This window comes from Mesorhizobium delmotii, assembly GCF_900149755.1.
Classification (GTDB): Bacteria; Pseudomonadota; Alphaproteobacteria; order Rhizobiales; family Rhizobiaceae; genus Mesorhizobium; species Mesorhizobium delmotii.
Genome location: NZ_FUIG01000029.1, coordinates 1 through 57,671, shown reverse-complemented (window position 1 = coordinate 57,671; position 57,671 = coordinate 1). Strand labels below are relative to the sequence as shown.

Genomic DNA, 57,671 nt, shown 5'->3' with positions numbered 1-57,671 from the left:
AGGAGGACAGTTATCAACTTGGGACGGAAACTCTTGCAGACTTCTATCCTGAAAAAATATCGCGAGGCTCTCCTGCCTTGGTACACCATCTATCCGACTGTGCCGGAGTTCTCCGCCGCGGTCGGCGCCGAAACTTATGAGGAATGGCTTAGGGGCCTGCCGGCTGACGATTCGGTGTCGCTCTATCTCCACATTCCGTTCTGCCGATCGATTTGCTGGTATTGCGGCTTCCCTACCACCATCACCCGCAGGGATGCGCCGATCCTCAATTATCTGGCGGTGGTGCGTGACGAGATCCGTTTGGTCTCGGAGCAAACGCCGCAGGGGCTGCGCGTGAACGACGTGCATTTCGGCGGTGGAACCCCGACTCTTATCGGGCCAGCGGGGTTTTTGGCCATGATCGAACTCCTGCGCCGCCGCTTCGCGTTCAGGAAACCCGCTACGATCGCCGTCGAGATTGACCCGCGCACGTTCACGGCCGAGATCGCCGAAGCATTGGGAGCAGCCAACGTGAACCGCGCGAGCCTCGGGGTCCAGAGCTTTGATCGCATTGTTCAAAAAGCAATCAACCGGGTCCAGAGCGAGTCGCAGACGGCCGCTGCCGTCGAAGAGCTGCGTCGGCATGGAGTAAGCCGCATCAACTTCGATCTGATCTTTGGCCTCCCGCATCAGACGGTACAGTCCTGCGTCCAGACCGCGACGGCGGCGGTCGCCATGCGCCCCAACCGGCTTTCGGTGTTCGGCTACGCGCACATTCCGTCCGTCATAAAGAATCAGCGCCTGATCGAGGAGACAGCCCTACCGGACAGCGTTGCCCGCGCCGAACAGGCTGCGGCCGTGGCAGACACGCTGGTTGCGGCCGGCTACCGAGAGATCGGCCTCGACCATTTCGCCTTGCCGGACGACGAACTTACGCTGGCACAGGCTTGCGGTCGCCTACGGCGAAATTCGCTGGGTTACTCGGCCGACACCTGCAAAACCCTGATCGGTTTCGGCGCGTCGGCTATCGGGCGTGTCGGCGAGGGCTACGTCCAGAACGACGTTACACGGGAGTTCTACAGCCGGCACATAGCAGCTGGCCGTCTGGCCACGTCAAAGGGCTACCATCTCACAGACGAAGACCGCGTGCGAGCCGCAATCATCGAGCGGCTGATGTGCGATTTGGAGGCCGATGTGCCGGCAATCTGTGCTGCCCATGGATTTGATCCGATCCGTCTTCTCGATTCAGCTGAACGCTTGGCGATGCTGGCCGAGGACGGGATAGTGGACATCGAAAAGGGTTTCATCCGAGTGCGGCAGGAGCATCGCTTCGTGATTCGCGCTGTTGCTGCCGCATTCGATGCTTTTCTCGACCGGGTTAGCCCCTAAGCACATCCAAGCAGCGTGGGGCGAGACCAAAGGGATGACCGCTCGTTGCTAAACGGCACGCCGGTGACGACGCCCTTGCGTCGCTTGAAGTGCTCGGCGTTTTCCGAATGGACGAGCGTTGCCGTCTATGAACGCGTCACAATCTTCGACAGTGACTGGTTTTGCGAGATTGCTCATCTTCTCGACATCTGTGCTCATGAATACCGCCGTTGGTCGGCAAGAAGCTGTATCGGCAGCGAGACGATCATCGGCGCGAGGACCTCGTCGGTGGCCGGCAGCACGATCGTGTGCATCGTGTCAAGTTTCGATGCGGCTGCCCCTTTTTTCATCAAAGATGAGGATCAACAGTTTGGCGTTATGGACGAAAACTAGCTTAGCCATAGCTAGTAAAGACGTGGGTACGATCCCAGAATCCTAATGCCATCGATCGTCGCCAGGGCAGCCAGCGCCGGGTGCGTCGAAACGTGTCCAGCGACATCGATGACATACTGATGGGTGTCCAGCCGCTCGCATGTCGGACGCTCATAGATATTGAGAACGACTAAATCTTCCTTCGAGAACATGTTCAGTATATAATTGAGGATCTGCTCTGACGCGCGGATATGAAGTGTCGTCCGGTCGAATCCTGTCGACGCAGGCGTGTTGCGCCCAAGCACCCACCACCGGGTTACGTTATGTAACCCTTCTTCGATTCCTGTTCGCAAGATCTGCAGATTGTACAACTTGGCTCCAAGTGCAGGACCAAATGCCGCTATCGAGGGAGCTTTTTGCTCAGCCACGAAAGATGTCGTTCCCATGCGGCTCTCTCGCTCGACGTTCGGCATGTTCTCGTCAAGCCACGCGGCCACCTCCTGCAAGGCTACGGGGTGCCCCATTACCTTGGTGATCGTCGAGAAACTCGCATCCTTGCTCGCAATGAGGCTGTAGCTCAGGACCTTCGGATACTCGGCGATAATCTTGGGAGACCTCAAGCTCAGGATCTGATCGAGGTAAGGAGTGGTTCCGACGAGAGAGGTCGTAGCTGGGGCGCAAGCAACGTCGACGCAGCCATTTTCATACGCTTCGAACAATCCGTCGCTGAACGGAACGAGTTCAACTTGGTCACCAAAGAGGTCCAGGGTGGCTTGATGGGTCCAGGTCCCCTCGGGGCCAATGTACCCGGCCCTCTTGATCCCGGAGATGTCAATCGCTGGAAGCTGCTTGAATTGCTCGTTCATTTCCCCGGCCACGCCCGATCGAGAGTGCGTCAGACGCCTCATTCCATGAAGATTCACATGTAGAGATGTTCATGACATGAAAATATTCCGCATCGAACTCGAGGCTAGGGCTGGGAAGCCATCAGAATACAGAGCAGTGCATTCAAACGAATCCCGACCAAGACGGGGCTGTCTACCCATCGGCTGGAACTCAAGATCACCGAATCGGTCCTCATTAGCGATACGACCTTCATCGATCCAATCCTTCGAGCTCCGCGGGATAGGCATGGGTATTGCCCTTGACCACTTCGGCTTCGGCTCCGGCTTTGCTATTTAGCTGTGTCATTCACTATGGACAAGCTAACTGTCAAGCGGAGCCAATACAACTTTCACAATTCATATTACACGTTCACATAAGATGCGCATTTGCAAGTATTATTTTACAGTATCGACATCAAACCGTCGCCACTTTTGTCCCAATTAACTTAGATTATCTTCAGAATCTTGCAACAATAACGGCTTCATTACCGAACGGCCGCCAACCATTTCGGCGTTGCAGGCCAATGGTTATCTCGCAGGTTGAGAAGCTCGGATTCTGGAGATCGCTGCGGCGGAGGGGAGTGTGCGCAATGGTGTCGTATGCAGCGGCTGCTGAAGTGAAGCCTCGTGAGGTGACGACGCTGCTTAGTTTGAGCTGCGCAACACAATACGTGAGTGTTCCTGATCCATCTTGCGCCAACTTCAGCCAATGGCTTCTCAGGAAACCGCACCCATCGCTCAATAGTGTCTCCTTTCTCGGTAAAGGCGCGAGCAATGGGTAGGCCACCAGATCGAGAGCGGTCGGCCACAGCACGTTCCGCCTGGTGGACGCGGCTAGCACCGCAGGCGTTGAGCAGTGCGTCGACTGCACTGCTTCGGGACAATTATATACGGGCGATTCTCTTTCTTATAGTTTCTGCGGTCGCTACGAGCACTGCAGGAATGTTCGTAAGGGCCCTGCCGATTTCTACTTGGACAATTTTGTTTTGGCGCAGCGTGTTTGCGGCGGCTTTCCTTGCAGTTTATCTACTTGCAACTGGTCATAGAGCCGGCTTTCGGCCAACGATGCAGGGCATGGCCATCGCGATCTGTCTCGCTGTTAACATGCTCGCATTCATCCCAGCGTGTCAGTTTACCTCAACTGCCAATGCATTCATCATCTTTTCTGCTGGACCAGTCTTGACGGGCATCTTGGCGTGGTTATGGCTGAGTGAGGACCTTCGCCCAGCGACCATTGTAGCAGCGATAACCATCCTCATAGGCACCTATGTGCTCGTTTCTGGAGCAGGATCGAAATCTGAACTTTTTGGCAACGCCTTTGCGATTGTCACGACTGTCACGATGTCGATCACTACCGTGCTGATCCGTCGCCACCGAGAAGAGTCCGTTCTATCCTTCATCTGTTTGGCCAATGCTTTTGTTGCCCTTGTCAGCTTTTGGTTTTGCGAACCTTTTTTCCCGAACCTCCGAGATCTGGGACTTCTCGCTTTGTTCGGTTTCGTGCAACTCGCGTTTCCTGCTGTTTTCTTCCTGGCCGGCACTCGTCGACTTCCGGCGTGCCAAGTCTCTCTCATTCTGGCACTGGAAGCGCCACTCGCGCCATTGTGGACCTGGCTCGCATTCCGTGAAATGCCGACTCGTTCAGACCTCATCGGAGGAAGTATCATTACTGGCGCGGTGGTCGGCTATCTCGTAATGATGGCGAGGTCCATCAGATCCGAACGCGAAGGCGCCGCGAGCTAGCAATCGAGCGGTGTGTGAAGGGACCGCGACCCACAAGAAGGTCGCAGCTTGATGTCATCTATCCACATTCGTTCTGATGCGTTTATCTGCCGCGAAGAATCTGCTGCAGAACATAAGAAGCCGAGGACCCGCCCCTCTTCACTCTCAAACATCTTGCTTCAGTAGAAATTAGCAGCTTCCCACAATCCTGCCCCGGTCTGCGATGGGATCCTTGTTCTTGGCCGCTCTTATGGGGCGAGTCAGTGGCACGTCTGCCCGGCTTGCCGGGCAGACGGAGAAAAGTTCAGCCAGCTTTGCTGAGACTGCCAGCGGAGGACTTCCCAGTACGGCGGTCCTGTTCGATCTCGTAGTTGATCTTCTGACCCTCATTAAGGGTCGAAAGGCCCGCTCGTTCGACAGCGGAAATGTGGACGAAAACATCCTGACCGCCATTGTCGGGCTGGATAAATCCAAATCCCTTAGTGCTGTTGAACCACTTTACCGTTCCGGTCGCCATGATCGTATTCCTTTGTAACCATTTCAATGTGGGCAGGCCATAAGCCAGTCCGCTTCATATCCGAGATTTTAGGGGCAGCAAAAGCGAAAATTGCAAAAGCCCCGGTCCAATCGCAAGCGGCTCGCAAGGCCCGCCATGACCGCCCTGTCGCCGGAAGCATCTCCCGCGCTGGCGCTCGGAATGGCCCAAAAGACAAGCGAAGCCTGCAACGCTCCGGAAAGTTGCAGAACCGCGTCTATCGCTGGTTTGGAGTCCTACCACGGGATCTGTTATCTACCGATGTGAGCAAGGGCACGCTGGCGACCCAGCAACTAACGGGCGCCCGCTAACGCCACCATATTCGTCACTCTCCGAAGGGTAGTTCACCTAGCCACCTTTTTAAGCGGCAAGGGCTTCCCATTCGGCCGTGTCAGATGCCCGACAATGTCGGATAGGCAACACAGCAGGTCCGATAACCACATTGCCGAAACGGTTTTCCCATTTGGCACGGTTGGTGCGTGCTCATGGCAAATGCGTCACGAAGCCAGGAGAGTCGCCCCATGATCCCCCACCAAAAAATGCCGCGCCACCTTTCCCCGACGCACTCAAAGATAACGCTCGAGTCGGGCCTGGCAGCATGCTGAGGGCTCATCTGGCCCGGCGCCGCCCACCGATCCACCTTCTCGCAGTGAGGGCGACGAGGACGCGGCACCTTCAAAATGAGGGACAACTCACTTCGCTTCGAACCTTGCCCATCGCCCGGTCATCACATCCGAAGCCAGCGATATATCTTCGGTCTGGCTGGCTGGGCGGGACACTTTTTGCGGCTGCGCTGGCGTTTGTGACCATCGCTCCGGTTCTGGCGGCTACCGATGACATCAAGGCAACGAATTTCCTGCTCGACAACGGCATGGAGGTGGTCGTCATCCCCGATCACCGCGCGCCCATCGTCACTCATATGGTGTGGTACAAGATCGGCAGCGCCGACGAGCCGCCGGGGAAATCCGGTATCGCGCATTTTTTCGAGCATCTGATGTTCAAAGCGACGGCCAAGCACGCCGCCGGCGAGTTGACCCGCGCGGTGGCCGAGATCGGCGGCTCGCACAACGCCTTCACCTCTTACGACTATACCGCCTTCTACGAAAGAGTGGCGCCCTCGGCATTGGAGCAGATGATGAGCTTCGAGGCTGACCGCATGCGCAATCTCACCCTCACGGATGATGTCGTCAACACCGAGCGGGACGTGATCCTCGAGGAGCGTCGATTGAGGATCGACAACGATCCAGAGGCGGTTCTCAATGAGGAGGTCGTCACCACGCTCTGGCAGAGCCAGCCCTACCGCATCCCGGTGATCGGCTGGATGCACGAGATCGAGAAGCTGAACCGCACCGACGCCGTGGCTTTTTATGACAATTACTACCGGCCGAACAACGCCGTGCTGGTGGTGGCAGGCGACGTCGAGCCCGAGACGGTGAAGTCGCTGGCCGAGAAGACCTATGGTAAGGTCCCGCGTGGACCGGATCTGCCGCCACGCACCCGTCCGGTCGAACCCGAGCAGAACACCAGGCGCACGGTGACGCTCACTGACGCGCGTGTCAGCGTGCCGAACTTTTTGACGCAATGGGTGGTTCCCTCCTATCACACCGCGAAGCCGGGCGAAGCGGAAGCGCTGGACCTGCTGGCGGAGATCCTCGGCGGCGGTAGCCGCAGCCGGCTCTACCAGCAGCTTGTCGTCAAACAAGGCATTGCCGCCGAGGCCGGCGCCTTCTTCCAGGGCAACATGCTCGATGCCACCAACTTCACCGTCTATGGCGCGCCGCGCGGCGACGCCAAGCTTGCCGACATCGAGGCTGCGGTCGACGCCGAGATCGCCCGCATCGCCAGAAACGGCGTCACCAGCGACGAGCTGGAGAAGACCAAAGAACGCTTTATCCGCTCGGTAATCTTCGCCCACGACGAGCAGAACTCCGTCGCCAACATGTATGGCTCCACGCTTGCCACCGGCGGCAATGTGAAAGACGTCGAGGAATGGCCGGACCGCATTCGCAACGTCACCGCCGATCAGGTGAAGGCCGTTGCCGCCCGCTACCTCGTGTCCGACCATTCGACGACTGGCTATCTCTTGCCTAAGGAGAATTGATGTGATGACAACCCCACTCCGCAGCGACATTGCACAAGCCTTGCCCTCTGATGTTGGAGGAGGGAGGGCCGCGCGCCTCGCCACCTGGCTGGCCGTCCTTCCCCTTGCTATTTTCTTCCTCATCCTGCCGTCGCTCACCGCCCGTGCTGCGGTGAACATCCAGGAGGTGAAATCTGAAAAGGGGATCACCGCCTGGCTGGTGGAAGACCACACGCTGCCGATCGTCACACTCCACTTTGTCTTCGACGGCGGCACCAGCCATGACCCGGCCGGTAAGGAGGGGCTTGCCAATTTGATGATCGGCTTGTTCGACGAGGGTGCCGGCGATTACGACAGCGACACCTTTCAGGTGCAGCTCGATGACGCCGGGGCTGAGATGAGCTTCGACGCGCGGCGTGACGGCATCCATGGCTCGATGCGCATGCTTTCCGAGCGCCAGGAAGCCGCATTCGGTCTCATCAGGCTCGCGGTGAACAGGCCCCGCTTCGATCCGGCGCCGGTCGAGCGCATCCGCGCCCAGCTTCTCTCCGAAATCACGACCAACGAGCGCGAACCTCACGCAATCGCCGAGCTTGCATGGCGGCGCAGACTCTACGGCACCCATCCGTATTCGAGGCCGCCCGAGGGCACCAGGGAAAGCCTGGCCCGCATAACGCCCGCCGATCTAAGCGCCTTCCACAAGGCCGCGTTCGCCCGCGAGGGGCTTCACGTGGCGGTCGTCGGCGACATAGATGCCAAAGCCCTGAGTGCAAGGCTCGACCAGTTGTTCGGCGACTTGCCTCAGAAGCAGGCGCTCGCCCCGGTACCTGATGTCACCCCGAACCTCGGCCAGTGGACGCTGGTCGCATACGCCCTGCCCCAGACTTCGCTCCAGCTGGCTTTTCCCGGCATCGGACGCAGCGACCCGGAATTCTATGCCGCGCAGCTGATAAACGATATACTCGGAGGCTCGTCTTTTACCTCACGTCTGTTCCAGGAAGTACGCGAAAAGCGCGGCCTAGCCTACGGTGTGTCCTCTAGCTTGGAAGGCTACCAGCATTCCAACACGCTTGTCGTGACCACCTCGACGCGCGCCGACAGGGCGGCCGAGACGCTCGACCTGATAAGACAAGTAATCAATGCCTTGGTGGACACAGGCCCAACAGCGGCCGAGCTCGAAGCGAGCAAGAAGTATCTGATCGGCGCCTATGCTATCGACAATCTGGGTTCTTCCAGCTCGATTTCAGCCACGCTTGTCGGGCTGCAGCTCGACAAGCGCGGCATAGACTACATCAAACGGCGCCCGGCCCTCATCAAGCAGGTGACGCTCGACCAAGTCAGAGCGGCGGCGAAGAAACTGCTGTCGGCCGAGCCCGCCATTATGGGCGTTGGCCAGCGGCTTGGCGGCGTACCGTGACGACGAACAGTCTCGCGCTCTACAATAGTTGCTGACCGTCTCCGCCGCCATAGAGGTGCACAGAAGTACAATTGTCCATTTGATGCTTGTCCTTGCTACATCTCACATCCCCGGCCGGTGTCAAAGGGCTTCCCTACCACGATGCTGGGAGCCCAGCGGTCGGCAATCGGAATGCACAGCTCCCGCGGCCAGAAGAACGGCTGCTCCAGAATCCGGCTTGGTAGTGTGCTGAGGGTTCTGCAAATTCGCCGCCGATGTCGGCTCGGGGCTTGCGTGGTCTCGACCGAATCCCAAGCCATATGCCAGCCAGGACGACGTGTCGGCTTTGCAACAAAGTCAGAGGTCCGACTGACATGGGGCGGCTCACAACGTTGTAATTGAAAGCTTTTTCCTTCGGCACGCTTAGTGCAACGGATGATCCTCCAACGTTGCACGGAACCGCGACACACCGACAGGCGAATACCAAGAATGAAAATGACAGGAATCATTGCGTCGGACGCGCTGTCGATTTTGTCTGGCTGCCAGACGTTGGAACAGATGGACACAGGCCTAATATCGTTACGAGGTCGACCATACAAAGCGGCATTTCACGTCCTCGGCTACCCCGATGCGGAGAGCAAGATAGAGGGTAAGCGTGTTTTCACGCGGGAAGCCTGCGCCCCGCCTTGTATACGGTTCCAACGTTTAATGCAGGTCGGCGGCGAAAGGGCAAGTCTTGGCTGTGAGAATAAGACCGCCCCATCACGGTGGTCGGATGCAGGAAGGGAAAAACTCGCAATGTTCCGCGGGGCGCCGGGCGACACACCACCGCAAGCCAGCCGGCGTCGCCCGACCACATCGAGCTCGACCATGTGTTCCGGAAGGACTCACAACAGAGGACATGTGTATCAGGACATTTGGATCCGAAGCAGAAGTCATGCGCTTCAATCTTGCGGACTCATACAAAAGGCCCGGCGATTTTTATGATCTGGCAAGGCCGTTCCGTTTTTCAGCAATGCCGGAATGGCGAAACGGCCCCGAGTCGGGAATATACAGGTGAGGCGAGCCGGCCGGGTGTGGGGTCGGGCTCTCGGCCGTTCGGGGAGACGGCATGAGCGGCAGGGTTTCGCGGCGCCAGTTCATCGCAGCGGCGGCTGGTGCGGGGATCGCAGTCAAGATCGGTTTTCTGGGCCGGCCCGCGTCGGCTGCGCCCGTTGCCAATTCGCCCGGCCGTTCGCCAAACTGGATCGGACCGGACGGTCGGCCGCGTTTTCGGATGGACGCAGTGGCCAAGGTCACCGGGGATAAGACATTTACCCGCGATTTTCGCGCCCGTGATATAACGGGCTGGCCTCAGCAACAGAGCCACGCCTTCCTGATCCGCGGCACCCGGGCCGACGCCCCGTTCGACGGGCTGGACCTCTCAGTGCTGGGCGAAGATCTCAAGCCCGACCGACTGATAGCCGGCGAAGACCTTGTCCGCGATGGTCTTGCGCCGCCGGAAACGACGGCTCCCGGCTTCTATGGCGATATGTTCCTGGTGCCGAAGGGACGCATTCCGCGCCTGCTCGGTCAGCCGGTCGCGCTCTTGATCTACAACGATTTCGCGCGGTTCGACGCGGCCAAGCGGCTGGTCCGTTTCGCCGAGGGCGTCGTGCGCTGGGGGGCGACCGGCGGCTACGACACGCCACCCCATTACGGCGCCAGCCGGTTCGTGCGCATCGGCGGCGCGGCATCGGATGAAACCGACATTTATCCTCCGCTCGAAGGCACCACGATCTACGGCAGTTTCGACGGCGATCAGGTCGTCTGGCCGAAGCCGGATCAGAGCGGCGATGCGGCGGCCCGCGCCATGTGGGCGGCGGGCGAGATCGAGCGTGAGATCACGGCTACCGGCGACGACGCATTGGTCCTGAAGCGAAGCTATTTCTCGCAGTCGATCGACGCCTCCGCGATGGAAGCCGACAATGGCAATGCCTGGTTCGAGCCGGGCAGTTCGACCCTGCACGCACTCATCGCGACCCAATCGCCCTATGAGGTGGCGACCTCGACGTTGGAAATGCTGTCGAAATCGCGGTTCGCAGTGAAGGCGCTCTACCTTTCGATCGGTTACACGGTCGGATACGGTACCAAGGATCATTCCATCTTTCCCTACTACGCTATCCTGGCAGGCCTCTATGGCGACGGGCGCCCGGTGCGTCTTGCCAACGACCGCTTCGAGCAGTTCCAGATGGGGTTGAAGCGCCATGCCTTCTGGATGGAGAATACGCTTGTCGTGGATCGCTCCACGCACGCCTTCCGCATCATGAAAGGCAACTATCGCACGGATGCCGGAGGACGGCGCAACTTCTCGCCAGACGTTGGCAATGTCGGGGCCAGCGCGGCGCAGAGCATCTATTATCTGCCGAAGAGCGATTTCTCGGTCGAGGTCCGCGCTTCGCGCGCTGTCGATGCTGGCTCGACGCGCGGGTACGGAACGCTGCAGACCATGGCCGCGACCGAGATGATGGTCGATGAGGCGGCCGAACTGCTCGGCATCGATCCGATCGAGCTTCGCCTCAAGAACGCGTTCAAGACTGGCATGAAGAACTCGCAGGGCGCCATTGCCGGCGAGGCGCTAAGGACCGAGGAGGTCTTGAAGCGGGCCCGTGCCCATCCGTTGTGGAGGGATCGCGATGCGAACAAAGCGGCGTTCGATACCGCCAATCCGGGTACGCGCTATGGCATCGGTTTCGCGCAGGTGCAGAAGGATTACGGCACCGGAGCCGAGGCAGCGGTGACCACGCTGTCATTCGATCCGTCCGGCCGGCTCACCATGCGCCAGAACGGCAATGATATCGGCACGGGCCTGACCACCTCGCAGGCGGTGATGGTCGCCGACATCATCGGCCGGGTGCCGCACGACTACGCCTTCGGGATCGTCGACTGGCCCGAGATGCCTCTCGTCTCCACCGAGGAGCCCTATACGACGCCGCAGGACAGGGAGGGTGCGCTGGCACGCAACCCGCGCTGGACGCCCTCGTTTATTTCACCGATGAGCGCCTCAAACAGTGCGTATTTCGTCGGCCACGCCACGCGGATGGCGGCGCGCGCGCTGCTGCGCCTGTCGCTCTGGCCGGCTGCGCTCGCGCTCTGGTCGAGTGGACCGGGCCGCAGGCAGGCGGGGACGCTCGCTATCGATATGGCGGACGTGCGGATCGTCGACGGCAAATTGATGGCTGGAGGGATGCAGCCGCTCGCCCTGGAACAACTTGCGGCGGCGGCGCACAGGCTCGGCCTGGTCACGGGGGTCAGCGTCCATGTCTTCAACCGTTGGCAATGGGCCGAGGCGGTGTTCGATGTGCCGAACGTCGGCGCCGTCCGCTTGCCGGTCGACGCGCTTTCGGTCTGCTATGGCCAAAGCGCGCCAGCTGGTTTGAAGGCGCTGATGACCTCCGGCGGCTTCCATTTTCTCGACCGGCGCCAGGTCTTCTATCCGCCAGTACGGCGCCAGAAGGCTGCCGGCACCTGTTATACGGGCATGGCGACGATCGCCGAGGTCGCCGTGGACACCGCCTCAGGCGACGTGAAGCTCCTGTCGCATTATTCCATCCTCGAATGCGGCACTCAAATCGTGCCGGAACTCGTCTCGGGTCAGCTGCAAGGCGGCCTGGCGATGGGCGTCGGCCACGCCTTGCTCGAGGAATTGCCGCTCTATGAGGACGGTCCCGGCGACGGGACGTGGAACTGGAACCGGTATCGCCTGCCGCATGCCAGGGATGTCGCGGTCTGGACGCAGACATCGGAGGTGTTGGCGCCGCTTTCCGATATCGACCCACCAAAGGGAATGGCCGAGGTCGTGATGATCGCGATCGTTCCGGCGATCGTCAATGCGGTCAACCATGCCATCGGCAAGCGTTTTTATCAGACGCCGATCACGCCAGAGAAGATTTTGGAGGCGCTGCCGTGACCGTTGCCACGCGACCACTTTCGATGACCGTCAACAATCGCAAGGTCGGTCCGGTCGACGTACCCGACGATCTGATGATGATCGACTTCCTGCACGAATATCTAAGCCTTACGGGCTCGCGGCTTGGCTGCGGCCAAGGCATCTGCCACGCCTGCGCGATCATTCTCGATGGGCCGGAAGGAAGTTCCCGCGAGATCCGGAGCTGCATCACCGGAGCGCATTTCTTCGAGGGCAAGTCCATCCGCACCGTCGAAGCGCATGCCGAACGCGACGCGAATGGCGATGTCGTCCGGCTCTCCGCGATTCAGCGGGCCTTCGTCGAACGTTTTTCGTTCCAGTGCGGCTATTGCACGCCGGGTTTTGTCACTGGTGCAACCGTGCTGGTTGAGCATCTCAAAGAGAAGCCGGTCCGCAGGGCCGATGTCGAACGCACGATCGAGCAGGCGCTTGCGCAGCACATTTGTCGTTGCACTGGTTATGTTCGTTATTATGAGGCGGTTCGTGACGTGATCCTGAGCACGCCCGGACTGGTACGGGGCTGAGTTCCGGCGATGAGGCGCGCCTGGCTATTTCGCCTGCGGCAGTTTCTCCTTCTCGCTCTCGCGGTGATCGTGATCGCAACGCTGGCGGTGTTCCTCGGCCTGTTCGAAAGGAGCGCCGTCGGTGCGGTAATGGGCAAACGGTAGTGGACAAGCCGCTGTCCGTCGAGGAGATGCAAAGATTGGCCGCCGGGCCGGTATCTTGCCCAAGCGGCCGATTGCGCCGCCTGCCACACGGCGCCCGGCGGCGCGCCCGGCGCGGGTGGCCTCGCCTTCCCAATGCCGTTCGAACGCTCTACGCCTCCAAATTTCGTCAGACAAAGAGACCGGCATCGGCGCCTGAAGCCGGGCCGGTGACGGCCGGAGTTCCGAAGTCGCCCACGGCCGGATGGCGCCATAGATCGCCATCGCCATGCTGGCGGCCACGCTGCGTGTCGGCGGCGTCAGTCCCCGAATGGGACCATAGGCGGCCGTACGGGACCGGGCCCCAGGATTGGCGGGCGGGCCAAACCCGCCCGGCAAGTTGGGCGGATTGAAATTGGGCGAGCGCACTAGGCCGGGGCCCATGACCTGCCCGGGACCGCGCCAGCGGGGCATACGCGGCACGATCTCCACGATCACTGTGGTGTCCTGTACTGGCCGGTAGCGGCCGATGAGCTTCGCGGAAACCCAGCCCTCGACATCCCCTCTGTCGATGAGGCACCATCTGGCGCGGCAAGCCTCCACCTCGATCGGCAGCTTTGCAATGCGCGCATAGCCGGCGCTTGGTCCCGCCCTGACACTGGCGGCATGATCGCGTCCCTCACCAGATGCCATCTGGAATGTCGGTTCTCGGTTGGAAAGTACTCTCCTCTACTCTCCTCGTTCTCGATTTCATCGGCAGTAAAGGCGGAGGTCGAATGCTGCGCTGACGGTGATGCCCTCCACCGCGCCCCGCTTCGACGGACCACGCAAGCCCGACGGCCATGGTCAGGACAGCTCCATAACAACGGATGCCGGTGCTTTAGGCGACCCCAGCACGTCAAACTTGGCTGTTCAGGCAAAACGCCGTGGCACCGTCGCCCTTGTCGCGTATACCCAGGTTCTGAGAGGAATGTTCCGATCTGGGCGTTCGCAATGGGCCTATTCGATGGCCCATCCGGTTTGCATCTCCTCCTAATACCATTTGTCGGGGACAAGGGCGACTGCTGCAGATCAGAGACGGTCTACCGCGGAACGACAGCTGGCGAAAGTACGTCGTTCATATCGCGCCCACAGATTTCTGCGCCGTTGCGGACATCGGCTTGGCGTTCCGATCAGAACGAAGTCTTGATGCCGACCGTCGCCGTCGCCGCCGCAAAATCGCCGCCGATCGAGTCGTCGTGGCCGCCAGTCTCTGCGCCGGTCGGAATGTCATAGTATTTGGAGTCGCCGCGAGCGGTGAACACCTTTTCGTAGGAACCGGAGACGAAGAAGCTGGTCCGCTCGTTGTACTGATAGCCGACGCTGCCGCCGACCATCAGAACCGGCGCCGATTCGAAATCTTCCTCGAAGCGCAGGTCACGCATCCAGTGATGATCGGTATCGCCAGCCGAGAAGGTCGTGCCGCCCTTCAGCGCAAAGCCGAAGTTCCAGCGATCCTGGACATAGGTCGCATCGATGCCGGCCAAGGCGACCGGCAATTTCTGCTGGTAGCTGATGACCTTTGCGCCTCCTGGGTAGTCGCCAACCGAATCCCGGAAGCCGACATCGCGGTCGACATAGGAGCCGCCGTAGGCAGTCCACTTGACCGAGGTGTACTTGAAGCCACCGTTGACGTTGATCAGCAGTCGGTCGCTGACCTGGAAGTCGTGGCCGAGCGCGGCCGTTGCCGAATAGAAGTGATCAAGATCGGTCTCGGAAAAGCGCGAACGGTCGCTCCAGTCGTTCCAGCCATCATTGGTCGAGAATCGCGCGTTCCAGTCATAGTCTTCCATGTAGCTGTCGCCGCTGAATGCGATCTGGCCGGAAAGCTTGGCAGTCCAGCCGGCCTCGCTGCGCGCCGTCATCTCGGCTGAAATGACCGGAGAGGTGCTTTCCCAGATAAGGTGGCTCCGCTTCGAGCCGCTGCCGGCAGCCTGATAGACTAGCTCGTTGGCCTCGATGTCGATGACGCCGACGCCGCCAACGAAAGAGAAATTGGGATTGTAGGGCGCCGGTTCGCTCATCACCGCGGCACTGGCCATCGCCGGCCAGGCAGCGAGCAACGCTGCCGCTCCACCAAAGACTTTCGCATACATTTTCATAAAACTACCCTCATAGGAATGATCCGCCATTCGGCTATACGCGGCGTAACCGGGTGCAAGTCAGGTGCGGTCGTCTATGCAGGGCCCCTGTAGGTTGGCAAAATTGCCGCCCTCGGCTCTGTTCCTCAACACTCAAGGAAACGCCGTTAGCGTGACCCGATTGACGGCGGTTTTTGCCGATGCGTTCCGGGCGGCCGGCGTGATGGGAACCTTGCATTATCTGAGGCACACATTTGCGATGACGATGCTGGTACGATTGCAGCGGCAGGCAGCGACCACGCCGGACCTCAATCCGCTGAGATCGTGCAGGTTGCTTGAGCCAGTCCACAGCAGACACTCTGAGTCTAGATTATCCGACAGAGCCGAGGGCCGACTTCCTCGAACCCGTTCCGCAGATAGAAATCGAGCGTGCGCTTCCATTTTGGTTGCCCGGGCGCTCCAACCTCAAGTCGCTTCCAACCACGAGCACGGCTTTCCCGCGAGGCGACCTCAAGCAGATGAGGGGCAATCCCTTTGGAGCGCATGCCGGGTCGAACATACAGCTCCGAAATGTAGCCGAACCTGCCTCCTGCATAGATCGCCGTGCATTCATTCAGCACCACGATGCCGACCGGCTCGTCATCTGCACTTGCGATCACAGCGACCACGCCAGCGTCGGCAAGCACTGTCTCCGCGCTTTGTCTGACGACGTCGGGCGTGGGCGCTTTCCCGCCAGAGAGTTCATCGAGTAGCGCGTGAATGAAACGGGCGACCGTCTCTGCGTCCGTTGCGTTGGCGCGGCGTGTAGATATGGAAGGCATATTCTCTCCTGCTAGTGGTCAAAATCCCGATTCATGCTGCCATCCGCGTAGGCCAGACTCACTTTTAGATGTAATGTCGGACTAACGAACAGCATTTTTTCATCAAATATATGTTAAAAAACTGCAAAACAAATATTACAGGCATGCATGATTCCGGATGACTTGAGGTGAATTGCGCAGATAGGAGACCTTCTGACAGAAAAACAACCGGGTTACTTCGTTGTCGATGAGGATTTGAGAGCGGTGGCCGACGAACTTGACCTCGTGAGTCCAATCGTCTCCTTGGGGCGGCTTGGCCACCAAGGTGGGCATCATCGGAGAAATGAACTCCAGCCGGCCAGCACCGGCACTCACTCGGTTACGCAAGGAATCGAGTCTAGGCCCGTCCCATCTGGTGGCTAGTGGAACGGATCATGATCATTTTCTAAATTAGCAATTCTGCACGAAACGGCTTATTGTTCGTCCCAGCCGGGGGACACGCCCACACCCCGCCGGTTAGGCCCGCCGGTCGGGTGCCTACCCCGCAGCGGCTGTCGGGCCGTCCCCATCACAGTTCGGACAATCAACGTGAGCCGAGATAGAACCAACAACCCCGCAACCGGGATCAAGGGCAAGCGCCACGGGCCGCCTGTGAACGACGAAGCAGAGCATTTCGAGTCTGCCCTGTCTGTGGCCTCACGTTCGAAAAGCGAAACCGTGGCGAGGTGCTGCATTATTATCTTCCCGAACATGAGCCGTTGAAGTTCGATGGATAAATGAACGGTCTTTCCCATATAGAGCCATGACACCTCCTACTCGGGCGAGAGATACATCTCCGCCTCCTTAGCGGCAGCCACGAAAGCCTTGCGGACCACATGACGGTCAATCGGATCGCCCTCCAGGGCTGACAGGCAAAGCGTCCAAGCCTTGTGCCAGCGAGGTCCTCTCCGGGCCCACCTCTTGAGCTGCTCAAGGGCTGCCATCGCATTGTTGCAGCCATGCCTGCCGCCGTCCGTCTCAATCTTCACGAACACCGGAGGGACGAACCAAAGCGTTGTCATTGACTGATAGCTAGAGTGGGTCGGAATGTTTGGTAGAAATTTCTGAGCGGGCCGCGATCGGAGAGGGGCTGCGCCGGCACAGGTATCGAGGAGACCTAACCGAAGTGGCGCAATACCCCTTCCTCCTCGGCAGCAGCCAGGAATGCCTTACGGGCCTCCTCAGCTTCCATCTTTGTCGGCAATCACGGCAATGCAAACGCGCAGCGCGAGGTTCCACTTGGGGCCACGCTTGGTGCAGTTCAGGAGTTCCTCAACTGCTGCCTCAGCAGTGTCGACGCTGCGCGTCTGATCGGGAGGCTCAGTTCTCACGCTGACCGAGGGGCTGAATAAATGCGGCACGTTGCTGGGAACTAGGGCAGCCGCGGTCTCCTCAGCCCATTCTTGCTCTCGCCGCTCAAGCTCCTCCTGAAGCTCCACCGCAAAAGCAGCAAGCTTCGGCGGCAAAGGTTGGTCGTTCTCCGGACCTAGCTGCTTGCGCAACTTCCGACGATTATCTTCCGAACTGATCAATTCTCGGAAGGAACGATTATCCCTATTTCGGGTAGCCATAACGGTTTGCCTTAGCTTTTTACGCAACTCATTTGGTTGCTGAAGGTTCCCCGAGGCGGCCGGATGAGTTGTCACAGCATCATTCGTTAAGGTCGAAGGCTACCGCGCGTCCAAACGCCGGAGCGGTCGCTACAATAAGGTCGATTAAGACCGTGTCACTGATTGCGAGATGCGGGCCATCTTGGCGAACCGCAGCTATAACAGCCTTGACGGAGACTGCGCCGCCGTGCGGGACCTTCTGGATGGCCTCATGCACAAGCTCCACGGCCATGCGCTCGCAGTCCATCCCAATGTCCACCTGAGGCCTCCCCTGGACATAAGCACCCATTTGTCGGCACGCCGCTTGTAAAAATCAACAACCAATTTCGTACAATGGGGCCGCGAACAACTGGTAGAGGGGCGAGGACAACTGGCGCGCGAAATTGACGGCTACTACTCACCCGCATCGGAAGCCACGGACAGGCCTAAGGCGATAGCTGCCTCTATAATAGCCTCCACTAGCTCGTCGTTGGATGCGACCAGATCAGGCGCGGCGTGCCGGATATGGTTCAATGTCGCTTTGACCGAAACGGTGTCCCCACGGTCCGCGCGGTTGAGAATTGCGGCGATTGCGTGCTCTTCAATTGGACCAACCCTTTGCACACTCATCCGACTCTCCGAACAGATGGCATTTCTGCGCAAGAGATGCCGAAGGAGCGAACTCTCCCTCCAACCAACTATTCCATCCGGAGACAAAAAAACCGCCGCACAGGAGAGCGACGGGTCGATCAAGCGATTCCCGGATCGTGAAAAATGATAGGCTGGCGGCTGCGTCGCATCTAGCAACCGGCAGTTGGCACTTTTCGGCACGGCCGGCTTATGGTGGCGTTTTGCCCCTAAGGAGAGTAGGGTTTCCCGGTCGCCCATACCTTCCGGCAATTGAGCGCTTGAGAGCGAGCAACGTGCTTTCGCCTGACCAGGGAGAAGTACGATGCTGCAGCTATATTCCAACCTCGTCACGCACTATGAGAAGGCGGTGTCCTTTCAAGACAGAGTTGTAGAGCATGAGCGCCGGTGCGGACATATCCTCCCGGAAAGCGAAGCCCTGCTAGAGATCCTGGCCGAGAATTTGGCCGAAGCCCGCCGCTCCCTTGATCGCGTGACGCACAGTCATCACTGGTTCACCGGCCAAGCGGCTGTCTGGAAGCCGAAAGAAGTTCTTCCTCCTCCCTCACGCCGGCCATATAATTGGCCATGATCCGAGATGCGAGTGCTTCACGTTGCTTCTCAGATTGAGCCTCAACCTTCAGCCGATCGAACACGCGGCCCAATAGCGCCAACTCAGAGGGGAGGAACACTCCCGCTCTCTCGGCTTGTCGATAGATCGGCATAACACTCCCACCCTGCGCAAGATCACCAGCTGTGCGCCCTAAAGACGCCTCAAGGTCACCTGAGGGCCTTCCCGCGTCCCATTTGTTGGCACATGGCGAGGGAAGACCAACAAGTTATTTCGTGGAATGGTGTCTCTGCGCTGTGTGCTTGATTCCATCGCCCGATCGCTTGTTTGACAGACGCGCGCTTATGATGGCTGCTTAAAAGCGCCGATCGAGCCTTTTGCCGAGCGGCTCGTTGTGCGGAAAGGAACGCTATGGCCGAGCAGGAGCAGTGGCAGCTGCAAGGCAGCGCCGCGGAACTCTACGAGCGCTACCTGGTCCCGGCAATCACAGCCCTGTGGGCTGCCGACCTGGTGGATCGTGCTGCGCCTCAATCTGGTGAGCGGGTTCTGGACGTAGCTTGCGGCACCGGCGTGGTGGCACGCTCGGCGGCCGAGCGTATGGGAAGTGGGCAGATCGTCGGCCTCGACATCAACACGGGCATGCTTGCCGTTGCTCGATCGCTCCCGAGCGGCACTGGACCGCGTATCGAGTGGCACGAGGCAAGCGCGCTCGAAATGCCGTTCCCTGACTCCGCCTTCGATCTGGTTCTTTGCCAGCTCGGACTGCAGTTTTTCCGGACCGATCGGGTTCGCTACGTGAGATGTTCCGGGTTCTGGTGCCTGACGGCCGGCTGGGCTTAACTTTTCAGCGCTATTGAGCATACCCCTGCGGCAAAGGCGTTGGTGGATGCCTTGGATCGACATCTCGGTCCAGGCGCTTCGGCAACGAAACGGTCCGAGCATTCACTCGCAGATGCGGACGAGCTTACCGATTGTTGGCCGGGGCGGGATTTCGTCAGGTGACCATCGACACGACGACACAGAACATCCGATTCCCCTCATCAAAGAATATGTGCGACTACAGTTGGCAGACTCCGCAGGCCGGGCTGGTCAGCGGAATGGATGCCGGACAGCGGAACGCAGTCATCGCAGCGATCATGGGTGATGTAAGTTCCTCGGTGCAGGAAGCTCCAACCCAAGTTTTTGTTCAGTAATTTTTATGCCAGCCTCACCTTCGGTTTGCGGAGGACGCCGATCGTGATCCGCAGAGCTACCCCCGGTGGGAGGCCGATGTCCATTGTTCAGTTTGCGCCGCTGAGAACCGCAAGCCATCGAACAGAAGAGTTCAAAAAATTCTCCCTTTCAAGCTGAGTGGAATGGTCTACCAGCCGTCTGGCCGAGGCCCTATAAGGAACCCGCAGGTGCGGAGTACATACCGACGCCCTGTCGACATACATATCCGCCGCGTTTGAGAGGAATCCGGTATTGCCCCTGTGCCTGCCGATGATCCGCCACCTGAAATCCCCGGACCTGTTTGGCGCGATCGGTCGCCTGCCGGCGCTCGGCACGCCGGTTAGCGAGCGGACATTCGAGGTCCTCAACCCGTCGAGCGGCGAAGTGCTGGCAGTACTTCCCGACATGGGTATGGAGGAGACACGCGCTGCGATCGAGAAGGCCTACATAGCGCAGCCTGGATGGGCGGGGCTGACCGCCCGAGAACGCAGTGACGTTCTGTGGCGATGGCATGAGCTGATCATTGACCACGCCGGTGATCTTGCAGCGATCCTCACTGCAGAGATGGGCAAGCCGTTGGCCGAAGCCAAGTCGGAGATTTCGCATGCGGCCGCGTATCTGCAATGGTACGCCGAAGAAGCCAATCGCATCTATGGCGAGACGATCCCCGCACCGTCGACAGACCGTCGCATGCTGGTCATCAAGCAGCCCATCGGTGTGGTCGGCACGATTACGCCGTGGAATTTCCCAGCGTCGATGGTGGCGCGCAAGATCTCGCCGGCCCTGGCGGCGGGCTGCGCGATCGTGCTCAAACCTGCTGAACAGACGCCGCTCGTGGCAGGCGCAATGTTCGCCCTCGCGCACCGAGCCGGCTTTCCCGAAGGCGTCGTCAACCTGGTCTATGCGTCCGAAGGTGATGGCGTTGGCCGCGAACTCTGCTCCAATCCCAAGGTCCGAAAGATCAGCTTCACAGGCTCGACCGAAGTTGGGCGGCTGCTCATGCGCCAGTGCTCGGACCAGATCAAGAAGGTCAGTCTCGAGCTCGGCGGCAATGCCCCTTTCATCGTCTTTGATGACGCCGATATCGACGCTGCGGTTGACGGCGCGATCCAGGCGAAGTTCCGCAACGCCGGCCAGACTTGCGTTTCAGCGAACCGCCTTTACGTTCAATCGAGCGTTCACGATGAGTTCGTCGAGAAATTCGTGGAGAAAGTCCGGCGTTTATCGGTTGGCGACGGTTTCGCTCAGGGAGTCGACATCGGACCGCTCATCGACATGCATGCTTTGGCCAAGATCGAGTCCCACATCGCAGATGCCGTTGCCAAAGGTGGCACAGTTCGATGCGGGGCCGAACGTATCGGCAAGGATGGCACCTTCTTCGAACCCACAGTCCTCACTGAAATCTCCAGCATCATGGCGGTTGCGCAAGAGGAGACTTTCGGGCCGCTGGCGCCGGTCATTCGCTTCGACGATGCGAATCAGGTTGTGCGTGAGGCCAACGACACGATCTACGGCCTCGCCGCCTATTTCTATGCCTCGAACCTTAAGCGCGTCTGGCGCGTGGCCGAGGCATTGGAATATGGCATGGTTGGCATCAACACGGGGCGTATGTCTTCGGAAGCTGCGCCCTTTGGCGGAATGAAGCAGTCTGGCATCGGGCGGGAGGGTTCCCGCCACGGGCTCGAAGATTACCTCGAAATGAAATACCTCTGCATGGGCGGAATCTGATCTCTATGTGGTGGACACCTCGGGCACAGAATGAACCAAAGGGATGATCGAGCGGTTTGGCGAACCTTCTTGCGGCTGGGGTCGTCTATCGCGACCCAGCCTGCGCGCCTTAAGTGTGCATCTAGACGCCCAGCTACGTTGAACCGCCTCCACGCCGACGAGCCGAGGCGCCGGTACCGGACGGTACGTTGCTCATCCTATCCAACCGCGGCAAGCATCTCATCTGTGCGGGGCGACAGCATCGAGAAGTGCCCGGAGATCCACGCCGCCAACAGCTTACCCTTACATGGACATCCATGATAGGTTCGGCCGCGATCGCTCGTTTGGGCCTCATAATTGCGCCCTCGTGAACGATGTATAGCTTCTTCGGAACGGGCAGGTCCCGATCGCCCTTCGGCGCCCCAATTCCCTCATCAGCAATTTTGTCCGATTACTTTCAGATAGGGTTGAGGGCCATTTTCCAACCCACTTTTTCGGCTCGCTGTCGTCAAATTCAATAACGGGATGAGCGCCCTTTCCGACGTGCTTGAATCGACGCTCGCCCTTGTCATAGCGCCGCCCTGTTGCCTTTTCCTTCTTTGCAATGCCGGCCGCTGCCATTTTCTATCTTCGCGATGCCAAGCATCGATACCCGGCCGCCGCCCAAAACGAAGTGTCTTCGGGCTCTGCCTCAAAAAACGCCCATAAGGCGCAATACCTCCTCTTCCTGTTGCCGCGGCCCAAGCTCGGCGACTAGGCTTTTGAACAGGTTAGGCTCGCGAAGGGACATCGCAGGCGCCCGACTGTTACCCTGACTTGGCGGAAACGCGAAACAAATGAACGGGAAGACCACTCGCGGTCGGCGTCAAGTTTCGGTACTGAATCACACCTTGCGGGAGCGACCCCCGAAATCGTTCGATAGGCTCTCCAATTATGTGGGAAGTCCGCCAAGCCACCGGCTTGTTTGCCTCCGCGGAGCGAGACAATGCTGGGGTCCTTCACTTTGGAGCCGTCAATCACGATGGTTCTGCAGAGAAACCTCTCGCCAGGCTAGTGGTTCACGCGAACTAGGACGCGATCGTCCATCAGATGCGCTGACACAGCGAACGTCGTCAACCCAACGGTGCAGCGCGTCCGCACGGGCGAGCGGATGACGCCACCGACACTTTTTACGCCGCAGCGTCCTTATTGCCGCACAAGCAATTGAGCGCCCTTCGCGCATCGCTCTGAATCGGTACAGTCGCCGGCATTCTCGCCTGGAGAAGATACAGTGACACAAGACGTGTCCAAGCCGTGCATCCACGAAAGAAATTGAGGGTTGAGATCCAATGATTATAGCGCATCTGCTCGACATGGACGGGGTCCTGGTCCGCGGCGGCCAACCGATTGCTGGCTCGGTCGACTATGTCGCCGGGCTAATCGCCAAGGGTGAGCCGTTTCAGATCTTCACCAATAACTCGCGCTTCACGCCCGAAGATCATGCCGAGCGTCTAAGAGCGGTTGGCTTCGCCGTGCAGCCAGAGCACATCTACACATCGGCGCTCGCCACTGCGCGGTTCGTGGAACTGCAAAAGCACGGATCATCTGCTTATGTCATCGGCGACCACGGGCTGGTCGAGGCCCTGCGGCAGGCAGGCTGCCGGATCACGGAGTTTGCCCCCGAGTTCGTGGTCCTCGGAGACACCATTTCGTACCACTACGAGCAGATCGCAACTGGCGCCGAGCTTGTGGCGAAGGGCGCGCGCTTTCTCGCCACCAATCCGGATGCGACTGGCCCGACCGAGCGGGGGTCACATCCGGCATGCGGTGCAGTCGCAGCACTAATCGAGAAGGCCACCGGCCGCCAGCCCTATTTCGTCGGGAAGCCGAACCCGTTCATGATGCGCAACGCGCTCGACCGGCTCGGAGTGCGAGCTGTCGATACCATCATGGTCGGTGACCGCATGGACACCGACGTGCTCGCCGGGCTGGAATCGGGCCTGAAGACAGCCCTTGTGCTTACTGGGGTGACCAAGCTGGCTGACATAGAGCGGTTTCCATTCAGACCGGACCACGTGGTCGAGTGCCTTGCCGATCTGGGCCAGATCATAGTGAACCAATAAGCCGAACGCACCCCTACACGAAGCTCCCTCTACGTCCCGCATGGCGGCCGTCAACCTGGGCAATGATCGGGAGGAACAGCTGGCCGCATCCAGAAAAGAAGTGATAAGCGTGACAACTTAGTCGAAGTGCACCCATGTAGCCCAATGCAGGCCGGTCTTGACCTCTATGGAACAAGAGTCTTCGACCGAAGAGTCTCGCGCGCCAAAGTAGGCTACGTCCAGCGAATGGGTCAGGTTGGATCGAGCCAGATGCGTTCGCTGCGACACTCACGCCCGACACCGCTTCGTTTCTGTTATGGCTGCGAACAACGAGACGGGTGTCGTTCAACCCATTGGAGTTTTGACCGATGTCGTCGCCGCCTCGCTCCGGAGGCAATCCTACACATGGACGCCACGCAGGTTGTTGGTCGTATACCCATCGATCTGACAGACGAGTTCGTCGAAGTCGACCTGCTCTCCCTATCGGCGCATAAATTCCACGGCCCGAAAGGCGTGGACGCGTTGTACATTGGGGAGGGCTTGCGCCTCGAACCGCTTATTTATGGTGAACAGGAGGACGGGCGACGGGGCGGGACGCTGAACAGCGCAGCAGCCGCCGGACTGGCCGTTGCCGCGGAAACAGGCGGCTCGGCGCCTGCGTGTAGCGAGTGGCATCGAAGCGCTTCGAAACAACTTTGAACGGGAGGTGGCAATACGCCTGCTGCAAGTACGTTTTATTGGGATTCGAGCACCGCGCTTTCCAAATACGTGCTCTTTGACCATCCCGCGGTGTGACGCCGATGCGATTGTCGAGCGCTTGGCGATGCGCGGAATCTGTCTCTTCCGCCTGCCGCGGTGGCTCCACCGCTCCGTTGCATGTGCTGACGACGATGGGGATCAGCTATGAAGATGCTAAGCCTCCGCTGCGAGTGAGCCTTTCCAGATTTACTTCAAAGGCGGATCTCGAGTTGGCAACGGCCGAAATAGTCGCTGCCGTGAATACGGAGCCACAACGACCGCGCTCGAAGTCTGACAATTCTTCTAGGCCTTGCGCTTCTTCACGTAGTCATGGCAGACGCAGCGGCAAGTTCCGCCTCCTCGACTGCCTTTCGGCACCAGTTCGCATAGCCGGACGCGAAACATTGCGCCGCCTCTAATTTGAAGTTCTGAACGCGAGTACGTCTGAACACGGATGCCCGGCAGGAGACTGAGCTCGCTGCCGGGCCGGGTACGCCTTGGGAGGTGGCGTAAGTCCGCGACCTTCGTGGCGGGGGACCACTCAGTCCGCGCGTTTTGCTGAGCGTGCATGTACCGTGCCAAGGCAAAAAGCGTTTTAAAACACCCTAGAGTCAGCTTCCTCTACGTTGCGTACCCAACATTGTCGGCTATCGGACAATACCGAACGTGCCTCTCGGCATCGGCCGACGCCTGAACCAGAGCGCACCCGCGGAGGCCGTTCGCTGCCATGTCGAGCGGCCCAATCGGTGGTGAGGGGTTTTAGCTCCGAACTGTTCGCCGGCTGACGCACAGGGCGGACTGTCACTCTCTTAAAGAAGGAAATCTCTGTACCCTCCATTCATGAGGGCGCGGCCACGAGAGACGGCGCGGCGAATGCGGTCGCGCAGATGATCGCGAGGATCCCTCCAGTCGGCATGGACGCGCCGTTGACCGATCAGCGCTTCGGCGAGTTCGCGATGTGACGCCCCAGCAAGTGAGCCGTCGAGCGCACGAAGAACGAAGGTTAGACGGGGACCGCGTCTTTCCGGCGGAAACAATCGGGCAGGCAGGTGTTGATTCAAACTTAGAGCATTGAGGCACTCGAGTGCCCTCAGGCGGGGCTTCGAAAGCATTGCTGGCCAGATTGCCTCGGTACGGAGGCAGACAGGGTGCAAGATATCGGCGCCAGAGACGGCGAGCTGGAGCGTATGCTCCACATTGCGAAGAAGAACATGCTGACCCTTGTCGGGCGACAGCAGGACCGTCGCACGACATGGCAATGCCGAGAGCTCGAACCGCGATGTCGCCGACGATACAGACAGCTGTTCTGCAATGACCGGCAGCACATTGACGCACCAGAACGGAGACCAGAAAACGAACGAATTTCGACCATAGGACTCGGCGAAACAGAACACCCCAGCGTGACAGGTCGCCGGCCGACGCGACCACGTCGAGAAAGGGTCGGTAGGACAAAGTATCGGCCTGCTGGCTTGCAGCGGTCAGGTCACGCTGGAATGCTGGATTGCGGCGTAAGAACTCCCAAGCCCACTCCCGTGGCGTCAGACCAGTGGTGTAGTCGTATGATCTTTCATCCCGCCAATCAGCCTCATCCACGCCTGTCACGAGAATTGTAGGCACGACTGTGCTCCCCTGCCCGCCCCCAGGGAGGTCGAAACATGATGCCACATGGCAAAGCGCCGGCGCTGAAGGCACCAGACCTCGACGACGCCACTTCGTCGAAGCGTGTGCCATTGCCACTGTCGAGGGCAGAAGTCGCGCGCAAGTAGCCACCAGGCCGTCGAACCCGCGCAGCGACAGCCAGCGCGCCCTGAGCACTCCAAGGTAATCGACGTGACAGCGGTGATCGGCTCCTGCATCGCGTTCCAGACGTTCCTGAAAGGTGCAGTGGCGTGGCGGTGGATTGCACGCTGGTTTTCGGCAAGTTGTCGTAGCGCGGGCGCTATAAGCTCAGTCATCGCAGGTCTCCTCGGGGGAATTTCCGCCATTGGAGGCCAAGTTTCATGCTATGGCAGCCTGTATAGTTGTACAGGTTAAGCCGGCTGGTTCAGTGGAACGCAAAAACGAACCGGCGAGGCGCAATCGCTTCTTTTGGCGGTGCTAACGCGGGGCTTTCTTTGCCGGCCGTTTCGAGATGGAGCGCGGCCGGGTTCGGCTTGCCCCGCTGCAGCCGATTTCCCAGGCAGACTTGCCGCTGAACTGCCCTTGTTGCGGGTATACCAATGCGGCGCGTCTGCGAGACATCGTCGATCATTGGCTGCCTCGCCGAGAGCACGCCGAGCCGGAGCTTCCCTGTCTCCTGACCCTCGTCAGCTTGCATATTGAACGACGGTTCGCCAGCAGCCGAAGTTGGCCGAGCGACCACTCCAATGTGTCCGTTGGAACGCAGCTTGCTGGCGCGATCGGCAGACTTCAAGAATGCAATCAAGGGGACGGTGCAGGCCAAGATTGCTTGCAGGGCCTGGACAACCCTCAGGTCGGCCGAGCGGCGCCCCATCCCTTTCCTCGGATCTCCGATTTTACCGCTGGCGGTGTCCAGACTCACAGGTGCAGCCGGGTCGGTCACTCACGGCGTCCATCACCTCATTTGTATCTGCCAATTGAATCCAGCTGCGTGAAGCGTTCCGGAGCGAAGATGTTGGAGTCAAGTCGTTGTGAGCTTCACTGCTTGAGTTCTGCACGGTGTCCGCGCCGGAGGTTGATCCGGTGATTACGCTGTGCGCTCGTTGTCGGATTCTCGACCATGTCGGACATGTGACACAACGCTGCCGGAGCGATCGCATTGGTCGGAAACGATTTTCCCAGTTGGCACGACAGATGCAGTCCTATGCGCAAAAAGCACTGCGACGCCGCCCGACTGAGAAGAAGCCAGCTGATGATCACGCTTTTCGAACATGCGGGCGCCGCCGCCAACACTGAGCGTTCTCGAGCAGACGGAAGCCATCGCGCTTTCATTCCTCTGGTTGTCCTGACATGACCGAATTCGATTTCCGGCCAACTGTGAATGCACCCGACGATGACCCCCACCTTTGGCTTGAAGATGTAGGAGGCGAACGGGCACTTGCGTGGACGGCAGGCCAGTCGGCAAACACCCTGAAGCACTTCGGTGGGACGCAGTTCGAGCGCGACCGGGCGGCGCTGACAGCGGAATTCGACCGCCCCGACAGGATTCCCCTGGTCACGCGCCGCGGTCAGTACCTCTACAATTTCTGGCGAGATGCCAGGAATCCGCGCGGACTGTGGCGCCGGACCACGCTTGCCGTCTACATGAACGCGGATCCCCAGTGGGAGCTACTCATCGATCTGGACGCCCTCGCGGCTAGCGACGGAGAGGACTGGATCTGGGGCGGCGCGTCCATCGAGCCGGAGAGACGGGAAAGAGCCGTTCTGCGCCTCTCGCGCGGCGGCAGCGACGCGGTCGTGCATCGCGAATTCGACTTCAGCTCTCTGAGCTTTGTCGCCGACGGTTTCAATCTCCCCGAGGCCAAGGGCGACATTGATTGGCTCGACCCCAACACTCTTCTGCTTTCCAGTGCGCTTGGTGATGGTATGGCCACGCGCTGCGGCTACGCACGCACCGTGCGACTGTGGAAGCGTGGCGCAGATCCCCTCACCGCGCCGGTAATCTTCGAGACCGGTTCCGAAACCCTGGGTGTGTCTGGCCATCTGGACCGTACCGCCGAGAGCGAGCGCCTGTGGTTCGTCGAGCAGCTGGCCTGGCTCGAGAAGAAAGTCCGCATTGGTGATAGAAGCGGGCCGAAGATTGAGATCGACCTTCCTCAGGACGCCAGGTGGGATAACTTCGGCGATTGGCTGGCGATAAAGCCGCGCAAAGCATGGACGGTTGCCGGGACGACCTATAGCGCCGACGCGCTGATCGGCATCTCGCTTTCCGCTTTCCTGGCCGGCGAGCGTCGTTTTAGTACCCTGTTTGAACCAGCCGAGAGGCGCTGTCTGCAGTCATTCTTCTGGAATGACGGGAAGCTCATTATCGAGTACCTGGCGAACCTCGCTCCAAGATTCGAGGTGTTCACTCCGGGCCCGCAGGAATGGACGCGCCGAGCCCTGGACACTGTGCCCGCGCAAGGGGCTGTTCACCTCTGGTCCCTCGATGCGGAAGATCACGAGACCAATGGAGAGGTCCTGGTTTGCGCTCAGGATCCGATCACGCCACCGCGGCTTTTCCTATTCGATCTCAATTCCGCGCCGCCTCTCAGCGCTTCAGTAATCCTGAAGCGCAGCCCGGAGACTTTCGACGCATCCGAACTGGTGGTCACGCGCCACGAGGCAGTCTCGATCGATCATGAGATGATCCCCTATACGCAGGTTGGTCCGGCGAACGGGAACGGAGATGCCCCGGTTCACCTTTCCGCCTATGGCGGGTTCGGCATATCGCTCCTGCCCTACTACTACTCCTCGCTCGGCAAGCTGTGGCTCGAGCGCGGCGGCACGTGTGTGGTGGCGAACATCCGCGGGGGCGGCGAGTTCGGCACCCGCTGGCACGATGCCGGGCGCAGGGAGGGCAAGTGTCTCGCGCATGACGATTTCGCCGCCGTTGCAGCCGACCTCGTGCGAAGGGGCATTACGCTGCCGAGGCGGATTGCCGCCGAGGGGGGCTCAAATGGCGGTCTACTGATCGCCAACATGCTTACCCGCTATCCTGAGCATTTCGGCGCGCTGTTCTGCACGGTTCCGCTTGTCGACATGCGCCGCTACACCAAGCTACTGGCGGGCGCGAGTTGGATCGACGAATATGGCGATCCCGACAAGGCTGACGATTGGGCTTTCCTGAGGGAAATCTCCGCCTACCACGCCGCGTCACCGGGACAGCCCTACCCGCCTATCCTGCTCGCCACCATGAGACGCGACGACCGCGTCCACCCGGGCCATGCGCGTAAGATGGCCGCAAAACTGCAAGCTCTTGGCTATCCCGCTTACTTCTACGAGCCCAGCGCCGGCGGGCACAGCTACGCCAAGGACAATCGCGAGCAAGCCGCATTCATCAGTCTTGGCACCAATTTTCTTCGCAGCGCGATCGGCTGGCACGCCTGTTCATAAAACCGGGAGCCCGAAAGAGCAAACTTCGAATAAGTGAGTACAGGTCGATGACTGCGAGAACGGTGCAAATAATCCGTGCACGGTTCACGAAAATGCGCGCCAGAGCTCTGTCGATCTCAATCAATACTGCAGGACTATTTACAGTGAAGCCTATCATTTCTGAAGAGCAAGGAGAAATATCATGGCAACAAAACGAATGAACTGGGCGCGGGGAGTAACAGCGGCCGTCGTCCTGATGCTGGTAGGGCAGCAGGCGGCCGCGGCAGACCTTGCAGAACCGTGCGACCCGGATCAGGGTGTCTTGTTCATGGAATGGCCAAGCCCCTGGCAGATCCGCCTGCGCGCGTTGGGGGTCATTACTGAGGACTCGGGCTACGTTAACGCGGTGCCCGGCTCCGGTCTTTCGTATTCCAACAGCGTGACGCCGGAACTCGATATTTCGTATTTCTTCACGGACAACGTCGCAGCCGAGCTTATCCTCGGCACCACCTATGCCAACATCACAGGCCAAGGCTCGATCGGCGGGCTGGGGAATATTGGCAAGGTTTGGCTGCTGCCGCCCACGCTGACATTGCAGTACCACTTTACCGATTTCGGCGCCTTCGAGCCCTATGTCGGCGCCGGCGTGAACTATACGATCTTCTATCATCAGGAAGCCGGCAGCGCCGATGATCTCAAGGTCAAGAACACGTTCGGCACCGCGCTGCAGGTCGGGTTCGACTACAAGCTCGACCAGCACTGGGGCGTCAACTTCGACGTGAAGAAGCTTTTCCTAAAACCGGACTTCGACGTCACGGTGGCCGGCGCGAAGCAGACGGGAAAGGCGGAGCTCGATCCCTGGCTGATAGGCGCAGGCGTCACGTACCGTTTCTGACAACGGAAGGCGAAGGCGGCTTACGCGCAGCCGAGTCGAATGAAGGGCGCCTCGTGCGCCCTTTTGCCGTCGGCCCGACGGTCCACTCTTGTCAACCCGAGATGCACCCAAGGTCAATGTGACTTGGGGTTGTCCGAGCTGTCGGATACGCGACGTTAATGTCGGTCATCCGACACAGCCGGTCCGATCGATCGCCTTGATCTAAAGGGGATTTTCCTTTGGCGCGCGTATTGCATCGTTCATCCGGACACGGATCAACGGACTGCGACAGCCATGCAGAGAATGTCGATAGCCAACGCTTTGTGCCGGGCCCAATTGCGGCCCTTCCAGGTGCAGAAAAAGGAAGGGAGCGTGAGTGCAAGCGTCATCGGGCTTTGAATTTTCCATCATTGTGGACATGGAAAACCCTGCTGGCTCGGCTGCCAACTCTTCAGTCTCGCTCACCCGGCCAGTTCCTGGATATCCGCGTAGGGCGCACGGGTCATTGTGACTGTCGTCTCGGCTGCACTCGCGTGCTGACCCCTTCGAGCAACACTCAACGCTGCTGCACACCGGCGATGAAAAGCCAGATCCAACAATGCGTCTTCCGAAAACCGAAAGAGGCGAACAGATATGTTCAAGATCGGCGCTTTGGCGCTCGCGGTATTAATTCAAGGGGCATCGGGATCGGCAACCGCTCGAGCGCTGGCCAACGGTTCGAACGGTGCACATCCACCGCTGTCGCTGAGCGATTTGGAACGGGCACTGACGATCAACGATCGCTATCGCGGGCTCACCGTGAATGTCCCCGAGGGGCCGTTCTGGCTGAATGGAGCCAACGCGTTCGTATACTGCCGGACTACCCATGGCGAGCAGCAGTTCATGCGGGTCGATGCTGCCACGGGTTTGAAACGGGCCGCCTTCGATCAGGCCCGTCTGGCGGCGGCGCTAAATGAAGCGAGCCATAAGAGCTATCAGGCCGGCGATCTTCCCTTCGAGCGTTTCGAATTGACCGAGGATGGTCGCAGGCTCGACTTCCTGATTGAGCAGGTCCGGTGGAGCTGCGACGTTGCAAGATATGCCTGCACCAGCGCAAAATTGACCGCCCCGGACTTTCAGCTCAGCCACCACTACACGCCACCGGCTGAGAATAACCCCGACCAGAGGAGCGTCTCGCCCGACGGCAAATGGATCGTCTATGTAAAGAACTACAATGTTTTCCTGGGCAGCAAGGACGGATTGCAGGATGTTGCGCTGAGCCGGGATGGATCCGAGGGCAATTACTACGTCTTTTCGACACTGAGCTGGTCGCCGGACTCGCGCCACCTCGCGGCTTACCGCGTTCGCCCCGGCTTCAAGCGGGAGCTCCACTACCTCGATTCGTCGACGGACCAGTTGCAGCGCGAATATTCGACGATGGTCTATCCCAAGCCGGGCGATGTCCTTCCGCTGCCCCAGCCGGTGCTGTTCGAGATTGCCAGCCAGCGCCAAGTCGCGATTGACGACGCCCTGTTCTCCAAACCCTTCGAACTTTCCCCTCTCCGGTGGTGGGCGGACGGTCGCGGCTTTACATTCGAATATAACCAGCGCGGGCATCAGGTCTATCGGCTGGTCGAGGTAGACGCCGCCTCGGCCCGTGCACGCTCGCTGATCGAAGAGACCAGCACGACCTTCGTTGATTACCAGCCTCTGGTGATGGATCAGGAAGGTACCGGGAAAATCTTTCGTTACGATGTCGACGACGGGAAGGAGATCATCTGGGCGTCCGAGCGCGATGGGCATGAGCACCTGTATCTGTTCGACGGCCGGACGGGCGCCCTCAAGAACCAGATCACCTTCGGTGAGTGGGTGGTCCGGGCGGTCAACCATGTCGATCCGGTCAAGCGCCAGATCTGGTTCGAGGCGAGCGGGAGGAACCCAGGGGAGGACCCTTATTTCGTGCATGCGTACCGCATCGGCTTCGACGGTGAGGGGCTGACTGAGCTCACGCCCGAGCCGGCCAACCACCATGTCGAGTTCTCTCCCGACGGCCGCTATATGTCGATCTCTGGTCACTCATCGATCTGCCGCCCCGCATGACGCTCTACCGCGCCATCGATAATGCCAAGCTCATGCAGGTGGAGACCGCCGACATGTCCGAGCTCATCCGCGCCGGCTGGCAGCCTCCACTCAGTTTCCACGCCAAGGGGCGCGACGGCAAGACTGATATTTGGGGCGTGATTCACCTGCCCGCCAATTTCGATCCGAAGAAGAGGTACCCGGTCGTGGAGAATATCTACGCCGGGCCGCAGGGCTCTTTTGCCCCAAAATCGTTCTCAAGGCGGACAGAGCCGCTCACGCAGCTGGGCTTCGTCGTTGTGCAGATCGATGGCATGGGTACCAACAACCGCTCGCGCGCCTTTCATGACGTTGCGTGGAAAAATCTGAAGGACGCAGGCTTTCCCGATCTCATTCGATGGCACAAGGCGGCCGCCGCGAGGTATCCGTGGTACGATATCTCCAATGTCGGCATTTTCGGCTGGTCCGCAGGCGGCCAGAGCGCGGTGGGCGCGCTGCTCTTCCATCCCGATTTCTATAAGGTCGCGGTCGCCAACAGCGGCTCCTACGACAACCGGATAGACAAGATCTGGTGGAACGAACAGTGGATGGGGTGGCCAGTCGGCATTGAATATTCCCAATCCTCCGCCATCGACAATGCTTACAGGCTGCGGGGCAAGCTGATGATCGTCGTCGGCGAAATGGACCACAATGTCGACCCGTCCTCCTCGCTCCAGCTTGCCGACCGACTCATCAAGGCGGGAAAAGATTTCGACATGGTCTATGTGCCTGGTGCCGATCACGGCGCGCCAGGGATCTATGCTGAGCGCAAACTCCTGGACTTCTTCGTTCGCAACATTCTCGGTCAGACCCCACCCGACTGAGACGCTAAACGAACCGAGTTGCAAAGAACAAATCGTCACGATGATGGCTTCGGCAGCTTCTGCCTGTATCAATCCTCGCGCCCCTTTTGTTGGCTATGATCGAGGCGGCAAGCGAGCGGAGAGCCGCTCGGACGAGGGCCTGCGCCGATTCCTGCGCAATGGTGGCCTTAGCAAGACGGAAACGGGAACGATTCCGACGCTCGACGGCCGCAAAACGGGAATTGAGGACATGGCGCCCGGCCTCTGCCCTTCGATGAGGGTACGCTTCTGTCTTGCATGCTTCGTTTTGCCTCCGCTCGCCACTCGCGGCTTTCCCCGGAAGCGGGACGGAAGCGGGGGTGGGCGGCGAGTTGCGACCGGAAGGGCCGCCGTCCAGGCGGACCGCATCCGAAGGACCGGAACGAAGAGAAGGACCCGAAGCGAGAGCGAAGGGTTGCGGGATAGAAGGGAGTGCCGCCTACCCTGCTCCGCCGGGGCCCAAAAGAAGAGCTGCGCCCGCCCTTGCCCGCGCCAGGGCGGGAGCGGAATGGCTGAGACGCCTGAGATTGCCGAAGAAGACCGGGGCTGGTCCGCCCGCCAACCGTGGCTCCGGGAAGCGCGCTGGCCCAGTTACGTTCGCAGGCTCAACAGAATCTCGCACGGGTCAGCGTCAAGCACTGCAGTTACGTCGAGAAACTCAATGATATCGAGACGCCGCTCTCCACCCTCATACTTGGCCACGAAAGATTGCGGCCGACCAAGTTTTTCAGCTACCTGCCTCTGGGTCAGGCCTTTGGCCTTGCGCAGTGATATCAGCTGGTCCAGAAACCGTTGGTGGCGGGGAGATCGAAGAGATTTGGGCATGTAGGCGAACCGGTCAGGTAAAGACCGGCTCAGCCACTAATCCCGGTTCCGGATAATCCCATTTTGGGATATTCTGTCTCGAATCCAGCGATCAACATGCGAGGTTCGCGGCAGACATGAATCCATCAAAGGGAACGGACGGGACTCAAAGCTCAACACTGCACGACGAGGTCCCCTGGTCGGAGAGCCTCACGAGCTATGACCGGCAGCATTTCAAGATCTATCTTAGGATCCTCGACGCCTGCGCCGACAATGCCAGCCTGGAGGAGATGGCAGATCTCATTCTCGGCATCGACCCGGCTCGTGAACCGGTGCGCGCTCGACAGGCTGTTCGCAGCCATATCGATCGGGCGAACTGGATAGTGACAACCGGCTACAAGGAACTGTTCGCCGGCTGACGCGCGGCGCGGACTGTCACTTTTTCAGGCAAGGAACTCACGACAGTCCCCATTCCTGAGCGCACGGCCGGAGAGACGCGCCGAATGCGGTCGCTGAGGTGATCGCCAGGATCCGTCCGGTCGGCGTGGACCCGACTTCCCCGATCAGCACTTCAGCGATCTCGCGATGTGAAGGTCCGGCGAGCGATCCGTCGATGCCCCGAAGAACGACGTTCAATCGGGGCCCAGTTTTTCGGCGAAACGAGCGGGCAGGCAATTCGCCGTAAGCACAAAGGACATTGAGGCACTCGAGCGCCGACAGGAGATGCTTCCGAGCGTGGCCTCCTCGCGGGGAAATTCCCGGCCATTGGAGGCGAACATTCGCCCAGGGCAGCCTGTGCCGTTGCACAGGCGAAGCTAACTTGTCAGTGAACCGAAAAATCCGAACGCGCGAGGCGCCCAATTGCCTGCCTAGTGGTCGTCACCCCAAGCTTGCGGCGAACGTTGCCCAGATGAAAGGCGGCCGTGCGCTGCGTGATCCCCAGGATGCAGCCGATCTCCCAATCGGATTTGCCTTGTGCTGCCCACTGCAGGCACTCGTATTCGCGCGGCGTCAGCAAGACACCGTTGATCATTCGATTCGCGGTCAGTTTGCGGCGAACGAACACATGAAAACAAGTCGCGATATACGACAGACCTTCTTCATAGCGCTCTGCCGCGCGGAAAAATGCAGGAACAGGCTTTTCACCGGCAAACGTCATCGCCGCGAAATTGCCTCGGCCATCGATAATCGGAAATGTCACGCCGCAGCAGATGCCAAACTGCGCCGCTTCTTCGAACACCTGAACCCCTGAAGCCCCTTCCGCACCGCTCAGATCGGATCCCCATTGAAATGTGCATCCGCCACCGCGTGCACGCACAATGACGGGGTCGACACTCTGATATCGGTTCGCGAGATAGTGTGCTGTCCAAGGCGCCGGATAATTTGAGATCAGCGTGGGCTTGCCATTAGGACGGGGTGGCAACGAGAGGTAGGCAAAAGCGAGCAGATCGAAACCAGAGGCGACGTCGGCCATAGCGCTGCTGAGATCAGCCTCATCGACGCTTTCTGAAAGCCGTTCCAAAAATCTCTCGAAGACAGCTCGCACGTATCTGGGCCCTACCTTAAACTCACCCCCGATTCACAGGCAGCGAAGCGCTGCAACGGCGCGTACCGCCGGGCAGACAGTTGGTAGACTAGCTAGCGGCCTAACTCGCTGGGAATGCAGCACGTCATAAAGCAGACCAACGCCTTGAGTCGGCACAACGTCGCGCCGACCTTGTGCCCGCTCGAACAAAGACGCAATTTGCAAGTAGCGCAATGCCGGCGGATGACTCCCTTTCCGCGACGTCATTGAATGAATATCCACCCTGCGGGCGAGGAGGTGCGCTGCCGTGGCGTGCCGCACCGGACTGCGTTTTGCGATGGATTGATGTCGTTGCCCGTGCCGGTAGCTGCTCAAAGCAAGCAATCGGGCGATCGCGCCCGATGTGAGTGTGATCCCAATAATGTGGCCACGACGACGCTGCCTCAGATCGTAGTGCGTGAGATTCATCTTACCCTCATTCTGCTGTCCGGATTAAGACAGTCAGAATTTGATCAATGCTTCGCTATCCCTCGCCTCTCTCTCAGAACCGCGACTCGCGTAGATCAAAATGGTCGCCTCTTTCTCGTCGAATACTTCAAAGAGAGATAACCTGGTTCGCAATTGGCAGAGCCATGGATGCAAGAACCATTCGTTTGGTTTGCCGCACATGAGTACCATGAGGGGCTTCTGATTACGCGCTGCCGGTGTCCTGATGATCGTCTTCAGGCATGCTCGATCCGTCCAGCTCAGGCGGTTCGAAACGGCATCCGGGTGGGTGTGCCAGTCCCCGAGATATGTGTCCAACCTCCCGGAACGTTCGTAGTGCTTTGCGATTTCCGCCTGTTGCCAGCTTTGATCAGGGACAAAGCTGCTTCGTTCGTGAAATGCTTGGGGCCCGGCCGGAATCATTGCTGTTACAACGGCACCGTTGTTTTCGGCCCAGTATCCCATGAAGGTCCCACCCGTCTCTCGATCATACCAAAGGTCGGCATCGGTTTGCATGTCCTGCACAATCGCTTGGGGCAGCCAGACTACTGGTTGCATCCGCATTCCTTCATAGGAGGCAAGGCATCGACCCGCCAAGACGGCGGCACCCGCCTGACCCCGTCATGCAACGTGAGGGTGTGAACCAAGGACTCCTTGAAGTCGTCTGGCTGGGAAAGAATGTCCACGGTCAACCGGACAGCCTCCAAAGATAGTTCATGGAGATCGAATGAAGCCCCAGTGAAGGTCAGCTCCGCGCATCCAGCCGGCTGGTTCAGGCCGAAGGTTTCTCCTGACCCAGGAGCTTTTTCGATCAAACCTTTCGCATAGGCGAACTCGCGGCAGGTTGGGCAGCCGGATTTAGGGTGGTAGGCCGCAACGACGCCTCCCTTCAATGACAGCGTTCCGAAAAGAGAAATCATCGGTTTCCCTGCGGACTTGCAGTGATCGGCCAGCAACCGTGAGATCCCGGAAGAGGCCGTTGCGTCGATGACGATGTCGGCCTTCACAAAGATCGGCGGTAGAACTGAATGGTCCCCTCCGTTCCCGTCGGCCACCGTCGCTATCCCCACGTGGTGATGGATCGCCTCAACTTCGACCCCCGGGTATTCGGACTCCACATGTTGCTTGACGGAAGTGGTCTTTCGCATTCCCCAGGCCGTCGCACCAAGCGGCCATCGGATGGAGTTTCCTGGCTCGACGATGTCATGGTCGATGACGGTGAGATGAGAACAGCCGTTGCGGGCAAGCTCGATCGCAAGTGGGGCACCAATAGCTCCCATTCCGAAGATGGCAATCACCTTGCCCTTCAAGATGCCCACCGACGGAACTCGGGCACCGACGTCTGAGGCGCCTGCGCGGAGCGTGGGCACGATGATCATCGAGGGGCTGGTACCTCTCTGCCCCTGCCTCACAGGCTGGAACGACTTTGCTGGTCCGTAAAACAGTGGAAATAGCCAAGTGTCGCCGTCGATACCGTGGCTGAGTTCCGTCGACTGGACGGTGACAGACATCGAAATGGCCGGCGAGGCTATAGTAACCGCACGCCTTCCGAAGGTAATCTGGTCCTGCACCTTTCGATCACGCCAACCCTCGCGCGGTGGCGGCGCGAAACGGGCTACGCGCCTCCACGGAAATGTGCCTGTGACCTTCTTCGATTCAAGTTCGTGGGGGAGAGGATATGTCCGAGTAGCTAGAACGGTTCCGTCCTTGGCCTTAATTTCCTCAACCGCACCCTTGAATCTGATTTTGTTGTCCATCTTCTGCAGGGTGTAGGATACCCTTAGCGTCCCCTCTGTTTGATCTCCTACGTTCCAGGCGGTGTCGATCAGCATGTAGCTCCCATCGACATAGCCTGGGAACGCCGCGGCAACAGCGTTCCACCAGAACTCCATCGGTTCGCCCTGCGGATCCTCCACGCCCGTGCCATTCAGGGCGTTGGCGAGTTGTTTCTCCAGAAGCGCCAACGTCCACTCGATGGACCACAGCCCCGTGTCACGGCCCAACAAGCAAAGGTTACCGTCAGTCGGTGAGCAATGCTTGTGCGGAAACGTTTCCGGGTTTCCTCGAAGGGCGACTTGCGGGCGGACGAAGGGATAGCTATCGGGGAAAACTGCGCGAAGCTGGCAGACTTCCCCGGATGCCAGCGGCCATTCGAACTCGACGCATAGCACCCCGTTTTTCAGTTGGTCTTCGTCGATCCGCAGCGAGTCTCGGACGAAGAATGCCAGATCACGGAGTTCGAAATCAAATCGTCCTACGCAGGCATGCTCCCAGTGAGGGAGCATGCCTGCCTTCAGACCGCTGTAGCTTAACCAGGTCATCCTACAGGACGACCGGCGGCTGAGGTGGGTCCTTAGGGCCAGGCGGAACGCCGGGTGGACGACCCGGAACGCCATCTGGTGGGGTTGGGATCCAGTCGGGCGGTCCAGGCGGGGTGTGGCCTGGATTGCCTGGGGTTGGGGGCCTTGCCATGTCCATTCTCCATTTTGCGTTGGTGGAAGATACAGTCACATCGCCGCGTTCTCAGTTAAGCTGGGAATACGATCGTTTTGTTCCCGTTGAGCATGTTCCGCCTCTCCAGATGCAGCTTGACGGCCGTGCAAGGACCCGGCTTTCGATATCGCGGCCAGTGGCGAGGAAATCTTCCGGAGGATGATAACGAAAAGGTCGGCGACGAGGCCGTAGCCAGCGGCCTCGAACATTGGACCTCCTCGCCCTTGTTGATGGCGACACGACTTTCGGAGCTTCGTGCCGGCAAGGTTCAGTTTCGGAGAGCTTCTTTGGGATGAAAAAGGAAAGCCTCGGGTCGGCTGCCGCCGAGATATTCTCGACGGCAGCCGCATTGCCTTGGGAGGCGCTTGGATACGAAGCGGTGCGCACGGTGATCACCTTCTTGGCGTCGGTCGACTGCGCCGCCGCAATCGCGTTACCGGCATAGCTCGGCCCTTTCAAGGTGTCGGGCAAGATGACTTCGATGATCTTGGAGATCTGAGCGACATCGAGCAGTGCGCGCGGCACCATATTCTTACCAGACGAGGTCGCTGGCGCGATGATCGTGTCATACGAATCGGCCAAGGAGACAACGAGCGCTGTCGGCGATTCGGCGAGGCCCTCTATGAGTTCGTCGGCTCCGGCGAGCAGCATCTTGCTCACGCCCTTCAGCTTGGCGGCAGCATCGACATAGCCCTTGGCGCTCTTGCCAGCGACCAGCACATGCACGTCCGAACCGATCTGCAGGGCCGCCGAAAACGCCTTGGCGGTCTGATGGGAAAGCCTCGCGTTGTTGTGTTCGGCAATCAGAAGAATAGCCATGTTCTTGTCTCCGTTCCGATCGCTTACAGCACGCCGGCTGTTCTTCCCGTTGAAATAAGGCCCAGTCTTTGGTCCCGAAGCGAAGTCAGCCTGCAGAGGAACCCTATTCGCGTCCCGCGCGCCATTCTCTGAATGCGAGGTTGAGGCGTGCACCTACGTCAGTGAACGGTCGCGGAGGCAATGCGTGGGGCCTCTCAAACAAGCGAAATATTTCGCCAAGCTGGGACCGATGCCCCACCACGAGTTCCGCGGTTGCGATGCCTGCGGCAGTGGCCTTAGTTGCCCCTATGCCGTTGCATGCGCATGCGGCGAAGATGCGATCCTCCACTTGGCCAAACAGTGGCACCGAATTCCAAGTAAGCGCCATTGCGCCAGCCCAACGATACTGCATCTTCAAGTGGCGATGATCGGGGAAGCGATCCGCGAACTTACGGTCATGGAGATCGCTCGCACTCTTGATTGAGCCCGCTTCAACTTCGATCTTAGGGTTGTAGGTGTAGCGCGATCGGATGAGGATTCGGTCGCCGTCAGCGCCGGTGATGCGTCGCACGGTCGTGCCCATCGACGCGGCCGGCGTTGCTCCCCATTTCCGCGATCCGGCCAGCGTGGAGGGGTCGAACGGTTGGGTCAGCGAGGCGTAGGTGAAGACATGGAGAAGTTCACCGCTTCCGAACCCAAAGCTCTCCGCGTGGCCGTTTGTCGCCAGGATCACCTGGGCGGCCCTGACCTCGCCTTTGGGTGTCTTCACCGTGCAGCCGTTCGGCGAGGTTTCGATGGACAGGGCGGGCGTGCGCTCGAATAGCCTGACGGGCTTTTGAAGCAAATCTGCAATCGCCCTCACCAGCGCGGCGGGTTGGACCATGACCGCACCGGGAGTAAAAAGTCCCGACTTGAAAGATCGCGTGCCCGTGACTTCCTCGACCTGTTCGGCATCAAGAAGCTGGTGCGGTTCTCCCAATAAATTGAGCTTGGACGAGTACGCCGCAAGATGCTGCGTGCCAGAGTCGGTCATGGCCACGCTGTATTTGCCACTACGATCGAACACGTCCCTGTCCCAGCCATTTTCCTCCGCCAATCGGGCGTAATGTTGAATAGACGTCCGCGCGACTGCTATCTCGTTGCGGCTCTTGGTGACAGCGTCCATCCCGAAATTGCCCGACGAAATGTCGTGAGGCAGATCAATTAGAAATCCGGAGTTCCGGCCACTGGCCCCATTCCCGACCATGTCGGCATCGATAAGGGCGACGGAAAGTCTTGGGTCGAGATCGGCCAGCCTCACAGCGGCGGCCAACCCGGCGAAGCCCGCACCGACGATGACGACATCGGCAGTGATGGCCCGTTCGAGCTCGGGCCTTGGCGCTCTCGGAGGAAGCATTGCCGCCCAGCCGGACTCCACGCCATGGGCGGGGAGCCGACGCGCACGAAAGGTCTTGCTGGTCATCATACCGCTTCTTGTTCGACCAGTGCGCCAAGCGCCGTTCGAAGCGCCGCGATGCGGTCGGGCGTAAGGGGACGGAACGGCTTTCTCGCGTTGCCGCAGCCATACCCAGTGAGTTCGGCGGCCGCATACACGCTTGGGACATAGTCGCCGTCCCAAAGAAGGGACATAATTGGCTCCAGTTGCCGCCAGAGCGATTGTACGTTATCCCATTTCTTTTCCCGGGCGGCCTTGACGATCGCCACGCAGGTGCGTGGCGCAACGTTCGCGCCGCCCCAGATCAGACCAGAGCAACCCGCGAAAAGGGAGAACGGGACGAGCGGATCGGCCCCGTTGATAACATCCAGGCCGGTGCGGATTAGCCTGACCTGCCCGATCAAGTCTCCACTGCTGTCCTTGACTGCGCGGAATTCGGGCAATTCGCAGAGTCTGCGGAGCAAGTCCGGCGTTATGCGTACACCGACGGCCTGAGGCACATTGTATCCGATGATGGGCAATCCGACCTTAGCAACTTCGGCGTAAAAGTCGAAGACGCTGTTGTCGTCCGACGGACCTTCGAAGAAGGGCGGGAGGACCATAACACCGTCCGCACCGGAGTCCTTTGCAAACTGCGTTCGTTCGACGACGTCGGCCGTGAGCAATGCCGAGGCCTGGGCAATCACCTTGGCCCGCCCGGCGACGATGCGCGCACCGCGTTCTATAAGGGACTTGGATTCATCGGGCGTCAGATAGACATGCATGCCTGTTCCCGAGCTGAAAACGAAACCATCGACACCCGCAGCCAGATGCCGCTCGATCAGACCCTGGAAACGATCGAAATCGATACGCCCGTCCGAGTCGAATGGCGCCGTGATCGCGAGATTAAGACCGGCGAACGCAAATGATGACATTTCAGAAACCCTCGTTTGAGTTACACAAATCGATCCAAAGGGTCTTGGTCTGGCAATACTGATCGTGCGCCTGGAGGGACTTGTCCCGGCCGCCGAAGCCCGATTGCTTGTAACCACCAAACGGGGTAGCGGCGTCCCCCTCCCCGTAACAGTTCACGGTCACGGTGCCCGCCTTGATCGCCCGTGCGGCCCGAAGCGCCCGTGTGCCGTCGGCGGTGAAAACAGAGGCGGCTAGGCCATATTCGGTCTGGTTGGCGAGCGAGACCGCCTCCGCGAGAGAGTTTACCGCAATGACAGAAAGGATCGGCCCGAAAATCTCTTCCCGGACGTGCTTGCTGTCGTGGCGGTCGAATTCCATGATCGTGGGCTCGATCGTGGTCCCGTTGAAGACCTTTCCGCCAACCACGACCTTGCCATCGCCTTCCAGGTAGGCGCTAACCTTCTCGAAATGCGTGGTAGAGACAAGCGGACCGACGCGGGTGTCTGGATCGAGGGGGTCGCCCACGGTCCAAGTCCTAGCTACTTCCGTTAGTTTTTTGAGGAGGCGATCCTTCACGTCCTTGTGGACGAAGAGACGCGAGATGGCCGAGCAGTTTTGACCCATGTTCCAGAACGCGCCGTTGGCGATGTGGGAGGCCACGGCGTGAAGATCGGGAACGTCGTCCATAACAATGCAAGGATTCTTGCCGCCCATCTCAAGGACCACCTCCTTCAAATTGCTCTCGGAGGAGTACTTTAGGAAGCGACGGCCAGTGTCGGTGGACCCTGTGAAGGAAACTGCGTCGATCTGGGGATGACGACCGATCGGTTCGCCAACCTCCGGACCATCGCCTGTCAGGACGTTGAAAACGCCAGGCGGCAGCCCGGCATCGAGAGCGAGCTCTGCTACCCTCAATGTGGTGAGCGACGTCTCTTCCGCTGGCTTGACGACGATCGTGCACCCCGCTGCGAGAGCAGGGCCGATCTTCCACGCGAGCATTAGAAGAGGGAAGTTCCAGGGGAGCACGATGCCGACGACGCCGATAGGCTCGCGCACGACCAGGCCGAGAGAGGAGTCGTTCGCAGGCGAAACCTGATCATATATCTTGTCAACGGCTTCTGCATGCCATCTGAGGCTGTTGATAGCCTCAGGCACGTCGATGCTGGTGCAATCGCTGATCGTTTTGCCGCTGTCCAAGCTCTCCATCAGCGCCAGCTCAAGTGCGTTTTCCTCGATGACGGACGCCAGCTTGAGAAGCACCTTTTTCCTATTCGCCGGGGCAAGCTTCGACCACCGCCCGTCCTCAAACGCATACCGGGCGGCAGTGACGGCCTTGTCGACATCGGCTGCAGAAGCCGCCGGAAGCTCCGCCAAAACCTCGCCGGTCGCCGGATTGAGGGTTGCAAAGGTTTTGCCCGACAGGGCGGCCACCTGGACCCCGTCCACGATCATCTTGCTGGGCAGTTTGAGCGCAGTCGCCTGCGTCTTGTAGTCGACTTTATTGAGCATTTCTGTTCTCCCTCGTGTACTGACACCGACAATGATTATCCTTCGAGTTCGCCTTGCATGCCGCTGGGCACGGCGTAGAGCGCCACATCGCTTCGGAAAACTTCGAGGTGGGCGCGCACCACGTCGCCCGCCCACTCTGTATCACGGGCTTCGATGGCCTCGATCATCTGATCGTGTTGCCGAGCAGCAGTTTCCTGGCCCTTCTGTATCCGCGGATCGCCGTTGTGGCGGTAAAAGATCTTCCCGATCCGGGCGTGGTCGATGAGAAGCTTCTTGAGACTGGGAAGGAGATACTGGTTGTGCGCCATCTTTCCGATGTTCAGATGAAACTGGTGATTGAAGATCACCCTGTTCTCGACGTGACCGTCGGCAATCGCCTGCCGGAACTTCTGCTGAGTCTGCTTGAGGACTTCGAGGTCCCGAGCGTTATGGTTGATGGCTGCGAGCTTCGTCGTTCCGACGTAGATCATCGGAGCGACGATGAGGAAATCCCGAAGCGTCTGGTAGGACATGAGGGATACGCGCGCAGCGCGGTTGGCCTCAAGATCTACGTAGCCCTCGCCTGCCATCTGTCTCATGAGTTCGCGCACAGGCGGACGGGAAAGGCCGAATTCCTCACTAAGAGCGACTTCGTCGAGAACCGCCCCCGGCTCGAGTTGCATCGTCAAGATACGATGCACCAGTGTTTCAGCAAGAATGCCTTTTCGGTCCGTCGGGGCGGCGGGCTCATTCACGATCATAGCGGCTCCTCAATTTCAGAGATAGACATATTGTAGACAAAGATCATGAGTCAAGATAGGTGAATGACAATACGAAGCCTACTGCAGCTCGCAGGCGTTCAAGGGTGGAGGCAAGAGCGTGTTTTATTCATCACCACGGCACAGACGGGCACGGTCGGTTCGGCTGAAGGTCGGGTTCATCCTGGCCCGCTCCTTCACGTTGACTGCCTTCGCCATGTTTATCGACACACTGAGACTCGCCAGCGATAAATCCGACAGGTCAGGTCGGATCAATGCGGACTGGGAGGTGCTGTCGAACACCCGGCATCTCGTCACGTCGAGCTGCGGCGTCCAGGTCTCCCCGACGTCTTTATTCCTCGACCCGATGGAGTTTGACTACATTGTCGTCGTAGGGGGACGATTGACCGACGATCAGGCGGTCGACAACGAAACCCTGAGGTATCTTCGGGATGCCGCGTTCAAAGGGGCGCGATTGATCGGAATCTGCACCGGAACGTTCATTTTGGCTGAGGCAGGTCTTATGGAGACGCACGAGACCTGCGTCAGCTGGCTTCACCACGTCGACTTCCGGGAGCGATTTCCTGATTTACAGGTTCGGGCGGACAGAATTTATAACTTGGATGCCACGCGGGGATCATGCGCGGGCGGCAGCAGCACTGCCGATCTAGCGGCAGAATTGGTGCGACGGCACATTGGAAACGCGGCCGAGAGGAACGCGCTCGAAGTTCTCCAGATCGATAAGGTTCGGAACGCAGAGTGGGTGCAACCACGTCGCCCACTGACAATAGAGACGCACGATCCGAGGCTCCGCGCTGCGATGATCCTGATGGAGCAGAACATCGAGAACACACTGTCGGTTTCCAGGCTGGCCGCAGCATCGGGCATTTCCCGGCGACAACTCGAACGGCTGTTTTTCAAGGAGGTGAACAGCTCTCCTGCCTTTGTCTACCGCCGGGTGCGGCTGGAGCGCGCAAAGCAACTTCTCAGGAAAAGCGACACCCCTTTGATAGAGGTTGCTATTGGGTCAGGTTTCGAGAACGCCTCTCACTTTGCAAGGGTCTTCCGAAGGGCTTACGGTCAATCACCCTCTGCCTGGAGGCGTTCGGAGTTGACTTCGCCAAGTGTCGAACGTGGAGCTTTGCAGAATACGTACTCGCTGGGCGCCGACGCGGTTGAATAACTCGGTGATGGACGGCCGTCTTCCCGTCCACATCCGCGACGCACATTACGGCGATTACGCCTTGCGACGGGTGCCAGGTGTAAGCATCGGGTCCTGACAACCCAGTTGTAACGGCCGAGATGAGGATTTGACTAGCAAGAGTCGCAGGGTCAACCCCTCGAAGAGACATATTGTAGACAAGCTACTTGATAGGCTCTCTATGGTGATGGGCGATGACGACTATCCTGCCGCGCCGCTCACTTGCCTGGTCGTTTACGAAGCCGATTTTTCCGAAATATACTGGGCGCGTTCGAACGCATGGTTCGGGTGCGCACACGGGTTTTACTTCTTCTCATGACTGGAGTAATGATAACTCATGTCAAATTATCGCCGGCTTCCGTTGAGTGCGCTGCGCGCATTTGAAGCTGCCGCACGGCATTTGAGTTTTACCAAGGCTGCCAATGAGCTTTCGGTCACTCAAGCGGCAGTGAGCCGCCATATCTTGACGTTGGAAGACCACCTTGACACCCAGCTTTTTAACCGCGGAAACCAGAAGGTGTCATTATCTCCCGCCGGCGAGGAGTTATTTGAAGCTGCGACCCTCAGCCTGGCGCATATTGCAGCGGCTTTTGACAGCGTGAAGAGAGGCCAGAAAGCCCGACGGTTGACCGTCGGCATGCCGATGTCGTTCGCAACGCTGTTTATGAGCCACCGGATTGGAGATTTCGTTGCGAACAACCCAGAGGTCGACCTGCACTTGGTGTCGCTCGAACGCAGCCCGGCGCCGGCGACGGACGGTTTTGATGTGTCCGTGGTAATGGGGTATCTGGCGCGGCCGGGGTTCACAGCCACCGAGCTCTTCGGCGAGGAAGTCTTCCCGGTTTGCAGTAAATCATATCAGACACACTCCCCGCGTATTCTCACTCCGGAGGACCTGGTAAACGAGGTCCTCTTGGATATGGACGATCAGCATTGGTCCGCCTACCCATGGTCACCCTTCAATTGGGCCCACTGGCTTGGACAGTTCGGCGTTTCGTCCGATTTCAAGCGCGCCATCACGTTCACTAGTTATCCAACGATGATCCAGTCAGTGATCAAGGGCTACGGCATCGGGCTGGGCTTCCGTCATTTGGTAAGTGATTACCTCAATGAAGGCACCTTGATAAGGCCTCTGAGTGAAAGCTATCTAACCGGCCGAAAACATCATTTGGTCATTCCGGATACCGCAATTGAGCGAGACGACGTCCAGATCTTCCGCAATTGGCTGATCACACAGGTCGCAGATCTTAATCCGGTCCCGCCAGCGTCGGCTGCTGAAAACATCAAGGCAGCACCAGTTGCACTCAGCGAGATATCAGCTGGGTATCCAGACCTGACATCCGCCTGATAACATTTAGTCCTGCGGTACATGACTTTTTGTACGGTTGTTTTGCAGCCGCCTCGCCGCTAGCGTTTCTGGACCAATCCGACGCGACAGCCTCTCAAGCCGTAGTGAAGGCCCAGTCAGACGGAGAGTCTAATTCCGTAAGCAGGTCATGTATGCGACGGCAGCTGACCTATGACAATGCGGCGGCAGCTGACCTATGACACACAGTCGGGCTCGCATCAGCGCTCCGTCGTTATCGCTCAAATAGGTCCTAACTGAAAGGAACTCTAGTGAAGCCCGAAGACGTTCTAGATCCTTTCAAAACCTGGCATATACCGTTTGGTGAGTGGGTTGATGTTGGGTTGGGGTGGATTGTACAGGAATACCGCCCATTGTTTCAGAGCTTGAAGTGGCCAATCGACCAGCTTCTGAGGGCATTTGATCTCGCGCTGAATGGCATCCCGCCGGTTGTTGTAATTTTATGCTTCGGATTGGTAGCGTGGCAGATTGCCGGGTGGCGACTGGCAGTTCAAGTCGCTGGTCTGCTGCTGATTCTCGGCTTTCTTGGCATTTGGGGTGAAACGATGACGACACTGTCTCTCGTTTTCACCGCCGTTCTTTTCTGCACGGTTGTTGGCATTCCGGTGGGGGTAATTGCCGCTCGAAGTGAGAGGGCGGCTGCCATTTGCCGGCCAATCCTCGACACAATGCAGACGATTCCATCATTCGTCTATCTTGTTCCCGTGGTCATGTTGTTTGGTATCGGCAACGTGCCTGGCGTGATTGTAACGATCGTTTTTGCACTTCCGCCCGTTATCAGGCTGACAACACTAGGCATTCAGCAGGTTTCTGAAGAAGTCGTCGAGGCTATGCGTGCCTTTGGAGCGACCAACAGTCAGATCCTGTTCAAGGCTCAGCTGCCCCTGGCTCTTCCGAGCATAGTGGCAGGCATCAACCAGACGTTGATGATGTCGCTATCAATGGTTGTTGTTGCCTCCATGATAGCCGTTGGGGGACTCGGCCAAATGGTTTTGCGCGGCATCGGTCGCCTCGACATCGGGCTCGCTGCAACGGGTGGAATCGGCATTGTCATTCTCGCAATTATTCTAGATCGCCTGACCCAATCCGCGTTGTCTACGCGCAAGCGCTTCTCCCACATTGCCTGGCACAAGCGGGGTCCAGCTGCGCTATTCACCGGGGTCGTTAAGACCTTCTATGCCTCTCCGGCGCGGCGTGGAGGATTGGAAAGTGGCCGGCAACAGACTTCTAGCTAACAAAGAATGGGAGCGACTATGAGCTATCGGTTTAGAATAAATGGGCATTTTCGGGGACTGGCTGCCGCTGTTACAGTGCTTGGCACTTTGGCCCTGTCTCCTGGATACGCGGCGGCGGAGGACCTCCCGGGGAAAGGCGTGACCGTTAGGCCCCTATATCTTGGCCAGGCGGAAGAATTATTCGAAGCCTACGTCGTTAAGCTAGGCCTCGAGGATCTCGGCTATACAGTTGACGAACCCTCCGCAACCCAGGTTCCACTTGCCCATATAGCGGTAGGGAACGGTGATGCGGATTACTATACGCCGCACTGGTACCCCTTGCATATTGCGTTTGCCGAGAAGGCTGGCGGCGATGCCAAGCTTCGTCGCGTCGGGACGCTCGTAAAGAACTCGATCCAGGGGTACTCCATAGACAAGGCCACAGCCGACAAGTACGGCATAAAGACGATAGATCAGTTGAAGGACCCGAAGATTGCCAAGCTGTTCGATGTGGATGGGGACGGTAAAGCAGACCTGTATGGCTGTGATCCGGGCTGGGGATGCGAACGCATCATAGAACATAACCTTGATGCATACGGCCTTCGGGATGCGGTCACGCACAAGCAGGGTGAGTATTTTGCTCTGCTTCCTGACGTCATCCAGCGGATTCAGTCCGGCAGTCCAACTTTGTATTACAGTTGGACACCCAACTGGCTACAAGGGGTTTTGCGCCATGGAAAAGAGGTTATCTGGCTGACGGTTCCGTTCACGGCGTTGCCCGACGAACAGGCTGGCGCGAACACGACGGTTCCAGGCATTGGAAACCTGGGATTTTCCGTGAACAATCATCACGTGATTGCCAACACACCCTTCCTCGAGAAAAACCCCGTCGCAAATAAGTGGTTCGAACTCGTCGAGGTCCCAATTCAGGATATCGACGACGAGAATCTTCTTATTCACAAAGGTGAGAAGTCCAACGAGGACATCCACGGTCATGCTGAGGCCTGGAAGAAGGCCCACCTCGACCAGTGGAATACTTGGATAACTCAAGCAAAACAGGCAGGTAAGTAACGCTGGACTGCGGAAAGCATGCTCGCCCGGTAAGCTTTACGCTGCCGGGCGACACCTCTCAACCGTGGAGCTTATCTTTGGAAGCGCATGCCATTGAATTCAAGGATGTTTGGAAGGTCTTCGGGACGAACTCGAAGTTCGACCTTGCGAATATCCAGCGCGATGATCTTTCGAAGGCCGCACTCCTGGAGAAACATGGGTGCGTAGCCGCCGTCGCCGGTGTCTCCTTTAAGGTAGAGGCCGGTGAGATCTTCTGTGTCATGGGACTGTCCGGGAGCGGAAAGTCAACGCTGGTCCGACATGTGAATCGTTTGATCAAACCCAGCGCTGGCCAGATCATTGTTGGCGGCGAGGATATCAATCGGAAGTCCGAAAATGAGATGCGAGAACTCCGTGCCCGGACAATGGGGATGGTTTTCCAGAATGTGGCGCTCCTGCCTCACCGAACGGTCCGCGACAACGTGGCTCTGAGTCTGGAGTTACGAAAGGCAAGCGTCCGACAACGCTACGAGATTGCGGAGGAAAAGCTGGAGTTGGTGCAACTGGCGGGCTGGGGAGATCGTTATCCTGATGAGCTCTCTGGCGGAATGAAGCAGAGAGTAGGGCTTGCCCGAGCCTTGGCGGCTGATCCCGCGATTTTGTTGATGGATGAGCCATTTTCGGCGCTGGATCCGCTCATACGACGCGACCTACAGGACGAGTTCAAAGCGCTTTCGACGAAGTTGGGTAAAACCACGCTTTTCATCACCCACGATCTGGATGAAGCAGTCCGGTTGGGACACCAAATCGGTGTCATGAAAGACGGGAAGATGCTTCAGATCGGCTCCGCGGATGACATTCTCGGAAATCCCAAAGACCCGTATGTTGAAAGATTTGTCCAAGGAAGCAGCCGGTTGAAGCTTCTGAAAGCCGAGTCCGTGATGTTGCCGCTTACCGAATTTGCGAGTGTCGGTGACGGCATGGCCTTGGCGGATGCCCCACGGCTCAGTCTTGATACTCCGATCAAAGAAATGCTCGACCTGTCTCATCGACATGGGAATTTGCCGTTAGTGGTTGTCGATGCAGGCGGAGTTGATGTGGGCATCGTGACCGCATCCTTACTTTTGCGCGGTGTACATGACAGGATTTAGGTGGGCTAGGGAACTATAATGACCATAGTTCATAAATACCTCCCTCTACTTGTATTAGTCACGAAATTAGGTTCTGCGCATATCCTTCGTGCTCGGTGCAGACCATTGAAAGAGTTATGAGCCGCAATTCTTCGAACTTGGTTGGTTAAACGATAATGAACACTGAACAGAAGACCGTGGTCGTGACTGGAGCTGCTGGCGGAATGGGCCAAGCAATCTGCAAGAAGTTCGTGGCTAACGGATATTTTGTAATCGCCGGTGACACCAACGCGGAGCGGTTGATTGACATAGCTGCCGAACTCAACCGAAGTAGGCAAAATGCTTTGGCCAAGTCTGGAGACTTGAGAAGTAAGAATTATTGCGAGGATCTCATCGATACCGCTATCAGCCTTACCGGTCGGCTGGACGCCCTCGTTAACAATGCAGGCATCATCACGCGCGGTACAATCCTTGAAACGAGCGACGAGGATTGGGAAAAAACCTTCGATATCAATCTGAAAGCAATTTTCTACACCTGCCGACGGGCAATAGCCTTCATGAAGGAGAATGGTGGCGGGTCGATCGTGAACATCTCCTCAACCTGGGGCATCTATGCTGGACCTAGTCACGCAGCTTACTGCGCGAGTAAAGCCGCCGTAGCCACATTTTCAAAGTGCCTTGGCCGCGACCATGCGGGGAACGGAATAAGGGTCAATGCCGTGTGCCCTGGGGAGATAGATACACCTATGCTTCGGTCAGGCTTTATCCATCGCGGGTTCGATCCTGACACTGCGGTAGCCGAGCTCAGCAAGTCAAATCCTCTCGGCCGACTTGGCGAACCGGAGAATATTGCTGATGCGGTGTATTTCCTGAGCTCGGACGCGGCTCGATTCATCGCGGGGACCACACTCGAAGTCGCTGGAGCCAAGGCCGTCTATTAAGGAGTTTGCGCGCCTGCCCCCGACAATGTGACTTTGGGTCTGCGGCTGCGAAAGGTCGGCGTGTGCGTGTTGTCTTTAAGGAGTCGACCGTGAACAATCTTGACCGCTAAGCGGCAAGCTGCTTCGGCCGGTTCAGGAACGCGGCGATCAAGAGTCACAAAAATTGCTTCAGCCACCTGAGCAGGAGGGAGAAGTTGTAACCGGCGGCGGCCAGGATGGCGTTGACGGCGTCGCCGTGCTTGCCGGCGAGGTAGTTGCGGCCCATCCGGTGCTCGGCCTTGATGTGGCCGATCAGGGGCTCGATCGCGGAGCGGCGGCGCATCTGGCGCTTGATGACTGGGGTGACACGGCGTTTCTGGCCGCTGGTGAAGACCCTGAACTTGTGGCTCTCCGGTGCATTGTGGCCGCGATAGCCGGCGTCGGCGAGGACGCGGCTGATCTCGTTGCCGATGGTCTTTTCCATGTCAGGGATGATCGCTGCGAGCGTGTGGCCGTCATAGGGATTGCCGGGCAGCGCTTTTGCATGCAAGGCGAACTGGCCACCCTTTGAGCGCTTCAGCGTGGTGGTCACCGACACCTTCACCCCGAACTCGTATGGCGCATGCGCCTTGCCCTTACCGATGCATTCCACCTCGTGCGCGTGCAGGCTGTAGATTTTGCGGCCGCTCTGGGCGCTGACGCTGCTCGAGAACGGTGGCGGCCTGGTAGAGCGACCATTTGAAGAGCGCGTCCAGTTGCGCATCGCCGGCGATCTGGCGGGAGATGACGCGAATGGTCCGGCCGAGATAGGTCTTGAGCCTGCGCAGCGCCTTGTTAACGCTGGTGCTTGATCAGCGCCAGCTTGCCGACCAGCACATAGGTCTGGCGCAAATGGAGCCCCTTCCTCTTGGCCAGCCGCACCAGCCGTTCGCGGGCCCGGTGGATGAGCTTGGCGTCGGTCGGGAACATGACGTTCTTCGGCTGCACGGTCGTGTCGACGATGACCTGGCGCGTGTCGGCCGGCTTCATCGCCCCGGTCTTGACCGCAAGGCTGAGGCTCTCCTGCAACAGCGCCACGATCCGCTCCTCGCCCATACTGGAAATACGGGTTCTCGATCCAGCGTGCGCACAGCACCTCGTCCGACAGGTTGAAGGTGTGCTTGAGGATCGCCAGCCCCGCCATCAGCCGGGTCGGCAGCGGCGGCATGCCGGGACCGTCCGAATAGACCGCACCGAAGCGCTCCTCCAGCACCGGCCAGTCGATCGCCTGCGCCAGCCGCACCAGCTCGTGCTTCATGTTGATGATCTGATCGAGCCTGGAGCGGAAAAGATCCTGCTCTCCAGTCTCGCGCTTCTCGCGTGGCCTGCCCATCGCCTGGCTCCCGATTCACTGCGATGAAAGCAGTGAATCACGCTTCGCCAGGCGGCGAAATCGCAAACTGGAATTGCAAGAAAACTATCCACAAACTGGCCGGTACCTGCAATTCGGAAGCCTGAAAAGTAGACTATTCCTGTGCGATATCAGTGGCTTCCGTATTCTTCACGGCCGACTAAGGAGCGGCTTGTCAAATCGACATGAAACAGGTCGCTATTGTGCGTCAACGGCGCGCGGGGGCGACGTCGGCATTGTCACGCATTCTCGATTTGCCCGGCATTCAGGACTGGCTTTAGGCTGGCGCGAGTTGCGGTCATAACCTCAGTTCATAATTTACATTCCTTTTTATTGTTAGTTTCCGCATTTTTTATGCCCTATATTCTCGCATCAAACCATGGATTATAAAAATGTCCGTAAGATCTGGAGGCCGAGACGCTCGGCAAAAGCTACGTTCTGACAGGACGGTAACTTACTTGCCGTCGCTGGAGCGGGGTCTGCCTTATATGGATTTGCTGAGCCCGGATGATTTGCTTAGGCTCCACAACATTTCGGTGCAAATACTTGAAGAGATAGGCATCGAATTCCGAGATGACGAGGCCGTCGAAATGTGGCGGGCAGCCGGTGCCGACGTGACCGGTCAGCGCGTTAGGATCGACAGAGACCAGCTGCTGGAACTTGTGGCAAAGGCCCCAGAAACCATCACGGTTCGCGCTCGGAATCCCGCCAGGACCGTCACTCTCGGCGGTCGAAAGACCATATTTACCCCAGCGTACGGTTCACCGAATGTACTTGACCTTGAGGGCAAGCGGCGGAACGCGACAATTGAGGATTTCGTCAATTTTGCGAAACTCGCCTACCAAGCCCCCGCAATGCATATGACGGGTGGAGTTCTTTGCGAGCCGATGGATATTGCCGTCCCGAAGCGCCACCTGCACATGAACTACAGTTTGATACGGTACTCCGATAAGCCATTTATGGGAGCGGTGACCTCGCGTGAGAGGGCAGAAGACACGGTCGCTATGGCCAAGATTGTCTTCGGGGACGAGTTCGTCAACAACAACACTGTGATGGTGTCGCTTGCCAACTGCAATTCGCCACTCGTTTGGGACGCGACCATGCTCGATGCGGTCAAGGTCTACTCCGCAAACAACCAGGCCATGATCTTCGCCCCGTTTGTCCTTGGTGGCGCCAGCACCCCGGCCAGCACCGTGGCTGCAGTCGCGCAGCTTAATGCCGAAGCACTTGCTGGCGTTGCCTTTGCGCAGCTGGTCCAGCCAGGCGCGCCCTGCATTTACGGGCAGTGGTTGGCGACCGTTTCAATGAAAACCGGCGCGCCAATGGCAGGAACACCCGAGATTTGCCACATGAATATGTTGGTGGGTCAACTGGCCAGACACTACAAACTGCCTTGGCGCTGCAGTGGTAGCAACACAAGTTCAAAGCTCGTCGATGCCCAGGCAGGCTATGAGGCCGCCCGCAATATGTACGGCGCACTTATCGCCGGTGCGAACTTCGTGCTTTCGTCCACCGGTTATCTCGAAGCAGCTTTGACCCAGAGCTATAGCAAGTTCATGCTCGATGCTGAGCAGATGGTGATGTTCTATAAGCTTGGGCAAGGCATAGTGATGAGCGAGATGGATGAAACGCTTGATGCGATCCGCCAAAGTGAGCCAGGCAGTCACTATCTTGGTACCGAACATACACTGAAGAATTTTGAGAAGGCCTTCTTCACGCCCGACTTGATGAACCACGACAGCTTTGAGCAATGGTCCTTCGCCGGAGCTAAGGATGCCAACATTCGGGGGCGCGATGCAGCTGTGCAGGCCCTGAAGGAATATGAAGCACCGCCGATCGACGAAGCAATCGACGAAGAGCTCCTTGACTTCATGAAGCGTCGGGAACTCGTGATCGGTGACGCTGTCCTTTAGGGCGAGCAGGATCAATGCAAAATGGCTGCGGCACTCTCGCCAAGATCGTGTCGAAGAAAGGCCGTGCTCGGTCAGGGCGGATGAATCTCTCTGTCTGCTTCACCACGAGCGCTCGCCCAGCAATAGCCGAAAAAGCGCCAGGCTTCTCAGGGTTCGAGAATGCCTAGGTTAGCACTTTGCGAAAATGCATGGACGAACCCTGATGAACGCACCTCCCAATATGAATGCCCTGAAGTCGTTGTCCACGCGGGACGATCCGGCAAAGGGCGGCCGACCAATTGAGCTGGTGGTTCTGGTATTGCCAGGATTCTCACACCTGGCGCTTCACGCCTTCATCGAACCTTTCCGTATTGCCAATACGGTATCCAAGCTGACCCTGTTCCGGTGGCGGATCGCGGGATCCGACGCCCAATCTGTCAAGGGGGCGAGCGGCCTTTCAGTTGCCGTTGACGTAACGATGGACGAACTGAACTCTTGTTTAGGCGACCGGGGGCCACATCATCTCGCAGTTTTCGCGGGCGAGCCGGTGGGCCGGCGACTGACGCCACAATTCAATAATTTTTTGCGCACGATCGCACGCCGCGGGGTTCCAATATCCGCGGTTGGAACAGCGACATGGCTGCTCGCGCAGACCGGTCTGCTGGCAGGCACACGCTGCACGATTCATTGGTCGCGGCTGGCCGCCTTTACGGAAGTATTCAGCCAGCCGCAGATTCGCGATGCTCTCTTCGTCAAGGATGGGCAGTTTTCGACATGCGCGGGGGAACTGGCAGCCTTCGACCTGGCGGTCGATCTGATCGCCAGCCATGTCGGCGGGTGTACCGCACAGGAGGTTTGCCGCTACGCGACCGTCGACGGTCAGCGCTCAGGCTCCAACCGCCAGACTGGGCCATCAGGTCTCGCGTTTGCGGGTGTAAGCGATAAGCTGCTAATGGCTATGAGGCTCATGGAAGAGAATATTGAGTATCCGCTGACGATGACAGAAGTTGCGCAACGGGCTGGCCTGTCTCGGCGCCAATTGGAACGCTTGTTTGCAGCACACGTGCACATGCCGCCGGTACGCCACTACCTCCGGATTCGTGTCGCTCATGCCAAGCGCCTGATTGAAGGCACAAGCATGCCCATTATCGATATCGCAATGGCATGCGGATTTTTGTCGCCTTCACACTTCGCAAAGTGCTTCAGAACTTTCAACGGCCTCTCGCCGCAGCAGTGTCGTGCGACGACGCCGGCATGGGTCGGACCCGGCCTCGGCTAGACAACACGAGACCGCAGGATGGCTGCGATCCAGCCGAGACCAAGAAGGGCCAGCCCTCCCCGTGGTCCACCCGACGAGTGTGTTCAACGACATACGAACAGTTTCGGGTGCGTTGCGCCGACAGGTTCGCAGAGGTTGCCGTTAAGCCTAAACCGCAATCCTTGGCCTGCCCGACGCCACCGCCACCACATGCGCCTCGATGAACATGCGCTGGCCCTCGACGGTCGAAACGCGGAATTCGCTGGCGATCTCGATTTCGGCGCTGTCGGTGCCGGCGTCCCTGGCTCGCCCGGCGGCAATGGCGCGGACATCGGTTTCCGCTGCCGCGATCGCCGCTGCCTCATCCAGAAAATCGCGCACGGTCTCGCCTGAGGCGACGCGAAACAGCCCTTCCTTGGGCTGGCTGACGCGCGCCTCCGCCGAAACCCTGACCTGGCCGACGACGGCGCCGAGCGCATTGGCGACATCGGTATCTTCGGGCACGACGCAGTCATGGCCGACCAGCGGTGGCAGCCCGGCATAATGCAGCGGCGCCGAGGCGCCGAGGCCGATGACCGGGCGGTCGAGCGCGACGCTGAGCCGTGCGATGCCGGGATGGGAATCGACGGCGCGCTGCACCAGCGCGTGCGCCACGGTCGCCGCGCCATCCAGCCCGTCCTCGGCAAAGGCGGTTTCGAGGATGACTTCCGCCGACAGCCGGGTCAGCGTGGTCAGCACCCGTTCCGAGATCGCCTCCGGTGAGGCGGCGATCGCCTGTCCGCGGCCGTCGCGCTTGCGAGCGAACAGTTCGGCACCGAGCCGAGCCGTCGCGGAATCCCAGTTGGCCTGCTTGCCCAGCACATGGGCGGCGTCCGACGGCGTAAAGCCGGCAACATGCACCAGCCCGCGCGACACCAGCCGGTTCAAGGTAGCGTTCTGGGCGTTTGATGTCAAAAGCCTGTCGACGGCGAGCGGCACAGCGCCGATCAGCTCATAAAGCTTGGCCTCGGCGCCGGTCAGGCCGGCCGCCAGCCGCTCCGGCACGCCGGTCCTGACCGCCAGGCGGCCATCCATGCGGCCGGGATTGGTCGCGCGGATTTGGCGTTCCAGTTCGACGGTCACCGCCTCGCCATGCATCATGCCGGCCAGCGCCAGCGGCACCAGGCGGCGCGGCCCGAGCAGGATTCTTGGGTTGAGCGCGCCATCCTCCAGCGTCACTTCGGAATCGCCGCCGAGCCCAAAGGTGCGCATAGCGACCGCCTCGACCATGGTGCGGAAGCCGCCGACGGTGGCGCCTTCCGGATCGAGCCTGGGACGGCCTCCATCGAGCACGGCGACATCGGTGGTGGTGCCGCCGATGTCGGAGACGACGGCATTGTCGAGGCCGGTCATGTGGTGGGCGCCGACAAGGCTGGCGGCCGGGCCTGAAAGAATCGTCTCGATCGGGCGCTGGCGGGCAAAGGCGGCCGAGACCAGGGCGCCGTCGCCGCGCACCACCATCAGCGGGGCGGCAATGCCACGCGCGGCAAGAAAGCCTTCAGTCGCCGCCACCAGCCGATCGATCATCGAGATCAGCCTGGCGTTGAGCAGCGTCGTGAGCGCCCGGCGCGGGCCGCCAAGCTTGGCCGAAAGCTCGTGGCTGGTTGTGACCGGCAAGCCGGTCTTTTCGCGGATGAGGTCGCGCGCGGCGAGCTCATGCGCCGGGTTGCGGGTGGCGAAATAGGAGCAGACGGCAAAGCCCGACACCGAGGCGCCGAGTTCCGGCAGCGCGGCCTCCAGCCCGGACAGGTCGAGTTTTGCCGCATTGCCGTGGACGTCATGGCCGCCGGGGCAGAACACCACAGGGTCGGTGCCGAGTGCGGCCTTCAGCCCGTCGCGGGCAAGGTCGCCCTCGGAAAAGCCGATCATGACCAGCGCGACGCGGCCGCCATGGCCCTCGACCAGCGCGTTGGTGGCAAGCGTCGTCGACATCGACACCAGTTTTATCGCTGCAGGGTCGGTGGCGGCTTTTTGCAGCACCGCGTCGACCGCGCCTGATATGCCGACCGCCAGATCGTGGCGGGTGGTCAGCGCCTTGGCCTTGGCCAGCACTTTGCCTTTATTGGGTCCCTCTGGAGGCCCGCTGGCTTCCGACCACAGCACCGCGTCGGTGTAAGTGCCGCCGGTGTCGATGCCGAGGAACAGCGGCTTTGGCTTGGTCTTGGCTCTCATTGAGGATGGCGGTTCGGCTGAAATGTGTCTGTTCCACGCCTCAGCCGATGCGGAGCGCCCTGCCCGCCTGCAAGAGAGCG

The 57,671-nt window shown here is 59.2% G+C and carries 44 protein-coding genes and 4 pseudogenes; 24 read left to right on the top strand and 24 right to left on the bottom strand.

Annotation, left to right across the window (positions count from 1 at the left end):
* Positions 1-33 precede the first annotated feature (33 nt).
* Positions 34-1,368 (top strand): oxygen-independent coproporphyrinogen III oxidase, encoded by a 1,335-nt coding sequence (gene hemN / locus BQ8482_RS19070; RefSeq protein WP_123149061.1) that lies wholly within the window; start codon positions 34-36, stop codon positions 1,366-1,368.
* A 144-nt stretch (positions 1,369-1,512) separates the two neighbouring features.
* Here hemN and BQ8482_RS19065 read toward each other — a convergent pair.
* A pseudogene (locus BQ8482_RS19065) lies at positions 1,513-1,694 on the bottom strand (hypothetical protein); the annotation flags it as partial.
* Positions 1,695-1,751: 57 nt separating this feature from the next.
* Positions 1,752-2,585 (bottom strand): prephenate dehydratase, encoded by an 834-nt coding sequence (locus BQ8482_RS19060; RefSeq protein WP_165848631.1) that lies wholly within the window; start codon positions 2,583-2,585, stop codon positions 1,752-1,754.
* Positions 2,586-3,377: 792 nt separating this feature from the next.
* Here BQ8482_RS19060 and BQ8482_RS19055 point away from each other — a divergent pair.
* Positions 3,378-4,346, top strand: a complete 969-nt coding sequence (locus BQ8482_RS19055) for a DMT family transporter (protein ID WP_123149059.1) — start codon at positions 3,378-3,380, stop codon at positions 4,344-4,346.
* A gap of 283 nt (positions 4,347-4,629) precedes the next feature.
* Here BQ8482_RS19055 and BQ8482_RS19050 read toward each other — a convergent pair whose 3' ends face one another.
* Positions 4,630-4,842: a cold-shock protein gene (locus BQ8482_RS19050; protein WP_095777381.1), complete on the bottom strand. Its 213-nt coding sequence runs from the start codon at positions 4,840-4,842 to the stop codon at positions 4,630-4,632.
* A gap of 820 nt (positions 4,843-5,662) precedes the next feature.
* Between BQ8482_RS19050 and BQ8482_RS19045 the strand changes: the two genes are divergently transcribed.
* The 4 genes from BQ8482_RS19045 to BQ8482_RS19030 all read left to right on the top strand — a co-directional run bounded on the left by BQ8482_RS19045 (position 5,663) and on the right by BQ8482_RS19030 (position 12,827).
* Positions 5,663-6,961, top strand: coding sequence for a M16 family metallopeptidase (locus BQ8482_RS19045; RefSeq protein ID WP_425294112.1), 1,299 nt, complete (start codon positions 5,663-5,665; stop codon positions 6,959-6,961).
* Positions 6,962-6,965: 4 nt separating this feature from the next.
* On the top strand, positions 6,966-8,357 hold the full coding sequence (locus BQ8482_RS19040; protein ID WP_123149140.1) for a M16 family metallopeptidase: 1,392 nt from the start codon (positions 6,966-6,968) through the stop codon (positions 8,355-8,357).
* Positions 8,358-9,447: 1,090 nt separating this feature from the next.
* Positions 9,448-12,285, top strand: a complete 2,838-nt coding sequence (locus tag BQ8482_RS19035) for a xanthine dehydrogenase family protein molybdopterin-binding subunit (protein ID WP_123149057.1) — start codon at positions 9,448-9,450, stop codon at positions 12,283-12,285.
* Between the two features lie 23 nt (positions 12,286-12,308).
* Entirely contained in the window at positions 12,309-12,827 is a 519-nt protein-coding gene (locus tag BQ8482_RS19030) for a (2Fe-2S)-binding protein (protein ID WP_208867766.1), read from the top strand.
* A 24-nt stretch (positions 12,828-12,851) separates the two neighbouring features.
* Here BQ8482_RS19030 and BQ8482_RS19025 read toward each other — a convergent pair whose 3' ends face one another.
* From BQ8482_RS19025 to BQ8482_RS18975, 6 genes are all read right to left on the bottom strand, one after another.
* Positions 12,852-13,640, bottom strand: a complete 789-nt coding sequence (locus BQ8482_RS19025; protein ID WP_123149055.1) for an SH3 domain-containing protein — start codon at positions 13,638-13,640, stop codon at positions 12,852-12,854.
* 479 nt (positions 13,641-14,119) lie between these two features.
* Entirely contained in the window at positions 14,120-15,088 is a 969-nt protein-coding gene (locus BQ8482_RS19020) for an omptin family outer membrane protease (protein WP_123149054.1), read from the bottom strand.
* A 344-nt stretch (positions 15,089-15,432) separates the two neighbouring features.
* The gene (locus tag BQ8482_RS19010; RefSeq protein ID WP_244602876.1) at positions 15,433-15,753 is read right to left on the bottom strand and encodes a GNAT family N-acetyltransferase; all 321 of its coding nucleotides are present in this window, start codon (positions 15,751-15,753) and stop codon (positions 15,433-15,435) included.
* Between the two features lie 926 nt (positions 15,754-16,679).
* Positions 16,680-16,928, bottom strand: a complete 249-nt coding sequence (locus BQ8482_RS40590; RefSeq protein WP_123149050.1) for a DUF982 domain-containing protein — start codon at positions 16,926-16,928, stop codon at positions 16,680-16,682.
* 159 nt (positions 16,929-17,087) lie between these two features.
* Positions 17,088-17,477 carry a hypothetical protein gene (locus BQ8482_RS18985; protein WP_133254790.1) on the bottom strand — a complete coding sequence of 130 codons (390 nt, stop codon included), beginning with the start codon at positions 17,475-17,477 and terminating at the stop codon, positions 17,088-17,090.
* 432 nt (positions 17,478-17,909) lie between these two features.
* The gene (locus tag BQ8482_RS18975; protein ID WP_123149046.1) at positions 17,910-18,125 is read right to left on the bottom strand and encodes a hypothetical protein; all 216 of its coding nucleotides are present in this window, start codon (positions 18,123-18,125) and stop codon (positions 17,910-17,912) included.
* 322 nt (positions 18,126-18,447) lie between these two features.
* Here BQ8482_RS18975 and BQ8482_RS38180 point away from each other — a divergent pair, with 322 nt between their 5' ends.
* From BQ8482_RS38180 to BQ8482_RS18960, 4 genes are all read left to right on the top strand, one after another.
* Positions 18,448-18,714, top strand: coding sequence for a hypothetical protein (locus BQ8482_RS38180; RefSeq protein ID WP_165848628.1), 267 nt, complete (start codon positions 18,448-18,450; stop codon positions 18,712-18,714).
* Positions 18,715-19,104: 390 nt separating this feature from the next.
* On the top strand, positions 19,105-19,533 hold the full coding sequence (locus BQ8482_RS39375) for a methyltransferase domain-containing protein (protein WP_244602875.1): 429 nt from the start codon (positions 19,105-19,107) through the stop codon (positions 19,531-19,533).
* Between the two features lie 158 nt (positions 19,534-19,691).
* Complete coding sequence (locus tag BQ8482_RS39370; protein WP_244602874.1) at positions 19,692-19,886, top strand: hypothetical protein; 195 nt, start codon at positions 19,692-19,694, stop codon at positions 19,884-19,886.
* Positions 19,887-20,157: 271 nt separating this feature from the next.
* Positions 20,158-21,633 (top strand): NAD-dependent succinate-semialdehyde dehydrogenase, encoded by a 1,476-nt coding sequence (locus BQ8482_RS18960; protein WP_123149044.1) that lies wholly within the window; start codon positions 20,158-20,160, stop codon positions 21,631-21,633.
* 330 nt (positions 21,634-21,963) lie between these two features.
* On the opposite strand, the gene BQ8482_RS37750 is transcribed toward BQ8482_RS18960, so the two are convergent.
* Positions 21,964-22,233 (bottom strand): hypothetical protein, encoded by a 270-nt coding sequence (locus tag BQ8482_RS37750; protein WP_133254789.1) that lies wholly within the window; start codon positions 22,231-22,233, stop codon positions 21,964-21,966.
* A 707-nt stretch (positions 22,234-22,940) separates the two neighbouring features.
* Between BQ8482_RS37750 and BQ8482_RS18955 the strand changes: the two genes are divergently transcribed.
* Together BQ8482_RS18955 and BQ8482_RS38175 are read left to right on the top strand one after the other, a co-directional pair.
* Positions 22,941-23,714, top strand: a complete 774-nt coding sequence (locus tag BQ8482_RS18955) for an HAD-IIA family hydrolase (protein WP_123149043.1) — start codon at positions 22,941-22,943, stop codon at positions 23,712-23,714.
* Positions 23,715-23,858: 144 nt separating this feature from the next.
* On the top strand, positions 23,859-24,392 hold the full coding sequence (locus BQ8482_RS38175; protein WP_123149042.1) for an aminotransferase class V-fold PLP-dependent enzyme: 534 nt from the start codon (positions 23,859-23,861) through the stop codon (positions 24,390-24,392).
* 848 nt (positions 24,393-25,240) lie between these two features.
* On the opposite strand, the gene BQ8482_RS39365 is transcribed toward BQ8482_RS38175, so the two are convergent.
* From BQ8482_RS39365 to BQ8482_RS18940, 3 genes and pseudogenes are all read right to left on the bottom strand, one after another.
* Positions 25,241-25,543 (bottom strand): DUF2285 domain-containing protein, encoded by a 303-nt coding sequence (locus BQ8482_RS39365; protein WP_244602886.1) that lies wholly within the window; start codon positions 25,541-25,543, stop codon positions 25,241-25,243.
* A gap of 328 nt (positions 25,544-25,871) precedes the next feature.
* Positions 25,872-26,162, bottom strand: a pseudogene (locus BQ8482_RS39360) (transcriptional regulator domain-containing protein); the annotation flags it as partial.
* 313 nt (positions 26,163-26,475) lie between these two features.
* Complete coding sequence (locus BQ8482_RS18940) at positions 26,476-26,994, bottom strand: hypothetical protein (protein WP_123149040.1); 519 nt, start codon at positions 26,992-26,994, stop codon at positions 26,476-26,478.
* Between the two features lie 407 nt (positions 26,995-27,401).
* On the opposite strand from BQ8482_RS18940, the gene BQ8482_RS18935 reads away from it, so the two are divergent.
* From BQ8482_RS18935 to BQ8482_RS18925, 3 genes and pseudogenes are all read left to right on the top strand, one after another.
* Complete coding sequence (locus BQ8482_RS18935) at positions 27,402-29,486, top strand: prolyl oligopeptidase family serine peptidase (protein WP_123149039.1); 2,085 nt, start codon at positions 27,402-27,404, stop codon at positions 29,484-29,486.
* A gap of 196 nt (positions 29,487-29,682) precedes the next feature.
* The gene (locus BQ8482_RS18930) at positions 29,683-30,360 is read left to right on the top strand and encodes an OmpW/AlkL family protein (protein WP_425294116.1); all 678 of its coding nucleotides are present in this window, start codon (positions 29,683-29,685) and stop codon (positions 30,358-30,360) included.
* A gap of 612 nt (positions 30,361-30,972) precedes the next feature.
* Positions 30,973-33,260 (top strand): annotated as a pseudogene (locus tag BQ8482_RS18925) (S9 family peptidase).
* A 609-nt stretch (positions 33,261-33,869) separates the two neighbouring features.
* Here the strand turns inward: BQ8482_RS18925 and BQ8482_RS18920 are convergent.
* A complete protein-coding gene (locus tag BQ8482_RS18920) occupies positions 33,870-34,103 on the bottom strand; it encodes a helix-turn-helix domain-containing protein (RefSeq protein ID WP_123149037.1) in 234 nt (77 codons plus the stop codon).
* A gap of 116 nt (positions 34,104-34,219) precedes the next feature.
* On the opposite strand from BQ8482_RS18920, the gene BQ8482_RS18915 reads away from it, so the two are divergent.
* Positions 34,220-34,501, top strand: a complete 282-nt coding sequence (locus BQ8482_RS18915; protein WP_123149036.1) for a DNA -binding domain-containing protein — start codon at positions 34,220-34,222, stop codon at positions 34,499-34,501.
* A gap of 404 nt (positions 34,502-34,905) precedes the next feature.
* On the opposite strand, the gene BQ8482_RS18905 is transcribed toward BQ8482_RS18915, so the two are convergent.
* The 8 genes from BQ8482_RS18905 to BQ8482_RS18865 form a co-directional block, all read right to left on the bottom strand.
* The gene (locus tag BQ8482_RS18905; protein ID WP_123149034.1) at positions 34,906-35,628 is read right to left on the bottom strand and encodes a LuxR family transcriptional regulator; all 723 of its coding nucleotides are present in this window, start codon (positions 35,626-35,628) and stop codon (positions 34,906-34,908) included.
* A 480-nt stretch (positions 35,629-36,108) separates the two neighbouring features.
* Entirely contained in the window at positions 36,109-36,651 is a 543-nt protein-coding gene (locus tag BQ8482_RS18895; protein ID WP_123149032.1) for a Mov34/MPN/PAD-1 family protein, read from the bottom strand.
* Positions 36,639-38,414: a ThiF family adenylyltransferase gene (locus BQ8482_RS18890; protein ID WP_165848626.1), complete on the bottom strand. Its 1,776-nt coding sequence runs from the start codon at positions 38,412-38,414 to the stop codon at positions 36,639-36,641. The genes BQ8482_RS18895 and BQ8482_RS18890 overlap by 13 nt, the downstream gene beginning before the upstream one ends.
* A gap of 202 nt (positions 38,415-38,616) precedes the next feature.
* Complete coding sequence (locus BQ8482_RS18885) at positions 38,617-39,405, bottom strand: adenine nucleotide alpha hydrolase family protein (RefSeq protein ID WP_123149030.1); 789 nt, start codon at positions 39,403-39,405, stop codon at positions 38,617-38,619.
* 103 nt (positions 39,406-39,508) lie between these two features.
* On the bottom strand, positions 39,509-40,849 hold the full coding sequence (locus BQ8482_RS18880; protein WP_123149029.1) for an NAD(P)/FAD-dependent oxidoreductase: 1,341 nt from the start codon (positions 40,847-40,849) through the stop codon (positions 39,509-39,511).
* Positions 40,846-41,733, bottom strand: coding sequence for a dihydrodipicolinate synthase family protein (locus tag BQ8482_RS18875; RefSeq protein WP_123149028.1), 888 nt, complete (start codon positions 41,731-41,733; stop codon positions 40,846-40,848). Before BQ8482_RS18875 ends, BQ8482_RS18880 begins: the two co-directional genes overlap by 4 nt.
* Before the next feature lies 1 nt (position 41,734).
* Entirely contained in the window at positions 41,735-43,222 is a 1,488-nt protein-coding gene (locus tag BQ8482_RS18870) for an aldehyde dehydrogenase (protein ID WP_123149027.1), read from the bottom strand.
* A 35-nt stretch (positions 43,223-43,257) separates the two neighbouring features.
* The gene (locus BQ8482_RS18865) at positions 43,258-43,962 is read right to left on the bottom strand and encodes a GntR family transcriptional regulator (protein WP_123149026.1); all 705 of its coding nucleotides are present in this window, start codon (positions 43,960-43,962) and stop codon (positions 43,258-43,260) included.
* Between the two features lie 214 nt (positions 43,963-44,176).
* On the opposite strand from BQ8482_RS18865, the gene BQ8482_RS18860 reads away from it, so the two are divergent.
* The 6 genes from BQ8482_RS18860 (at position 44,177) to BQ8482_RS18835 (ending at position 50,861) form a co-directional block, all read left to right on the top strand.
* Positions 44,177-45,142, top strand: coding sequence for a helix-turn-helix domain-containing protein (locus BQ8482_RS18860; protein ID WP_123149025.1), 966 nt, complete (start codon positions 44,177-44,179; stop codon positions 45,140-45,142).
* Positions 45,143-45,497: 355 nt separating this feature from the next.
* Complete coding sequence (locus tag BQ8482_RS18855; RefSeq protein ID WP_244602871.1) at positions 45,498-46,508, top strand: LysR substrate-binding domain-containing protein; 1,011 nt, start codon at positions 45,498-45,500, stop codon at positions 46,506-46,508.
* 269 nt (positions 46,509-46,777) lie between these two features.
* Positions 46,778-47,761 (top strand): ABC transporter permease, encoded by a 984-nt coding sequence (locus BQ8482_RS18850; RefSeq protein WP_123149024.1) that lies wholly within the window; start codon positions 46,778-46,780, stop codon positions 47,759-47,761.
* Positions 47,762-47,779: 18 nt separating this feature from the next.
* A complete protein-coding gene (gene proX, locus BQ8482_RS18845) occupies positions 47,780-48,811 on the top strand; it encodes a glycine betaine/L-proline ABC transporter substrate-binding protein ProX (protein ID WP_123149139.1) in 1,032 nt (343 codons plus the stop codon).
* A gap of 77 nt (positions 48,812-48,888) precedes the next feature.
* A complete protein-coding gene (locus tag BQ8482_RS18840) occupies positions 48,889-49,941 on the top strand; it encodes a quaternary amine ABC transporter ATP-binding protein (RefSeq protein ID WP_123149023.1) in 1,053 nt (350 codons plus the stop codon).
* A gap of 155 nt (positions 49,942-50,096) precedes the next feature.
* A complete protein-coding gene (locus BQ8482_RS18835) occupies positions 50,097-50,861 on the top strand; it encodes an SDR family NAD(P)-dependent oxidoreductase (protein WP_123149022.1) in 765 nt (254 codons plus the stop codon).
* Positions 50,862-51,015: 154 nt separating this feature from the next.
* On the opposite strand, the pseudogene BQ8482_RS18830 reads toward BQ8482_RS18835, so the two are convergent.
* Positions 51,016-52,212: pseudogene (locus tag BQ8482_RS18830) on the bottom strand (IS5 family transposase).
* A gap of 410 nt (positions 52,213-52,622) precedes the next feature.
* On the opposite strand from BQ8482_RS18830, the gene BQ8482_RS18825 reads away from it, so the two are divergent.
* A complete protein-coding gene (locus tag BQ8482_RS18825; protein ID WP_123149021.1) occupies positions 52,623-54,143 on the top strand; it encodes a trimethylamine methyltransferase family protein in 1,521 nt (506 codons plus the stop codon).
* A 202-nt stretch (positions 54,144-54,345) separates the two neighbouring features.
* The gene (locus BQ8482_RS18820) at positions 54,346-55,401 is read left to right on the top strand and encodes a GlxA family transcriptional regulator (protein WP_165848625.1); all 1,056 of its coding nucleotides are present in this window, start codon (positions 54,346-54,348) and stop codon (positions 55,399-55,401) included.
* Positions 55,402-55,548: 147 nt separating this feature from the next.
* Here BQ8482_RS18820 and BQ8482_RS18815 read toward each other — a convergent pair whose 3' ends face one another.
* Positions 55,549-57,591 (bottom strand): hydantoinase/oxoprolinase family protein, encoded by a 2,043-nt coding sequence (locus BQ8482_RS18815; RefSeq protein WP_123149019.1) that lies wholly within the window; start codon positions 57,589-57,591, stop codon positions 55,549-55,551.
* Positions 57,592-57,671 lie beyond the last annotated feature (80 nt).

What these genes read in the sequence shown, in the direction of transcription:
- BQ8482_RS18880 (WP_123149029.1), bottom strand. Translation starts at nt 40,849, where the DNA reads ATGATGACCAGCAAGACCTTTCGTGCGCGTCGGCTCCCCGCCCATGGC.
- BQ8482_RS38175 (WP_123149042.1), top strand. Translation starts at nt 23,859, where the DNA reads ATGCAGGCCGGTCTTGACCTCTATGGAACAAGAGTCTTCGACCGAAGA.
- BQ8482_RS18955 (WP_123149043.1), top strand. Translation starts at nt 22,941, where the DNA reads ATGATTATAGCGCATCTGCTCGACATGGACGGGGTCCTGGTCCGCGGC.
- BQ8482_RS18885 (WP_123149030.1), bottom strand. Translation starts at nt 39,405, where the DNA reads ATGGCTATTCTTCTGATTGCCGAACACAACAACGCGAGGCTTTCCCAT.
- BQ8482_RS19030 (WP_208867766.1), top strand. Translation starts at nt 12,309, where the DNA reads ATGACCGTCAACAATCGCAAGGTCGGTCCGGTCGACGTACCCGACGAT.
- proX (WP_123149139.1), top strand. Translation starts at nt 47,780, where the DNA reads ATGAGCTATCGGTTTAGAATAAATGGGCATTTTCGGGGACTGGCTGCC.
- BQ8482_RS18890 (WP_165848626.1), bottom strand. Translation starts at nt 38,414, where the DNA reads ATGACCTGGTTAAGCTACAGCGGTCTGAAGGCAGGCATGCTCCCTCAC.
- BQ8482_RS18825 (WP_123149021.1), top strand. Translation starts at nt 52,623, where the DNA reads ATGTCCGTAAGATCTGGAGGCCGAGACGCTCGGCAAAAGCTACGTTCT.
- BQ8482_RS19055 (WP_123149059.1), top strand. Translation starts at nt 3,378, where the DNA reads ATGGGTAGGCCACCAGATCGAGAGCGGTCGGCCACAGCACGTTCCGCC.
- BQ8482_RS19060 (WP_165848631.1), bottom strand. Translation starts at nt 2,585, where the DNA reads ATGAACGAGCAATTCAAGCAGCTTCCAGCGATTGACATCTCCGGGATC.
- BQ8482_RS19020 (WP_123149054.1), bottom strand. Translation starts at nt 15,088, where the DNA reads ATGAAAATGTATGCGAAAGTCTTTGGTGGAGCGGCAGCGTTGCTCGCT.
- BQ8482_RS40590 (WP_123149050.1), bottom strand. Translation starts at nt 16,928, where the DNA reads ATGACAACGCTTTGGTTCGTCCCTCCGGTGTTCGTGAAGATTGAGACG.
- BQ8482_RS18915 (WP_123149036.1), top strand. Translation starts at nt 34,220, where the DNA reads ATGAATCCATCAAAGGGAACGGACGGGACTCAAAGCTCAACACTGCAC.
- BQ8482_RS18875 (WP_123149028.1), bottom strand. Translation starts at nt 41,733, where the DNA reads ATGTCATCATTTGCGTTCGCCGGTCTTAATCTCGCGATCACGGCGCCA.
- BQ8482_RS18865 (WP_123149026.1), bottom strand. Translation starts at nt 43,962, where the DNA reads ATGATCGTGAATGAGCCCGCCGCCCCGACGGACCGAAAAGGCATTCTT.
- BQ8482_RS18815 (WP_123149019.1), bottom strand. Translation starts at nt 57,591, where the DNA reads ATGAGAGCCAAGACCAAGCCAAAGCCGCTGTTCCTCGGCATCGACACC.
- BQ8482_RS18820 (WP_165848625.1), top strand. Translation starts at nt 54,346, where the DNA reads ATGAACGCACCTCCCAATATGAATGCCCTGAAGTCGTTGTCCACGCGG.
- BQ8482_RS18920 (WP_123149037.1), bottom strand. Translation starts at nt 34,103, where the DNA reads ATGCCCAAATCTCTTCGATCTCCCCGCCACCAACGGTTTCTGGACCAG.
- BQ8482_RS39375 (WP_244602875.1), top strand. Translation starts at nt 19,105, where the DNA reads ATGGCCGAGCAGGAGCAGTGGCAGCTGCAAGGCAGCGCCGCGGAACTC.
- BQ8482_RS19025 (WP_123149055.1), bottom strand. Translation starts at nt 13,640, where the DNA reads ATGGCATCTGGTGAGGGACGCGATCATGCCGCCAGTGTCAGGGCGGGA.
- BQ8482_RS18860 (WP_123149025.1), top strand. Translation starts at nt 44,177, where the DNA reads ATGTTTATCGACACACTGAGACTCGCCAGCGATAAATCCGACAGGTCA.
- BQ8482_RS37750 (WP_133254789.1), bottom strand. Translation starts at nt 22,233, where the DNA reads ATGGCAGCGGCCGGCATTGCAAAGAAGGAAAAGGCAACAGGGCGGCGC.
- BQ8482_RS18985 (WP_133254790.1), bottom strand. Translation starts at nt 17,477, where the DNA reads ATGGCTACCCGAAATAGGGATAATCGTTCCTTCCGAGAATTGATCAGT.
- BQ8482_RS18870 (WP_123149027.1), bottom strand. Translation starts at nt 43,222, where the DNA reads ATGCTCAATAAAGTCGACTACAAGACGCAGGCGACTGCGCTCAAACTG.
- BQ8482_RS19040 (WP_123149140.1), top strand. Translation starts at nt 6,966, where the DNA reads ATGACAACCCCACTCCGCAGCGACATTGCACAAGCCTTGCCCTCTGAT.
- BQ8482_RS38180 (WP_165848628.1), top strand. Translation starts at nt 18,448, where the DNA reads ATGCTGCAGCTATATTCCAACCTCGTCACGCACTATGAGAAGGCGGTG.
- BQ8482_RS18855 (WP_244602871.1), top strand. Translation starts at nt 45,498, where the DNA reads ATGTCAAATTATCGCCGGCTTCCGTTGAGTGCGCTGCGCGCATTTGAA.
- BQ8482_RS18975 (WP_123149046.1), bottom strand. Translation starts at nt 18,125, where the DNA reads ATGAGTGTGCAAAGGGTTGGTCCAATTGAAGAGCACGCAATCGCCGCA.
- BQ8482_RS18930 (WP_425294116.1), top strand. Translation starts at nt 29,683, where the DNA reads ATGAACTGGGCGCGGGGAGTAACAGCGGCCGTCGTCCTGATGCTGGTA.
- BQ8482_RS18835 (WP_123149022.1), top strand. Translation starts at nt 50,097, where the DNA reads ATGAACACTGAACAGAAGACCGTGGTCGTGACTGGAGCTGCTGGCGGA.
- BQ8482_RS19035 (WP_123149057.1), top strand. Translation starts at nt 9,448, where the DNA reads ATGAGCGGCAGGGTTTCGCGGCGCCAGTTCATCGCAGCGGCGGCTGGT.
- BQ8482_RS18935 (WP_123149039.1), top strand. Translation starts at nt 27,402, where the DNA reads ATGACCGAATTCGATTTCCGGCCAACTGTGAATGCACCCGACGATGAC.
- BQ8482_RS18895 (WP_123149032.1), bottom strand. Translation starts at nt 36,651, where the DNA reads ATGCAACCAGTAGTCTGGCTGCCCCAAGCGATTGTGCAGGACATGCAA.
- BQ8482_RS19050 (WP_095777381.1), bottom strand. Translation starts at nt 4,842, where the DNA reads ATGGCGACCGGAACGGTAAAGTGGTTCAACAGCACTAAGGGATTTGGA.
- BQ8482_RS39365 (WP_244602886.1), bottom strand. Translation starts at nt 25,543, where the DNA reads ATGCTTTCGAAGCCCCGCCTGAGGGCACTCGAGTGCCTCAATGCTCTA.